Annotated in this window: 50 protein-coding genes, 1 pseudogene and 1 riboswitch (2 of these 52 running past the window's edge); of the genes and pseudogenes, 26 read left to right on the forward strand and 25 right to left on the reverse strand. The window is 64.6% G+C overall.

Features of this window, described 5'->3' with window-relative positions; all coding sequences use genetic code 11:
* Positions 1-174 carry the beginning of an alanine racemase gene (gene alr / locus AB5Y72_RS09065; protein ID WP_202211621.1) on the reverse strand. The gene continues 900 nt to the left of window position 1, outside the view, so the window shows 174 of its 1074 coding nt (coding positions 1-174); its start codon is at positions 172-174; the stop codon falls past the left edge of the window.
* A 199-nt stretch (positions 175-373) separates the two neighbouring features.
* Complete coding sequence (gene dnaB / locus AB5Y72_RS09070) at positions 374-1768, reverse strand: replicative DNA helicase (protein WP_010673258.1); 1395 nt, start codon at positions 1766-1768, stop codon at positions 374-376.
* A 422-nt stretch (positions 1769-2190) separates the two neighbouring features.
* On the opposite strand from dnaB, the gene AB5Y72_RS09075 reads away from it, so the two are divergent.
* Positions 2191-3045 carry a Tim44 domain-containing protein gene (locus AB5Y72_RS09075; RefSeq protein ID WP_202211622.1) on the forward strand — a complete coding sequence of 285 codons (855 nt, stop codon included), beginning with the start codon at positions 2191-2193 and terminating at the stop codon, positions 3043-3045.
* 348 nt (positions 3046-3393) lie between these two features.
* Here AB5Y72_RS09075 and ushA read toward each other — a convergent pair whose 3' ends face one another.
* Positions 3394-5124, reverse strand: a complete 1731-nt coding sequence (gene ushA / locus AB5Y72_RS09080) for a bifunctional UDP-sugar hydrolase/5'-nucleotidase UshA (protein ID WP_219142726.1) — start codon at positions 5122-5124, stop codon at positions 3394-3396.
* A gap of 249 nt (positions 5125-5373) precedes the next feature.
* Here ushA and AB5Y72_RS09085 point away from each other — a divergent pair, with 249 nt between their 5' ends.
* The 3 genes from AB5Y72_RS09085 (at position 5374) to AB5Y72_RS09095 (ending at position 7138) form a co-directional block, all read left to right on the forward strand.
* On the forward strand, positions 5374-5712 hold the full coding sequence (locus tag AB5Y72_RS09085; RefSeq protein WP_202211624.1) for a DUF2956 domain-containing protein: 339 nt from the start codon (positions 5374-5376) through the stop codon (positions 5710-5712).
* Positions 5713-5829: 117 nt separating this feature from the next.
* Entirely contained in the window at positions 5830-6165 is a 336-nt protein-coding gene (locus AB5Y72_RS09090; protein WP_042074946.1) for a hypothetical protein, read from the forward strand.
* 106 nt (positions 6166-6271) lie between these two features.
* Positions 6272-7138 carry a tetratricopeptide repeat protein gene (locus tag AB5Y72_RS09095; RefSeq protein ID WP_209794665.1) on the forward strand — a complete coding sequence of 289 codons (867 nt, stop codon included), beginning with the start codon at positions 6272-6274 and terminating at the stop codon, positions 7136-7138.
* Between the two features lie 72 nt (positions 7139-7210).
* On the opposite strand, the gene AB5Y72_RS09100 is transcribed toward AB5Y72_RS09095, so the two are convergent.
* Both AB5Y72_RS09100 and fkpA read right to left on the reverse strand, forming a co-directional pair.
* Positions 7211-8617 carry a sigma-54 dependent transcriptional regulator gene (locus tag AB5Y72_RS09100; protein ID WP_209794664.1) on the reverse strand — a complete coding sequence of 469 codons (1407 nt, stop codon included), beginning with the start codon at positions 8615-8617 and terminating at the stop codon, positions 7211-7213.
* Between the two features lie 148 nt (positions 8618-8765).
* Positions 8766-9572, reverse strand: coding sequence for an FKBP-type peptidyl-prolyl cis-trans isomerase (gene fkpA / locus AB5Y72_RS09105; RefSeq protein WP_042074950.1), 807 nt, complete (start codon positions 9570-9572; stop codon positions 8766-8768).
* 119 nt (positions 9573-9691) lie between these two features.
* Between fkpA and AB5Y72_RS09110 the strand changes: the two genes are divergently transcribed.
* Together AB5Y72_RS09110 and AB5Y72_RS09115 are read left to right on the forward strand one after the other, a co-directional pair.
* Positions 9692-10660: a WD40 repeat domain-containing protein gene (locus tag AB5Y72_RS09110; RefSeq protein WP_042074952.1), complete on the forward strand. Its 969-nt coding sequence runs from the start codon at positions 9692-9694 to the stop codon at positions 10658-10660.
* A 14-nt stretch (positions 10661-10674) separates the two neighbouring features.
* Entirely contained in the window at positions 10675-10890 is a 216-nt protein-coding gene (locus tag AB5Y72_RS09115; RefSeq protein WP_042074954.1) for a SlyX family protein, read from the forward strand.
* A gap of 63 nt (positions 10891-10953) precedes the next feature.
* Here the strand turns inward: AB5Y72_RS09115 and AB5Y72_RS09120 are convergent, their stop codons facing one another.
* Together AB5Y72_RS09120 and AB5Y72_RS09125 are read right to left on the reverse strand one after the other, a co-directional pair.
* Positions 10954-11586, reverse strand: a complete 633-nt coding sequence (locus AB5Y72_RS09120) for a peptidylprolyl isomerase (protein WP_202211627.1) — start codon at positions 11584-11586, stop codon at positions 10954-10956.
* A gap of 222 nt (positions 11587-11808) precedes the next feature.
* A complete protein-coding gene (locus tag AB5Y72_RS09125; RefSeq protein WP_033130616.1) occupies positions 11809-12015 on the reverse strand; it encodes a YheV family putative zinc ribbon protein in 207 nt (68 codons plus the stop codon).
* A gap of 39 nt (positions 12016-12054) precedes the next feature.
* Between AB5Y72_RS09125 and AB5Y72_RS09130 the strand changes: the two genes are divergently transcribed.
* The 3 genes from AB5Y72_RS09130 (at position 12055) to AB5Y72_RS09140 (ending at position 14832) form a co-directional block, all read left to right on the forward strand.
* A complete protein-coding gene (locus AB5Y72_RS09130; protein WP_202211628.1) occupies positions 12055-12747 on the forward strand; it encodes a hypothetical protein in 693 nt (230 codons plus the stop codon).
* A gap of 143 nt (positions 12748-12890) precedes the next feature.
* Entirely contained in the window at positions 12891-13790 is a 900-nt protein-coding gene (locus tag AB5Y72_RS09135) for a chemotaxis protein CheV (protein WP_042074960.1), read from the forward strand.
* A 58-nt stretch (positions 13791-13848) separates the two neighbouring features.
* Positions 13849-14832, forward strand: coding sequence for a hydrolase (locus AB5Y72_RS09140; protein WP_042074962.1), 984 nt, complete (start codon positions 13849-13851; stop codon positions 14830-14832).
* Here the strand turns inward: AB5Y72_RS09140 and AB5Y72_RS09145 are convergent.
* Positions 14814-15965, reverse strand: a complete 1152-nt coding sequence (locus AB5Y72_RS09145) for a GGDEF domain-containing protein (protein WP_202211629.1) — start codon at positions 15963-15965, stop codon at positions 14814-14816. The two genes, AB5Y72_RS09140 and AB5Y72_RS09145, sit on opposite strands and share 19 nt — an antisense overlap.
* An 89-nt stretch (positions 15966-16054) precedes the next feature.
* Between AB5Y72_RS09145 and AB5Y72_RS09150 the strand changes: the two genes are divergently transcribed.
* The 3 genes from AB5Y72_RS09150 (at position 16055) to AB5Y72_RS09160 (ending at position 17965) form a co-directional block, all read left to right on the forward strand.
* Positions 16055-16300, forward strand: a complete 246-nt coding sequence (locus tag AB5Y72_RS09150) for a YheU family protein (protein ID WP_042074967.1) — start codon at positions 16055-16057, stop codon at positions 16298-16300.
* A 245-nt stretch (positions 16301-16545) separates the two neighbouring features.
* Positions 16546-17415 carry a phosphoribulokinase gene (locus AB5Y72_RS09155; RefSeq protein WP_043758373.1) on the forward strand — a complete coding sequence of 290 codons (870 nt, stop codon included), beginning with the start codon at positions 16546-16548 and terminating at the stop codon, positions 17413-17415.
* A 16-nt stretch (positions 17416-17431) separates the two neighbouring features.
* Positions 17432-17965: a DUF4136 domain-containing protein gene (locus tag AB5Y72_RS09160; protein WP_202211630.1), complete on the forward strand. Its 534-nt coding sequence runs from the start codon at positions 17432-17434 to the stop codon at positions 17963-17965.
* 69 nt (positions 17966-18034) lie between these two features.
* Here AB5Y72_RS09160 and AB5Y72_RS09165 read toward each other — a convergent pair whose 3' ends face one another.
* A complete protein-coding gene (locus AB5Y72_RS09165) occupies positions 18035-18334 on the reverse strand; it encodes a hypothetical protein (protein WP_042074972.1) in 300 nt (99 codons plus the stop codon).
* 48 nt (positions 18335-18382) lie between these two features.
* On the reverse strand, positions 18383-18787 hold the full coding sequence (locus AB5Y72_RS09170) for an OsmC family protein (RefSeq protein ID WP_042074974.1): 405 nt from the start codon (positions 18785-18787) through the stop codon (positions 18383-18385).
* Between the two features lie 372 nt (positions 18788-19159).
* Here AB5Y72_RS09170 and crp point away from each other — a divergent pair, with 372 nt between their 5' ends.
* A complete protein-coding gene (crp, locus tag AB5Y72_RS09175) occupies positions 19160-19798 on the forward strand; it encodes a cAMP-activated global transcriptional regulator CRP (RefSeq protein ID WP_010673237.1) in 639 nt (212 codons plus the stop codon).
* Positions 19799-19924: 126 nt separating this feature from the next.
* On the forward strand, positions 19925-20725 hold the full coding sequence (locus tag AB5Y72_RS09180) for a putative RNA methyltransferase (RefSeq protein ID WP_202211631.1): 801 nt from the start codon (positions 19925-19927) through the stop codon (positions 20723-20725).
* Positions 20726-20824: 99 nt separating this feature from the next.
* Here the strand turns inward: AB5Y72_RS09180 and AB5Y72_RS09185 are convergent, their stop codons facing one another.
* From AB5Y72_RS09185 to AB5Y72_RS09210, 6 genes and pseudogenes are all read right to left on the reverse strand, one after another.
* Positions 20825-23197 (reverse strand): M66 family metalloprotease, encoded by a 2373-nt coding sequence (locus AB5Y72_RS09185; protein WP_202211938.1) that lies wholly within the window; start codon positions 23195-23197, stop codon positions 20825-20827.
* A 152-nt stretch (positions 23198-23349) separates the two neighbouring features.
* A complete protein-coding gene (locus AB5Y72_RS09190) occupies positions 23350-25122 on the reverse strand; it encodes a hypothetical protein (protein ID WP_325781886.1) in 1773 nt (590 codons plus the stop codon).
* A gap of 128 nt (positions 25123-25250) precedes the next feature.
* Positions 25251-27848: a glycosyl hydrolase family 18 protein gene (locus AB5Y72_RS09195; RefSeq protein WP_368198903.1), complete on the reverse strand. Its 2598-nt coding sequence runs from the start codon at positions 27846-27848 to the stop codon at positions 25251-25253.
* A gap of 111 nt (positions 27849-27959) precedes the next feature.
* A riboswitch (cyclic di-GMP riboswitch) is annotated at positions 27960-28046 on the reverse strand.
* Between the two features lie 203 nt (positions 28047-28249).
* A complete protein-coding gene (locus AB5Y72_RS09200; protein WP_202211634.1) occupies positions 28250-31711 on the reverse strand; it encodes a PAS domain-containing hybrid sensor histidine kinase/response regulator in 3462 nt (1153 codons plus the stop codon).
* 63 nt (positions 31712-31774) lie between these two features.
* The gene (locus AB5Y72_RS09205; RefSeq protein WP_368198905.1) at positions 31775-32917 is read right to left on the reverse strand and encodes a 3-phenylpropionate MFS transporter; all 1143 of its coding nucleotides are present in this window, start codon (positions 32915-32917) and stop codon (positions 31775-31777) included.
* Between the two features lie 261 nt (positions 32918-33178).
* A pseudogene (locus tag AB5Y72_RS09210) lies at positions 33179-35273 on the reverse strand (TonB-dependent hemoglobin/transferrin/lactoferrin family receptor).
* Positions 35274-35474: 201 nt separating this feature from the next.
* Here AB5Y72_RS09210 and AB5Y72_RS09215 point away from each other — a divergent pair.
* From AB5Y72_RS09215 to AB5Y72_RS09225, 3 genes are read left to right on the forward strand one after another with little or no spacing between them, the layout of a single operon-like run.
* Positions 35475-36455 (forward strand): ChaN family lipoprotein, encoded by a 981-nt coding sequence (locus AB5Y72_RS09215; protein WP_202211637.1) that lies wholly within the window; start codon positions 35475-35477, stop codon positions 36453-36455.
* A gap of 14 nt (positions 36456-36469) precedes the next feature.
* Positions 36470-37021 carry a cysteine hydrolase family protein gene (locus AB5Y72_RS09220; protein ID WP_202211638.1) on the forward strand — a complete coding sequence of 184 codons (552 nt, stop codon included), beginning with the start codon at positions 36470-36472 and terminating at the stop codon, positions 37019-37021.
* Positions 37022-37060: 39 nt separating this feature from the next.
* A complete protein-coding gene (locus AB5Y72_RS09225) occupies positions 37061-37465 on the forward strand; it encodes a hypothetical protein (RefSeq protein WP_202211639.1) in 405 nt (134 codons plus the stop codon).
* A 63-nt stretch (positions 37466-37528) separates the two neighbouring features.
* Here AB5Y72_RS09225 and hutZ read toward each other — a convergent pair whose 3' ends face one another.
* Together hutZ and hutX are read right to left on the reverse strand one after the other, a co-directional pair.
* Positions 37529-38086, reverse strand: a complete 558-nt coding sequence (gene hutZ / locus AB5Y72_RS09230; RefSeq protein ID WP_202211640.1) for a heme utilization protein HutZ — start codon at positions 38084-38086, stop codon at positions 37529-37531.
* Positions 38083-38595 (reverse strand): heme utilization cystosolic carrier protein HutX, encoded by a 513-nt coding sequence (gene hutX, locus AB5Y72_RS09235; RefSeq protein WP_202211641.1) that lies wholly within the window; start codon positions 38593-38595, stop codon positions 38083-38085. The genes hutZ and hutX overlap by 4 nt, the downstream gene beginning before the upstream one ends.
* 162 nt (positions 38596-38757) lie before the next feature.
* Here hutX and AB5Y72_RS09240 point away from each other — a divergent pair, with 162 nt between their 5' ends.
* From AB5Y72_RS09240 to AB5Y72_RS09250, 3 genes are read left to right on the forward strand one after another with little or no spacing between them, the layout of a single operon-like run.
* Entirely contained in the window at positions 38758-39603 is an 846-nt protein-coding gene (locus tag AB5Y72_RS09240; RefSeq protein WP_202211642.1) for a hemin ABC transporter substrate-binding protein, read from the forward strand.
* Positions 39600-40631 (forward strand): FecCD family ABC transporter permease, encoded by a 1032-nt coding sequence (locus AB5Y72_RS09245; protein ID WP_368198926.1) that lies wholly within the window; start codon positions 39600-39602, stop codon positions 40629-40631. The genes AB5Y72_RS09240 and AB5Y72_RS09245 overlap by 4 nt, the downstream gene beginning before the upstream one ends.
* A 15-nt stretch (positions 40632-40646) precedes the next feature.
* A complete protein-coding gene (locus tag AB5Y72_RS09250) occupies positions 40647-41435 on the forward strand; it encodes a heme ABC transporter ATP-binding protein (RefSeq protein ID WP_202211643.1) in 789 nt (262 codons plus the stop codon).
* A 212-nt stretch (positions 41436-41647) separates the two neighbouring features.
* Here the strand turns inward: AB5Y72_RS09250 and AB5Y72_RS09255 are convergent, their stop codons facing one another.
* The gene (locus tag AB5Y72_RS09255; RefSeq protein ID WP_202211644.1) at positions 41648-42256 is read right to left on the reverse strand and encodes a YitT family protein; all 609 of its coding nucleotides are present in this window, start codon (positions 42254-42256) and stop codon (positions 41648-41650) included.
* Between the two features lie 307 nt (positions 42257-42563).
* On the opposite strand from AB5Y72_RS09255, the gene AB5Y72_RS09260 reads away from it, so the two are divergent.
* The gene (locus AB5Y72_RS09260) at positions 42564-43925 is read left to right on the forward strand and encodes a UDP-glucose/GDP-mannose dehydrogenase family protein (RefSeq protein ID WP_202211645.1); all 1362 of its coding nucleotides are present in this window, start codon (positions 42564-42566) and stop codon (positions 43923-43925) included.
* Positions 43922-44920 (forward strand): NAD-dependent epimerase, encoded by a 999-nt coding sequence (locus AB5Y72_RS09265; RefSeq protein WP_202211646.1) that lies wholly within the window; start codon positions 43922-43924, stop codon positions 44918-44920. Before AB5Y72_RS09260 ends, AB5Y72_RS09265 begins: the two co-directional genes overlap by 4 nt.
* Positions 44921-45000: 80 nt before the next feature.
* Here AB5Y72_RS09265 and AB5Y72_RS09270 read toward each other — a convergent pair whose 3' ends face one another.
* The 3 genes from AB5Y72_RS09270 to AB5Y72_RS09280 form a co-directional block, all read right to left on the reverse strand.
* Positions 45001-46689, reverse strand: coding sequence for a glycosyltransferase family 39 protein (locus AB5Y72_RS09270; protein WP_325781875.1), 1689 nt, complete (start codon positions 46687-46689; stop codon positions 45001-45003).
* A complete protein-coding gene (locus AB5Y72_RS09275; RefSeq protein WP_042075006.1) occupies positions 46679-47044 on the reverse strand; it encodes a lipid-A-disaccharide synthase N-terminal domain-containing protein in 366 nt (121 codons plus the stop codon). The genes AB5Y72_RS09270 and AB5Y72_RS09275 overlap by 11 nt, the downstream gene beginning before the upstream one ends.
* 88 nt (positions 47045-47132) lie before the next feature.
* Positions 47133-47855: a glycosyltransferase family 2 protein gene (locus AB5Y72_RS09280; RefSeq protein WP_325781874.1), complete on the reverse strand. Its 723-nt coding sequence runs from the start codon at positions 47853-47855 to the stop codon at positions 47133-47135.
* A gap of 361 nt (positions 47856-48216) precedes the next feature.
* On the opposite strand from AB5Y72_RS09280, the gene AB5Y72_RS09285 reads away from it, so the two are divergent.
* From AB5Y72_RS09285 to AB5Y72_RS09300, 4 genes are all read left to right on the forward strand, one after another.
* Positions 48217-49062: a lytic transglycosylase domain-containing protein gene (locus tag AB5Y72_RS09285; RefSeq protein ID WP_042075010.1), complete on the forward strand. Its 846-nt coding sequence runs from the start codon at positions 48217-48219 to the stop codon at positions 49060-49062.
* Between the two features lie 276 nt (positions 49063-49338).
* A complete protein-coding gene (gene ettA / locus AB5Y72_RS09290) occupies positions 49339-51006 on the forward strand; it encodes an energy-dependent translational throttle protein EttA (RefSeq protein WP_043152583.1) in 1668 nt (555 codons plus the stop codon).
* A 138-nt stretch (positions 51007-51144) separates the two neighbouring features.
* Entirely contained in the window at positions 51145-51474 is a 330-nt protein-coding gene (locus AB5Y72_RS09295) for a hypothetical protein (RefSeq protein WP_042074228.1), read from the forward strand.
* Between the two features lie 254 nt (positions 51475-51728).
* Positions 51729-53084 carry an NCS2 family permease gene (locus tag AB5Y72_RS09300; protein ID WP_042074230.1) on the forward strand — a complete coding sequence of 452 codons (1356 nt, stop codon included), beginning with the start codon at positions 51729-51731 and terminating at the stop codon, positions 53082-53084.
* Between the two features lie 70 nt (positions 53085-53154).
* Here AB5Y72_RS09300 and djlA read toward each other — a convergent pair whose 3' ends face one another.
* The 3 genes in view from djlA to AB5Y72_RS09315 are tightly spaced (at most 19 nt apart) and all read right to left on the reverse strand, a layout consistent with a single transcriptional unit that may run on beyond the window.
* Positions 53155-53970, reverse strand: coding sequence for a co-chaperone DjlA (gene djlA, locus AB5Y72_RS09305; protein WP_042074232.1), 816 nt, complete (start codon positions 53968-53970; stop codon positions 53155-53157).
* Positions 53971-53989: 19 nt separating this feature from the next.
* The gene (murU, locus tag AB5Y72_RS09310) at positions 53990-54658 is read right to left on the reverse strand and encodes an N-acetylmuramate alpha-1-phosphate uridylyltransferase MurU (protein WP_219142747.1); all 669 of its coding nucleotides are present in this window, start codon (positions 54656-54658) and stop codon (positions 53990-53992) included.
* Positions 54655-55499 carry the 3' portion of an aminoglycoside phosphotransferase family protein gene (locus tag AB5Y72_RS09315; protein WP_202211650.1) on the reverse strand. It continues 166 nt past the right edge of the window, so the window shows 845 of its 1011 coding nt (coding positions 167-1011); its start codon lies beyond the right edge, outside the window — the gene reads right to left on this strand; the stop codon is at positions 54655-54657. The genes murU and AB5Y72_RS09315 overlap by 4 nt, the downstream gene beginning before the upstream one ends.

The following is a 55499-nucleotide window of genomic DNA, read 5'->3' on the forward strand; positions in this document are numbered from 1 at the left end:
GGCCACCGCGTAGGCGTCCGCATCCACCAGGGTGCGGGCCACCGGCAGCAGCCCATGGCCATAGGCGTTGGCCTTGACCACGGCGATGATCTTGCATTGGGGGGCGTGGCGTTTCACCACGGCGAGGTTGTGGCGCAGGGCCGCTGTATTGATCTGGGCGATAGCCGCTTTCATCTGTTTTCCCTTACGAGGGCATGATATTCAGGCACCGGGGGGGTGTCAGCCCTCAAATCTCATCGTCTAAGGCCGGACCGGCAGAATTGTCGAACCGGGAAAACTATTTATGGAGGCGGGGGCGGCCTTCTTGCGAACACCCTCCCCGTCAAGATCGCAATGGTGACTCCAGAATTGGTGTCACCCTGCGGATTGTTCATCAGTAGTCATCGTCAAACGCCGGACCCGCGTAGTTGTCAAAACGCGAGAACTGCCCCTGGAAGGTGAGCCGCACACGACCGATGGGGCCGTTACGCTGCTTGCCGATGATGATCTCGGCGATCCCCTTGTCGGGGCTGTCGTCGTGATAGACCTCGTCGCGGTAGATGAACATGATCAAGTCCGCATCCTGCTCGATGGAGCCGGATTCACGAAGGTCCGAGTTGACCGGGCGCTTGTCGGCCCGCTGCTCCAGGCTTCGGTTGAGCTGGGAGAGCGCCACCACGGGGCACTGCAGCTCTTTCGCAAGCGCCTTGAGGGAGCGGGAGATTTCACCGATCTCCAGGGTACGGTTGTCGGAGAGACTGGGCACCCGCATCAGCTGCAGGTAGTCCACCATGATCATGCTGATGCCGCCGTTGTCCCGCGCCACCCGGCGGGCGCGCGAGCGCACTTCGGTCGGGGTCAGGCCGGAGGAGTCGTCGATGTACATCTTGCCCTTCTCCAGCAGCAGCCCCATGGTGGAGGAGAGCCGCGCCCAGTCCTCGTCGTCGAGCTGACCGGTCCGCACCTTGGTCTGGTCGATGCGCCCCACCGAGGCGAGCATACGCATGATGATCTGCTCGGAGGGCATCTCCAGGGAGAAGATGAGCACCGGCTTGTCGGCGGTGAGGGCCGCGTGCTCGCACAGGTTCATGGCAAAGGTGGTCTTGCCCATGGAGGGACGAGCGGCGACGATGACGAGATCCGAGCGCTGCAGACCGGCGGTCATCTTGTCCAGATCGTTGTAGCCCGAGGAGACGCCGGTCACCCCGTTGTGAGGGGTCTTGAACAGCTCCTCAATCTTGTCGACGGTCTGCTCCAGGATGAGCTTCAGGGGCTGGGGGCCCTCGTTGGCGCTGGTGCGCTGCTCGGCGATCTGGAACACCTTGCTCTCGGCGAGATCCAGCAGATCGTTGGAGGTGCGTCCCTGGGGCTCATAGCCCGCTTCGACTATCTCGTTGGCGACCGAAATCATCTCCCGTACCACGGCACGCTCGCGCACGATTTCGGCGTAGGCACTGATGTTGGCGGCACTCGGGGTGTTCTTGGCGATCTCCACCAGATAGGCGAAGCCACCGGCCTCTTCCAGTTGCTCGGAGCGCTCCAGCTCCTCCTGCAGGGTGATGAGGTCGATGGGGTTGCCCGCGTTGGAGAGGCGGGTCATGGCCTGGAAGATGAGGCGGTGCGGGCGGCTGTAGAAATCCTTGTCGATCACCCGCTCGGCGACCCTATCCCAGGCCTCGTTGTCCAGCATCAGGCCGCCCAGTACGGACTGTTCGGCCTCGAAGGAGTGGGGGGGGACTTTCAGCTGTTGTGTCTTGGCGTCTTTTTTCGCCGTCACTTGTTCTGCCATACACATAAAAACCGCAGCGGGAAGGGGACGGGAATTTTACAAAAGAAACCCCGCCATCGCGAGCGCTAATGCGCGTATTCACCTCATCCGGTGACAAGCCAGGACGCAGGTGCAATCGGATTCACGGACTCCCGGGCTCCTGTTGTAGTTCACAGTACGAGAAAGGGCCAGACCAGGGTCTGGTCTTTCACCTTGGCTCTTTGCTTGTTGCGCAACCTGCGCACCGAGCGGCTCGGCCGTCTGTTTCTCATGGGCGCCTCCTATGGCGGACGGGTCAATCTGTTCATGAATAATTCATGCCATCCATGTTAATCATAACCGCAAGCTGCAACACAAAAAGGGACAGGCAGCCTGCCATGCGCCTCGCTGAGCTTGCACAAGCAGAGCATGCCCCCACCTACATGAGAGTGAAAGAGTCAAAAATGAAAAAGATGCTGACCCTGTTTGCCCTGATCCTGGCCATCGGCCTCGGGGCCCCCATCGCCGAGGCCAAGAAGTTTGGCGGCGGCAAATCCTTCGGCAAGAGCTACAAGACGGCCCCGGCCCAGCCTGCGGCCAAGCCGGTGGACACCCAGAACCCGACCGTGGGCGCCCAGGCACCCAAGAAGGGCGGCATGATGGGCGGCCTGCTTGGCGGTCTGCTGGCCGGCGGCCTGTTCGCCTACCTGCTGGGCAGCGGTGCCTTTGAAGGCATGCAGGGCATGGACTTCCTGCTGATCGCCCTGCTGGCCCTGGGCGGCGTCTTCCTTTTCCGCGCCCTGCGCAAGAACAAGGCGGCGACGGCCCAGCCACAGACGGCCTACGCCGGCTACCAGCCGCCCCAGAGCGCCGCGCCGCAGCAGTTCGAGCAGAGCCACGGCGCCCCGCAGGCCACCGGCTTTGCCGACAGCGACGTGCCCTTCCGCCTGCCCCCGGGCTTTGACATGAACGGCTTCCTGGCCGGCGCCCGCGATCACTATCGCACCCTGCAAGAAGCCTGGAACAAGAACGATCTGGAGAAGGTACGGGAGTACGTGAGCCCGGAACTGTTCGAACACCTCAAGGCCGAGCGTGCCGAACTGGTGGGCGATCAGCACACCGAGGTGATGTACGTGGACACCCAGCTGGTGCGCGCCGACTACGGCAGCGACTGGGCCCAGGTCAGCGTGCGCTTCAGCGGCCGCTACATGGACCGTCAGGAGCAGGTCGAGGAGGACATCAAGGAGGTGTGGCACCTCGAGCGCAACCTGGCCAAGGACAATGCCCCCTGGCACATCGTCGGCATCGAGCAGCTGTAACAGCTGCCCCTCCGGTGACATCAACAAGGCGACCCTGGGGTCGCCTTTTTTATTCTGCCCGGCCCATCGCGCTGGTGCCAGGCCGACGAGCACCGCCAGTCAGCGCGATGAAGCGTGTCGATGTTGATGGCACACCCACAGCTCAGTCGGGAGGCTTCCACCCCGGCACCCAGGTTGCGAAGGTCAAAAAAAGAGGGAGGCATCATGCCTCCCTCTTGCCATTGGTTGCCAGTCAGGTCAGGAGCTGAGGCGGTGCGCCTCCCTCCCCCGTGACCGCGCCCAGGCGCATATCGCATCAGACAGCGCCTGAGTAGCGTTCACGCCATCGTCCCTGACCTCAACCGGGCATCAATTGCCGGTCACATCCGGACCACAGTTGTTGGTATTGGCCGGGTTGACGCTGTTGTTGATGAAGGTCACTTCCCCTGCCGGTTGATAGTCGGCAGCGTGGATCACCTGCTTGGACTCCATGTACTCCTTCAGCACCCCCGCATCGACCAGACCAGCATTGATGGTGTTGATGACGGGATACTTGTCCCCGCCAGCGGCGCTGAAGCTCGGGATGGCGAAGCTGTAAGTGGCATTGGCATCGAACGCCTTGCCGCCTATGGTGCTGATGGTAACGCTCTGGGCGCTGCAGTTGACCTCCATGCTGATGCCGCCAAACTGGGGATAGCCGCCGCCGGTCAGGGTGGCCACCTTGCCGAGATAGTCCACGAGATCGCTGCCCTTCATGGTGGCCTTGTTGACCGTATTGCCAAACGGGTGGACGGTCAACACGTCACGATAGGCAATATCGCCGGTCTGGATGGAGGCACGCACCCCGCCCGAGTTCACGATGCCAAAATCAGCATTCAGCTTTTGCGCCGTGGCCGTGGTAATAAGGCGTCCCAGATTGGTTTGCATATAACGGACCGTCTTGCGTTCCCCCATCAGGAGATCATCCGTGGAGGCAATTTTCACGCCCAGTTCGGCCTCTCCCTTTTCCTGGAATACTTGCAAGGTCGCGTTCAGCTCGGGATCCTTGATTATTTCGTCCTGAATGAACTGAACATTTCCGTTGTCATCTTTAATGGCGTTGTTTTTCCCATCGCGCTGCACCAGATTGACCGGAATAAGCTCGTAGCCTGTCAATGTCAGCTTGCCATTCTGATAATCAAACTGGGCACGCCCCACATATTTCCCCCACTCGTGGGCCTGCATGATCCAGGTACCGTTCTGCTGATCCGGCTGACAGTCGTCGCCCGGCTTGAAGTCCGCATACTGGTCCGGCGTGCCCGGCTCCATGCAGACCGGGTTCTGGGAGTGGCCGCCGATGATGGCATCCAGGGTGCCGGCCGGCAGTGCGCGGGCCATCTCCACATCCCCGGGCGCGTTGCTGCCGTGCTGGCCATCCGCATAGTGGCCCATGTGGGTGATGGCGAAGACCAGGTTCGCCTCCTTGCGGTCGCGGATCTCCTTGCCCAGCTTGCCCGCCTCCGTGGTCGGATCGCGGAACTCCAGGGTCTTGACGTTGTTGGGATCCACCAGCTGGGCGGTGTCTTCCGTGGTCAGGCCTAGCACGGCCACCTTGAGGCCGTTGTCCAGCTTGAACACCTTGTAGGGATCGAAGTAGCGCTGACCGCTGGTCTTGTCATAGATGTTGGCGGACAGCATGGGGAACTGGGCCCAGTCACGCTGTTTCTCGAGGACGCTCAAGGGGTTGTCGAACTCGTGGTTGCCCACCGCCATGGCATCGTAGCGAATGCTGTTCATGCCGATGAAATCGGGCTCGGCGTCTTGCAGGTCGGACTCGGGCACCCCGGTGTTCACGTCACCGCCGGAGAGCACCAGCACTTCGCTGCCCGCTGCCTTGGCCTCCGCGCGCAGGCGCTCGACCAGGGTCTTCTGTGCCGCCATGCCATATTCACCATCGGCGTTGTGCCAGAAACGGCCGTGGGTATCGTTGGTGTGGAGGACGGTCAGTTTGCAGACATTTTCGGTACAGGGGGCGACACTTTCATTTTGTGAGGTATTGCAGCCGCTCAAGGCGGCGAGCACTGCCAGTGCGATACTTCCTTTGACCAATTTATAATTCATTTCCATATCACCTTGTTATTTTGTTATTGGATGACCCCTTCTTGGGTCGGGCGGTAATATAACAAACAACATGTGACGGTTTTTCATCGGCGACTCACAAATTCCGCCAAATGTGATCATTCGCGCAACCTGTTTCCCCTATTTGGCTCAGCCACCGCTGTGCCAGCCGCGCATTTCGTCGCGACATGGCAGCCCGCCGGAAACAGTTATGGCATACTGCCCGCCAATCAATGCCAAGGAGTGCCAGGAATGGCCAAGTACGACAAAATTTCCCCCGAGACCCAGCAGGAGGCGATGAAGATCGCCCGCGCCAACCAGAAGCCGGGGCAGACCAAGGAGCAGACCCAGCTGATCGCCCAGGGGATCCAGAAGGGCATAGACGAATACAAGAAACAGATGAAGGCCAAGGCCCGGGAGGCCAGCCGCCAGAAGAAGCTGCAAGCCAGGGCGAAGCAGGCCCCCCGAGAGGCACAGGAGGAGGAGAGCGAGGTCGAGGTGATCGAGATCCCCCGCCAGCACCCGCTGCCCTGGGTCTTGCTGGGACTGAGCTGGCTGGCGTTTGCCTGCCTCTGGTTCTGGCTGCGCTGATCCCGTCTTGGGCAAACCTTTGCCCTGGGATCGGCCTCACAGCCCGGGAGCGGGGAACTGGTCATCCCTCGCCCGGACTGCTTACACTCTGCCCCCCTTGTCTGGAGACCCCTCATCATGAATCCGGCCCCGCTCTACCTGCTGGCTCCCCTTGCCCTCTTCCTCGTGACCCTGGTGCTCTATCGCATCTCCCCGCTGCGGGCGGTCGCCGCCGGCCACGCCCGCTGGTTTATCCTGCCCGCGTTCACCCTCTTCATCCTGCTCATCATCATCAACGGGGCGGCCGATCCCGCCTCGCGCAACCCGGCCTTCCACTGGCTGATGCCGGGGCTGGGCTTCGCTCTCAGCCTGTTCCCGGCCCTGCCCAAGGCGCTGGTGCCGCGCCTGGCCATCAAGGAGGGGGCCTTCGCCGCCCTCGGCCTGATGCTGATGAGCCTGGCCATGGTCTACTGACTCAGCCATATGGACATGACTCAAGGGGCGCTCTGTGACGGGCGCCCCTTGTACAAACAATGGCCGGCAGGCATCTTGGTGAGTGGATAACCGGCAAGGAGGCCAGATGGACAGTCCGCCCGATTTCATGGCGCAGTGGGATTACCAGGATCCCGCCGCCAGCGCCCTGCGTTTTCATGCCCTGCTGCCCGAGGCGCGCGCAGCCGGCCTGCAGTGCGAACTGGAACTGCTCACCCAGATAGCCCGCACCCACTCCCTGCAACGCCAGTTTGCACAGGCGCACCAACTGCTCGACGAGATAGAACCCCGCCTCACCGAGACCACCCCGAGGGCCCGCCTGCGCGTCCTGCTGGAGCGCGGTCGCACCTTCAACTCCGCCGGCGACAAGGCCAGCGCCAGAGCCCTGTTTGAACAGGCCTGGCAGCAGGGGCTCAAGCACAAGGAGTTGTATCTTGCCATCGACGCCGCCCACATGATCGCCATCGCCGCCCCCCTGGAGGAGCAGAGCCGCTGGCACCAGCTGGCGATGGAACTGGCCGAGCGCAGTACCGATACAAAGGCGCGCGGCTGGCTCGCCACCCTCTACAACAATCAGGGCTGGACCCTGTTCGAGCTGGGGCGCCTCGACGAGGCCATCGCCTGTCAGCAAAAATGCCTGGCCTGGCACGAGCGGCACAACAATCAGGGCAAGGCCTTTATCGCCCGCTGGAGCCTTGCGCGCCTGAACCGGGCCCAGGGGTTGCACGAGCAGGCCATGGCGGCACTGGCTCAGTTGCGGGCCGACATGGCCGCCGCCGGAGCTCCCGAGGACGGCTATCTGTTTGAAGAGCTGGGGGAGAATGCCCTGGTGCTGGAGGATACGGCTGCGGCCGAATACTTTGCCCGCGCCTGGTTTCTGCTGTCACAGGATGAGTGGTTCAAGGCCAACGAGGCAGAGCGGCTGGCCAGGCTCAAGCGCCTCGCCAAGCTCTAGCAAGACAACAGCGGGGCGGCCAATTGGCAGCCCCGCACATCAGCATGTCTGCCCGGGGGCAGATATGACGGCTCAGGCCGGACTCGCCTCTTCCCAGCTCTGCTTCTTGCGATAGATGGTGGAGGGACTGATCTCCAGCAGGGCCGCCGCCTTGGGGATGTTGCCATCACAACTGGCGATGGCCTGCTCGATGGCCTCCTTCTCCACCAGCCAGAGCGGGCGAACGGGAAGGCGGGCCTGCACGGGCACGACCGGGACGTCCGACGTCTCGGGCGCGGGGGTCGGCACCGCGAGCACGCGTCCGCCATTGAGCGGTGGCGGCAGTATCTCCGGGCTCACCAGCTCGCGGTCGTTGAGCACCACTATGTTGCGCACCACGTTCTGCAGCTCGCGCACGTTGCCTGGCCAGGGGTAATCGAGCAGCACCCGCACGGCGTCAGCATCGAAATCCTTGAAGCGCTTGTTCTCCTCCCTGGCATATCGCAGCAGGAGGTCGCGGGCCAGCAGCAGAATGTCTTCACCGCGCTCGCGCAGGGGTGGCAGGGGGAGCGGGATCACGTGCAGGCGATAATAGAGGTCCTCGCGAAAACGCCCCGCCTTCACCTCCACCAGGGGATCCCGGTTGGTAGCGCAGACGAAGCGCACGTCCACCGTCTCCAGCTTGCCGCTGCCGACCCGCTGCAGGGTGCCGGTCTGGATGAAGCGCAGCAGCTTGCTCTGCAGGTCGAGATCCATCTCGCAGATCTCGTCGAGGAAGAGGGTGCCACCGTCCGCCAGGCTGGCCGCCCCCTTGCGATCCCCCTGGGCACCGGTAAAGGAACCCTTCACGTGGCCGAAGATCTCGCTCTCCATCAGATCGTGGGGAATGGCGGCGCAGTTCAGCGCGATGAAGGGCTGCTCACGACGCGGGCTGCACTGGTGGATGGCCTCGGCGCACACCTCCTTGCCGGTGCCGCTCTCGCCGGTGATGAAGACGGTCGCCTTGCTTGGCGCCGCGCTCTCTATGATGCGGTAAACCGCCTGCATCGCCATGGAGGCGCCGATGAAGCCGGCAAAGGAGCTGCGCTCGAAGTTTTCCCTATACTGGGCCACCAGCGAGCTGAGCTGCTGGTGCTTGAGGGCGTTGCGGGCCGTGGCGCACAGCCGCTTGCCGTCGAACGGCTTGGTCAGGAAGTCGAAGGCGCCGAATCGCATCGCCTCCACCGCCACGTCCACCGAGCCGTGGGCGGTGATCACCACCACGGAGCAGGGCAGTTGCCGCTCGGTGATCTGCTGCAGAATGTCCATGCCGGACATGTCGGGCAGCTCCAGATCCAGCAGCACCACGGGAGGAGGGCTCGCCAGCAGCTGCGCCAGCGCCTGCTGGCCGCAATCGGCCAGCTGTACCTCATAGCCATCCTGGGCCAGGTACTGCTCATAGACGACGGCCAGACTGCGGGTATCTTCCACCAGCAGGACACGGGGTTTGCTTTCAGCCACGAGATCCATCCTTGCGCTTGATTTTGTTATCTATTCTGGGGGCTAGCCGCCGCACACTCAAGACGGGCTCGCGGCTTTCTCCCACCGCCCTCGACGCCACACAAGCAAAAACGGCTCCCTGGGGAGCCGTTTTCATCGCATGATCAGCTTATTTCTTGCTGTCGTCGCCATTGGCGGCGGGCTTCTCGATGGCCAGCAGCTCGACGTCGAATACCAGCACGGCGTTGGCCGGGATGGAGCCGGCACCGTGCTCGCCGTAGGCCAGCTTGGAGGGCAGGAAGAACTTGAACTTGGAACCGACGGGCATCAGCTGCACGCCTTCGGTCCAGCCCGGGATCACCTGGTTCAGCGGGAAGGTGGCCGGCTCGCCGCGATCGACGGAGCTGTCGAACTTGGTGCCATCGGTCAGGGTGCCGGTGTAGTGTACCTTGACGATGTCGGTGGCCTTCGGCTTGGCGCCGTCACCCATCTTCTCCACCAGGTATTGCAGACCGGACTCGGTGCTCTTCACGCCCTCTTTCTTGGCGTTGGCTGCCAGGTACTCTTCGCCCTTCTTCAGGTTTTCCACGGCGTCCTTGTCGGCCTTGGCCTTGGTCAGCTCGTTGATCTTGGCGTCATATTCCTGCAGAACCTTCTGGATCTCCTCGTCGGTCATGCTGGCCTTCTTGCCCAGACCGTCGGTGACCCCCTGGAGGATCACGGTATTGTCCAGCTTGATGCCGAGCTCCTGCTGACGCTCCAGGGTATTGGCGATATAACGACCCATGGAGAGGCCGATCGCATAGCCGGATTGCTCTTCAAAGCTCTTGGCTTCTGCCTTGGGGGCCTCTGCCGACTTGCTGGCTTCTGCCTTGACCTCTGCGGTATTCGCAGCAGGCTTCTCGTCTTTTTGGCAAGCAGTCAGACCGACGGCAACCGCCGCAGCCAACAGGGACACCTTCAGAAAATTGTTCATCAGTTTCTCCAAAACTCTAAATACCGCTCTCGGTTCCTTCGTGAAATGAGAGGTTTATCGTGATAAGCGCCTTATACTAACGCCGTGATCGCAGGTAACGAAAGCATGAGACAGGAAAAATGATCAAAAGTGCCATTTATCTCATCGGTATCTGCCTGATGCTGGCGGGATGCGAACAGAGCTCGCAGCCCGGTCGGCAGATCCGCCTCGCCGAACAGGGCCTGCTGAGCGCGGATCTCGCGGGCTCCGGCAAGCTGGCCCTGGTCTCCAGCCTGGGTCAGGGCACTGTGGTGTGGGATCTGGACCAGGGCAAGGAGCGCTGGCGCTGGCGCCAGAGCGACGATCGGGAAGAGTTCGTCACCCTGACCCGCTTCTCCCCTGACGACAGCCACGCCATCACCGCCACCCAGGGCACCTTTGCCATCTGGCGCCTGCAGGATGGTCGCTCCCAGGGCTACTACTCCCTGCCCGAGTCCAGCCTGCGCGATGCGGCGCTCTCGGCGGATGGCCGCCAGGTGCTGATCGGCCGTGCCGACGGCAAGGCGGAGCTGGTGGACACCCAGACCGGCCGCCGGCTGCAGTTCCTCGGTCACACCGAGCAGGTCAATACCGTGGATCTCTCCGCCAACGGCCGCTACGCCCTCACCGGCGGCAACGACTACAGCGCCTATCTGTGGGATACCCGCAGCGGCCAGGTGCTGTGGCGCTTCCACCACGGCGGCCGGGTGGTGATGGCGAGGCTAGACCCCGGCGGGCGCTTCGCCTTCACCGCCGACAGCCGCCAGGCCAGCATCTGGGATCTGAAAACCGGCAAGGAACACAGCAGGCTGCGGTTCGACCACCGCTTCGAGGTCTACACCAGCGCGCGCTTTGCCAACGACGGCAACTGGCTCATCACAGGCGCCCCCTCCCGCCAGCTCTCCCTGTGGCGGGTGAGCGACGGCCACCAGCTGCAGAGCTGGCGGGTCTCGCCCCACCCCAGGGTGAAACCGCCGAGCGCTGTGGTCTACGGCGTGGCTTTGCGCGACAATGGCCACCTCGTCAGCGCCAGCTCCAGCGGCCTGGCCGAAATCTGGACTATCAAGTAAGGACCCAAAGGCCCATGAGTCAGCAACTAAACGATCGCCTCGAAACCCTGGAAAGCCGCCTCGCCTATGCCGAATACACGGTGGAGCAGCTCAACGACGAAGTCACCACCCAGGGCCGCGAGCTGGATCGGCTCAAGCACCAGATCCATCTGCTGGTGGAGAAGCTGCAGAGCGTGCAGCCGAGCCAGATTGCCAGCATGGCCGAAGAGACGCCGCCACCGCACTACTGATGAGTGCCAGCCATAAAAAACCCGCGTCATGCGCGGGTTTTTTCATCATCGGCCAGGCCGAAATCAGTGGTGATGGCCCTTGCCACCGCAACCGCCGCCACCGCAGCAGCCGCCGTGACCATGGTCATCGCCGTGGTCGTGACTGTGATCGTGGCCGTGACCACCACAGCAACCGCCGTGGCCATGGTCGTGATCATGATCGTGGTCATGACCATGGTCGTGACCGCAACCACCGGCACCGTGCACGTGGCCGTGGGCCAGCTCTTCGGCGGTGGCGGCACGCACGTCCTTGATCTCGACCTTGAAGCCCAGGGTCACGCCGGCCAGGGGATGGTTGCCATCCACCTTGACGAACTCCTCGGACACCTCGATGACGGTTACCGGACGGTGGCCATCGTCGGTCTCGGCCACAAAAGTATCCCCTTCAGACACTTCCATGCCATCGAACAACTCGCCGGGCACTTCCTGCACCAGGTTCTCGTCATACTCGCCATAGGCCTGGCTCGGCGTCAGGGTGACGTCGAATGCCTCGCCCACGCTGCGACCTTCCAGTTCGGCTTCGAGGCCGGAGACCAGGTAACGGGTGCCGTGCAGATACACCAGCGGCTCTTTACCGACTGTGGTGTCGATGACTTCACCGTGTTCGTCGGTGACCGTGTATTCCAGCGTAACCACGCTCAGGGGAGCTACTTTCATGTCAGGGATCCTGCGGATAGAAAAAAACGGGCCCAGAATACCTTAAAAAGGTGGCCAAGCATATGATCTGCCCCGCCCCGTCGTGCTGAAAAAGTCGGCAGTCCGGCACGGGGCGGGTCTCACCCCGGCTATTCCCGAGAGGCCCTCACTCGCGGCGAGGCGCGACAAACGCACACCCTGCATCGTACATGCCTTCGCTCAATGCCCCCATCCGGCAGCCCATCATTCGGGACGAAACACCCCGATGACCTGCTCCGCCTCGCGGGTCGCCTTGTCCACCTCGGCCTGGGTCTGCACCTGGGTATCCCCGCAGTCGACACAGGTCACCTTCTCGACTCCATGCTCCATATACAGCATCATGGTGTCCATCTTGCCGCACGCCGGGCACACTGCCCCGGCAATGAAGCGCTTTTTACGTCTGGTTTCCATTTTTGTTACCTCCGGGCAGCATCATATCAGGGTTTTTACATGCATCACGCCATCGAGTATCAGCATTTTTCCACTCCCAGCCTCCAGGTCGGCCCCCGCAAACGCTCCCCCATGGGCCAGTTGCTGCGCGTCACCCGGGGGGCGGCACTGCTGAGACTCGGCGCCCACGAGCTGCTGCTGACCGAGGGCAGCCACTTCTGGCTCTGCGCCGATGCCCTCGCCGCCCTGACGCCCCTTGCGGGTTGCCAATACGATCTGCTGGCCTGCTCCGTGCGGGTGGCGCAGCCGGCCCAGGCCGGCTGGTTGCAGGCGAGCCCGCTGATGGATGCCCTGCTGGACAACCTGGCCACCTGGTTGCGCCCCCGCGACTGGCAGGGCCCCTTTGGCGAGCGCCTGCGCATTCTGGGGGACGAGCTGCAGGCATGCGTCCTGGCGCCGCAGCCGGACACCGCGCTGCAAACCGCCTGGCAGGCGCTGGCCAGCCAGCAACCGGGCAGCGACACGGCCTGGCAGGCCCTGCTTGCCGAGCGCGGTCTCGGTGGGCCAGACGCCCAGGCCCTGCAGGAACAGTGGCGACTGCTGCAGGGGGTTCGCCTGCGTCGAAGCGGCAGCACGCCGGCCCAGGTGGTGGCCAGGCTGGGCTACCGGGATAACGCGGCGCTGGCCGAGGCCTCCCTGCGGTGGCTGGGTCACGCCCTCGACGCCGAGCCCTCGCTCTCACCCTCCCGCTGAGCCGGACGACAAAATAAAAGATGGTGAAAGGGATCCAGTTTTGCGGCGCGCGGTCGCTAACAACGAAGGAGTCATCCTTGTCACCATCCTCTATGCTGAACACCAGATTGACCGTCACCGACTAGATCAACAGGACATCCGCCATGACGAGCAAGGCCAACCAATCCCAGGGCATGTTGCTGTTCCACCTCTCTGCCAGACAATCCTTCGCCATCGGCACCCTCAAGGTGAAGGAGATAGTGCCCTACACCCAGCTCACCGCCCTGCCGCAGTCGCATCCGACCGTGCTCGGGGCCGCCAGCATGCGGGGCACCACCATCCCCGTGATCGACATGGCCATGGCGGTGGGCTATCGCCCCATCAGCAGGGAGGAGATGCCCCACTGCTTCATCATCATCACGGATTGCCGCCGCACCCTGGTGGGTTTCCTGGTGCGGGGCATCGACAAGATCACCGAGTGCAACTGGCGTGACATCGAGCCGCCGCCCCCCTCCCTCGGGCAGAACGTGTTCGTCACCGGCGTGACCCGGGTGGGGGAGCAGCTGATCCAGCTGCTGGACGTGGAGCTCATCCTGTCGCGGGTCTATCCGGACGATCCCAGCCACCTCTACCCCGTGCTGACCGACGTGCAGCGCGAGCGGCTCAAGCCGATGCGGATCCTACTGGTGGACGACTCCTCCGTCGCCCGCCGCCAGCTGATGGCGGCGCTGGATTACATCAACATTCCCTACGAGGTCTGCACCAACGGCCGCGACGCCCTCGCCCTGATGCAGGCCAGGGCCACCCAGGGCAAGCGGATCGACATCCTGGTGAGCGACATCGAGATGCCGGGGCTGGACGGGTACGAGCTGGCCTTCGAGGTGCAGAGCGACCCCAGGCTGGCGGAGGCCTACATCATCCTGCACACCTCCCTCTCCAGCGAGATCAGCGTGGAGCGGGCCCACCAGGTCGGGGCCCACGAGGCGCTCACCAAGTTTGAAGCCAACGAGCTGATCCAGGCCATGCTGCGCGGTGCCGAGCACCACGATCACCTGCCGGCCTGATGTTGCGGCGGGCCTTGGCTCGCCGCCTCTATCTATTCCCGTCGTTCCGAGTCATCCCATGCTGACAGAAAGCCACTTCCACGCCCCCTGGTGGGCCCGCAATGCCCACCTGCAGACCATCTTGCCCAAGTGGCTGCGCCGCTCGCCGGCCCGCTTCATTCAGGAGCGCTTCGAGCTGGCAGATGGCGACTTCGTCGATCTCGCCTGGAGCGGCGACGTCAGCCAGGGCCCGGGGCCGCTGATCGTGCTGTTTCACGGGCTGGAGGGGAGCATTCACTCCCACTATGCCAAGGGACTGTTCGCCCATCTGCAACGGCAGGGGCAGGAGGCGGTGCTGATGCATTTTCGGGGGTGCAGCGGCGAGCCGAACCGGTTGCTGCGGGCCTACCACTCCGGCGCCATCGAGGATGCAGAGGCGGTGATCGCCGAGCTGGGTCGGCGCTTCCCCGGCAAGCCGCTCATCGCCATCGGTTATTCCCTGGGGGGCAACATGTTGGTCAATCTGCTGGCGCGCGCCTGCCCGGCCGAACTGAAGGCCGCAGTGGTGATCTCGGCCCCGCTGCAACTGGCAAGCTGTGCCGATCGGGTCAATCAGGGGTTCTCACGGGTCTATCAGCGCTATCTGCTGCGCACCATGCGGGCCAATCTGCAGAGCAAGATCCGGCATCTGGCCACCGCCCGGGCCCGCTGGCAACCGGCGCAGATCGCGCGCATCGCCACCCTGCGGGAGTTCGACGAGCAGGTGACGGCACCACTTCACGGCTTCGCCAGCGCCGATCACTACTATCAGACCTGCTCCGGTCTGGGTCTGCTGGCCCGCATTCCCATCCCGACCCTGGTCATCCACGCCGCCGACGATCCCTTCATGACTGGCGCCGTCATCCCGGGGCCAGAGCAGCTCTCCCCCCAGGTGCGCTACGAGCTGAGTCGACGGGGCGGCCACGTGGGCTTCCTGCACGGCTCCCCCTGGCGGCCCCGATTCTGGCTGGATGAGCGCATCAGCCTGTGGCTGCAGGAGCAGACTCAGGGCGCGATGCGATAACCGTTGCGCCCCTCCTCCTTGGCCCGATAGAGGGCGCCGTCGACCCGCTCGAGCAGCATGACGAGGCTCTCCCCCGGACGCCACTGGGCGATGCCCTGGCTCAGGGTGAGGTAGGGCGACACGTCGGAGTCCTCGTGGGGCAGCGCCCGGGCCGCCAGGGTGGCGCGAATGCGCTCCGCCACCTCCTGGCCACCGTCCAGCGTCGTCTCCTGCAGCAGCACCACGAACTCCTCCCCGCCGTAGCGGGCCACCAGATCGCCGGGCTCACGCACGCTCTCCTCCAGGCACTCGGCCACCAGGATCAGGCACGCATCCCCCGCCTGATGGCCGTAGCGATCGTTGTAGCGCTTGAAGAAGTCCACATCGAGCAGGATCACCGTGAGCGGCAGTTCCAGGGTCGTGCCCTGCGCGATGGCGCGCTTGCATACCTGATCGAAGTGCCGACGGTTGGCCAGGCCGGTCAGGGGATCCCGGTGGGCCATGGCATTCATCTTGTGCGCCAGCATCAGGTTGTCATACTCCCTCGACACGGCCAGCTCGAACCAGCCGTTGAGCATGCGCCGCCCGGTTTCCAGCACGACCAGCAGCATGCAGACCACTATGATGTTGACCAGCACAAAGGGCTCAGGGCTCCACGAGGCCCTCAGCAGCAGAAACAACAAAGGGGCGAACACCAGCGCGTAAAACAGTCTCACGTCGCAATAGGCCGCGATCAGGCCGGTCAGCAGCAGCAGGCTGACCATGTTGAAGATGAAGCTGAAGCCTCCCTTCAGATCGACGATCGAGATGGTGTAGCCCGCCAGAGCCCAGGCCAGGCCCCAGCCGAGGGCGCAGGCCCACAGGGAGACCTGCCAGAGGACGTGGGGCTGGCGGGCGAGCCAGCGCCAACCGAGCGGAAACAGCAGGCAGACGCCAGCCATGGCGAGGAGCTGCCACTCGTAGGACCAGGGCAGGCGGTCCACGAGCACCAGGTGCGCCTCCTGGTAGATGTGGAAGCGGGTCAGCAGGAACAGGATGGCGATCAGGTTGATGGCCCAGAACCAGCGCAGTCCGGCGCAGAGGGCGTGGCGGCGGGCATCGAACAGGTGCTGTTCGAACTGACCCGAGGGGCGGCGGGCTTCAGAAGGATACATACCACCCCTTGCCCGGTCCGTGACAAACCCCTTGCGCTGGCCGGCGAGACACCGACAATATCCGCACTCCACTGACTGAAGATGAAACCATGATTATCCCCTGGCAAGAACTGGATCCCGACACCCTCACCAACCTGCTCGAGCACTTTGTCCTGCAAGAGGGCACCGAGTATGGCGAGCAGGATGTCAGCCTGGCCGACAAGGTCGAAGAGGTCCGGCAACAATTACAACAAGGCAGCGCCGTGCTCGTTTACAGCGAGTTGCACGAGAGCGTCAACGTCGTGCACAAGACTCATTTAAGCAAGGCGTCGACTGACGACTTCCAGCAAGAATGACACAGGATGGGGGACCCGGGCTGAAGAATCTTCGTCCGTTTTTCCCTGTTCCTCTGGCCATCCGGCGTTCGGCCGGGGCGCGGCGCCCGCCGGGAAGGCCGCCCGTGGGCCGCCATCTCCCCGGTGCGAGGCACACTGTGCGCCAGGCTGGCAGAGCCGGCCGGAGGATAGTGCGACGAGACGGCGCACTTGACCGCACTTTGGGCCAGCCCTTATAACGGAACTCCCAAGGAAGAGAGAATTCTATGTCGGCCAAGCATCCCATCATCGCGGTCACCGGTTCATCCGGTGCCGGCACCTCCACCTCCACCAACGCCTTTCGCTCCATGTTCCACCAGCTCGGGTACAAGGCGGCCGTGGTCGAGGGGGACAGTTTCCACCGCTATACCAGGCCCGAGATGGATGTCGCCATCCGCAAGGCCCGGGAGCAGGGACGGCACATCAGCTACTTCGGCCCCGAGGCCAACGACTTCGGGCTGCTGGAGTCCTTCTTCCAGGAGTACGGCCAGAGCGGCACCGGCCAGTACCGGCGCTACCTGCACAGCTTCGACGAGGCGGTGCCCTTCAACCAGATGCCGGGCACCTTCACCCCCTGGCAGGATCTGCCGGGCGAGACGGACCTGCTGTTCTACGAGGGGCTCCATGGGGGCGTGGTCACCGACGAGCACAACGTGGCGCGGCACGTGGACTTTCTCATCGGCGTGGTGCCCATCGTCAACCTGGAGTGGATCCAGAAGCTCATTCGCGACACCTCGGAGCGCGGCCACTCCCGGGAGGCGGTGACCGACTCCATCGTCCGCTCCATGGACGACTACATCAACTTCATCACGCCCCAGTTCTCCCGCACCCACATCAACTTCCAGCGGGTACCGACCGTCGACACCTCCAACCCCTTCAGCGCCAAGGTGATACCCAGCCTGGACGAGAGTATGCTGGTGATACGGTTTCGGGGCATCAAGCAGGTGGACTTCCCCTACCTGCTGTCGATGATAGACGGCGCCTTCATGTCCAGGATGAACACCATAGTCGTGCCGGGCGGCAAGATGGGTTTCGCGATGGAGCTGATCCTGCGCCCCCTGATCCAGCAACTGATCGAAACGGGCAAGATCACCTGAGCCAAGGAGCTTATCGATGCGCGGTGCACTTCTCTCATTCACACTGGCTGCCCTGCTGGGCGGCTGCAGCACGGGCCCCGCGGCCCCCACCGTCGAAACGGGCACCATGGTGGTGCGTCCGGCAGACAACTGGCCCTATGGGGCGACGCCACGCTATGCACTCGCCGAGCAGTTCCAGTATGCGGGCAACAGCGCCGCGCCCTGGCTGGAGCCGGTACAGCAGGCCGTGACCCGGGAACTCGACGGCAAGGGCTGGCGCAGCGTGCCCCTGGATGACGCCGACGTCTGGGTCGCCATCGGGGTGGCGGGCAGCCAGGACATGAGCGACGGGGAGGTCTTTTCCCGCCTCGGCATGACCCCGGGTCTGAATGCCGCCGCCGATGCTCGCAAGGGCACCCTGGCCATACTGCTGCTCGACAGACGCACCCAGCAGACGGTGTGGAGCAGCGCCATCCAGCTCGCCAGCGACGTGCCCGTCGCCGAGGAGGCCCGCAGCCAGCTCAGCCAGCAGCTCGCCGCCCAGCTGCTGGGCGCCCTGCCCGCCCGATAAACCCGCCCCAGAACAAAACGGCCTGCTTCAAGCAGGCCGTTTTGCATACACGCCGTGACGGCATGAGGATCATTTCAGCTCGCAGGTGAGCTGGGTCACGCCACTCTTGACCAGGGTAGCCTGCTTGTCCTGTTGGGAGAAGGTGGTCACCCCGTCGGAATAGCTGGCGATCTCTTTGGGCGACTCGATGCGCCCCAGCTTGTGATACACGCCGGCATAAGGGAACTGCACCATGTCGGCCTGGGCATCATAGGTGATCCCCAGCAGCTCTTCCCCGCACTGATACTGGCTGTATTGATACTGGGTCGGCTGCGGCGCACTGCAGGCGGCAAGCCCGAACAGGGGAAGCAACATCATCATTTTTTTCATCGCACTTTCCTTATGTCATGGCGTTATCGACGGGACAAACTACGACTGTCAAGCTTCAAGAATTTGATAACTATGGGTAATTTCTACCGCTTTTTCCAACATCAGGGAAACGGAACAATATTTCTCCATGGACAGGTCCACCGCACGGGCCACCTGCTTCTCGGCCAGACCCTTGCCGGTCACGACGAACTTGAGGTGGATCTTCTGGAATACCCGGGGCACGGAGTCGGCGCGCTCCCCTTCCAGCTCCACATGGCAGGCGGTCACGGTCTGACGGGCCTTCTCCAGGATGGAGACCACGTCGATGGAGCTGCACCCGCCAACCGCCAGCAGGATCATCTCCATCGGGCTGGCACCTTCCCCCGGGTTGGCGCCGTCCAGGGTCACCTGATGACCGGACTCGCTCTCGCCCACAAACTTCATGCCTTCGACCCAGCTGACCTTGGCTTTCATCTCTCACTTCCTCTCAATGACGACGGTTCTGACGCCCATAGCATACCTCAAGCAGGGGTCGAGTGGCACATGACTCGTCATCCTGCATCGTCGCGGGATCCCGACCCGCCCGTGCCGTCCCGGCCGTACCTTGCGAAACTGCCGCAGACCCGGGGGGAAATAGATCGAAATCAACATCCGACCCCCTCTTCTTGCCTAGAATGCCCCGGACGACGCAGCAGATGGCGGCTCACCGGTGGACGGCAAAACCCCAAAGCCTTGTCAGCACAGGCAAAGGCTCTTATTCTACTGCGACCAAAGAGTAAGGAATGGCAAGCTTGGCAACTTGCCTGGACGCACAGTCCATAAAAATGACACTACAGAGGAAGTCTCATGATCATTGGCAAACCGCAAAGCGATCCCACCCTCGAGTGGTTCTTGTCGCATTGCCACATTCATAAGTATCCCGCCAAGAGCACCCTGATCCACGCCGGTGAAAAAGCGGAAACCCTCTACTACATCGTCAAGGGCACCGTCGCCGTCCTGATCAAGGATGACGAAGGCAAGGAGATGATCCTCTCCTACCTGAATCAGGGGGATTTCCTGGGCGAGATGGGGATGTTCGAAGAGAACGAGAATCCGGAGCGTTCCGCCTGGGTACGTGCCAAAGGCGCCTGTGAAGTCGCCGAGATCTCCTACAAGAAGTTCCGCCAGCTGATCCAGGTCAACCCGGACATCCTGATGCGCCTCTCCGGTCAAATGGCCAAGCGCCTGCAGCACACCAGCCAGAAGGTCGGCAACCTCGCCTTCCTGGACGTGACCGGCCGCATTGCCCAGACCCTGCTCAACCTGGCCAAACAGCCGGATGCCATGACCCACCCGGATGGCATGCAGATCAAGATCACCCGCCAGGAGATCGGCCAGATCGTCGGCTGCTCCCGTGAAACCGTCGGCCGCATCCTCAAGATGCTGGAAGAGCAGGAGCTCATCTCCGCCCACGGCAAGACCATAGTGGTGTTTGGTACCCGCTGATCGGGTTCCCCGACGGCGCCCGCACAGCGCCGTTGGATAAAAAGGCTGCCACGGCAGCCTTTTCTGATCCTCTCCCCTATAATCCCGAACGCCCCCGCCGACATGGCCTTCGCCAAGAGAACACCTATGCACCTTCAATGCCCCCTTTGCCGCAGCCCCCTCCAGTTGCATGACGCCTCCAAGGGCCGCTACTGCGCCAACAAGCACCACTTCGATCCCGCTCCTGAAGGTTATCTGGACCTCATCCCCGGCACCAAGAACCCCAAGGACAGCGACAGCCGGGCCCTGCTGCGGGCCAAGCGCCGCTTCCTGGAGCAGGGCCACCAGCTGCCCCTGGTGGAGGCCATGGTCGAGCTGCTTGCGCCACTCGGGGAGCATGAGCTGATCCATCTGGGCTGTGGCGAGGGCTACTACTGCCGCGCCCTGGCCGAGCGCCTCCCTGGCTGGCAATTCGCCGGGTTCGACATCGCCAAGAACGCCATCTTCGCCGCCAACAAGGCGCAGCCTGAGGCTCAGTTCGTCATCGCCGATCCGGCGCGCGCCCCGCTGCAACCAGGCAAGGCCCAGGTGTTGCTGGTCAACGACCTCAAGGTCAAGACAGAGCAGCTGGTCAACTGGCTGGCGCCGGGCGGCTACCTGCTCCATGTGCAGCCGGGTCCTCGCCACCAGTGGCAATTGCGCGTCAGCCTGAACCCGGTGAGCATGGAACACCCCCTGAGCTGGCCGAGCCTCGCCGGGCTCACCCCGGTTGCCCGGCAGCGCAGCCAGTTCAGCACGGCGCTGGATCAAGGTTTGCGCGAACACATTCTGGAGACCAGCCGCCTCGGCTGGCGCGCCAGCGGCGAGCAGCGCCATGCCTTCACCCATCAGGGGCCTGACGCGCTCGAGCAGGATCTGCTGCTGAGCCTGTGGCAGAAGCCGCTCTGAGCGCGCCATTCCGGATGAAAAAAAGGCCCGTATGGGCCTTTTGTTTGGCATTTTTGTCTGTATGGGCCGTGCTCGCCCCTGGTCTGACGGGGAGGCCACCTACTCGAGCGGACGCCCGTTGACGGTGAAGGAGAGTGCCGCCCCCGGCGCCGGGACGGGCCTCTGATCCAGGGTACGGGCGGCACAGATCACGGCGGCGCTCCGTGGTTCGCTGGCCGTGGGCACGTTGACATGGAACTTGTTCATCACGCCGGCATTGAGCCGGTGATTGGCGAGCCGGAAGTGCAGCAAGCCATCCCGGGTCTCCACCTGCAGCTGGCAATCCCCCGCCCCGATCCGCTCCCCGTCATCCCCATAGCCGAAACCGTAAGCGCCGTGCAAGGCCGGATAGAGGTAGCTCGGCAACAACCCGCGAGGATCGTAATAGCCCACCAGGGTCGTCACCGGCACCCCGAATGCCTGCGGCTTGCGCGCCACCCGAGTATCCACCACAGGCCCTTCGTGCCAGCGGCTGCCGTCCGAGGTGTAGCTCTTCTTGAAGCCACGGGAGACGGTGATCTGCTGGCCGTTGATGAAGAGGATGCTGTTGTAGCCGGCACTGTGCTCCACGGTCAGGATGTGCCCCGCATTCCCGGCTCCGGCAGGCGGCGCCTGGATGTTGCGCGTCCAGTTGCCGTCCCACATGGCTACCTTGACCAGGTCATACTCCGCCAGCAGGGCCGCCAGCCTGGCTTCACTCAGGTCATTGACCGGGGCGCTGATCTGCTCCAGCCGCTCGACCCTGTGCTGGTAGGGCACCATGGTGGCGGTGGCGGCATCCCATTTGCGAAATCCGGTCGGGGAAGTGGCATCGAACACCGCCTTGCTCTCGAGGAAACGCTGGATGATGGCGGCCGAGTTCGGGGTGTAGAGGGTGAAGCGGTTGAAGCCGGAGAAGGGCGCGCCGCCCGCCATGGCATCGAAACCGAACGCGTGGCCCTCGAACGGTGCTTGGCACTGACCGTCGAGACAGGCGCTCTGGCCGGTGCGGGCGGGGCCGAAGTTGGGAATGAAGCGATTGCGATCCCCGTCCCAGCCCCAGGTCGAGTTGACCGCCTCGGCGCTACGGTGCACCGAGCCGGTGAAACCGCCGACATAGTGCCCCAGGCCATAGTTGTGGCCCACCTCGTGGCTGAACTCGTTGCCGAGGGAGCTGTCGAGGGTGACGATGCCGCCGCCCCCCGAGCCCCCGTGCACCTGGATGCCGTTGGCGTACTTGCCCCGGCTGTTGTGGGCCGCCAGCTGGGCCACCACATAGGGATGGCTGCTCTCCCCTTCGCCGGCCGTGCTGTTGATGCCGTAGTTCGCGTTGTCGATGCCGTGGGAGATCAGCTCCTTGCCGATGCGCTGGCGCATGGTGCCCTCGTGCCAGCCGCCCTGGCTGGGATCGAAGTCGGTGAGCAGGGTGCCGTTTGGCAGCATCACCTCCGGCAGCGACAGGGGGGCGTACTGGCTGACGATGAGCCGGCTGGTCGGCACCGTCTGGAAATATTCACGGTGGGCCTCGGGATCCCTGGCGAAGGCAAACTGATCCCGGGGAGTGGTCAGCATGCCGATGTCGATGGTGTGGATGAGCAGCTCGCTCGGGGCGCCGACCTGCAGATCCGTCAGCTCGCCGCTGAGCCCGCCCTGGCTGAGTTGCAGCGCCAGGCCAGGCCGGATCCAGTCCGCCGGCAGCACGGCACTCCAGGCATCGGCCGCGTAGCGGATGCCGTTGTTCTCCAGCTCCCCGTCACGGATCCACTGGCCGGCCACGAATTTGAACTGCAGGCTCTGGCCGCGGGAGAGGGTCACCTGGCGGCCACTGTAATAAATGGTCGAGTTGTAACCGGCGTTGGAGGCCAGCCGCACCATCTTGCCCGCCAGCTCGGCCCCGACCGGCAGATGAATATCCCGCACCCAGCGGCCATCCGCGGTCTGGATGGTGACCAGGGCGTGGGGCTGCAACTTGCTCTGCAGGAAGGCTCCGGCGGGGTCGCTGAGTCTGGCCAGCTCGCTGCTGCTGTCGATGAGGCCACTGGTGCCCGGCCCCGGGGTGAAGTCGACCCCCTCCTCCGGCGAACCCTCGAGGTAATAGGCCGTCTTCGGCAACTGTCCGGGGGGGTTGAGGGTGAGCGTCCCGAGCGTCTGCCCGGCGCCATCTCGCGCCGTCACCGTCATCGGCACGCCGGCTTCGGCTTGCAGGGGCCTGACCAGCAACAGGCTCTTGCGCAGGGCGGTCAGCCTGGGCTGGTTGTCTCCCTCGGCGACATGGGCCGGCAGGATCTGGCTCTGGGCGAATTGCACCTGCGCCGCCAGGGAGCCTTGCAGTTCGTTTACCGGTGGCTGGGTATTGAAGGGCAAGGACGCGGGAGCCTGGACGGCGGCCAACAGGGGGCCACTCGCCAGGGCGGTCAGGATCAGGCTGGCTAGCTGTGTTTTTTTCATTGTTATGGTTCTCATTGTGGCGGGCATGTCCACATGCCCTGTTGTGGTAAGCCTGATGAAGCGGGTGGCAACGCCTCGGCCTTGCCCCCCTCTTCGGAGGTGAGTCGCGGTGCCGGGGAGGAAAGGTCCATCCAGAACCTGTCATCGCCCCATGACGCTCATCGGTTCTGGTCAGGGGCCCCGTCTTCGCTCACTCCGGGATCCCCCGCGGCGATTCGGCGGCTCAGGGTCTGGTGGATCACCCGCCATTGGGGGGCGAAGAAGATCCCCTCCTGACGACCGACATACATGAGGTTGGCGGCGCCATTGGGATCGGTGTCCTTGGCGTGCCACAGCCCCAGGTTGTGGCCCAGCTCGTGGGCCAGGGTCAGGGACTGGCCCAGCTCGGTGGCGTTGCCGGGACAGGCGGCGCGATAACCGGCGCGGGGAGGCGCGTCGTCCGGCCCCATGCCCATGGACGACCCTGCCCCGGCCCCGCCACATGCCCGCGCCGGATCCTTGTATCTGCGGATCACATAGAGGTTGGAGAAGACCTGCCCCTGGTTCGGGATCCAGCCCTCGGAGAAGGGGGCCTCCTGTTCGGAGCGATCCCCTTCGTACGAGTCGCCGTCACCGTCCTTGTCCCACTCGTGTACCAGCACGCCGTTGTCGACCCAGCTGAGCCGGATGTTGTAGGGAGCGTAGCGGCGGCCGATGTCGCGCTGGATCAGGGCACCGTCATCCCAGAGGTGGGTCTGGGTCTCTCCGGGGAAGGCGATGTAGCTGTAGGAAAGCCTCACCACCTTGGGCGCCGTGACGACGAGGCGCACCAGATCGACCGGTTCGCCGTTGGCCAGGATCGCCAGGTTGGTCTCCCCCTCCTGCAGCCCGCTCAGCACCAGCCTGTCCTCTTCCTCTCCCGGCTGGATCTGGAGCGTCGCCAGTGCCGGATCCGCGATGGCGTAGCTCAACACCCTGGCCTCGGCCCCCGGCAGTTTGCGGATGTGGAGCACCTCCTCGCCCCCCGCGCTGCTCAGCAGCTTCTCCTTGAGCGGGCGGCTCAAACCCGGGTCGAACGCGAGCCGGTTGGCGGGATCGGCCAGCACCTGGGCATAGGGATAGAGCGCCTGCTCCTGCACTCCCTCGGCACCGAGCCAGAACTGCCCCGCCTCGTTGCGCTTGAAGCCCTGCTGGCCGGTACCGGCCAGATAGCGCAGGGTGACGTGGTAATCCCGTCCCGCCAGCACCGGGATGGGGGCGCTGGGGGTGAAGGTGGTCCCGCTGCTGAAGGCCAGGGGCCCGTCATAGAGCGCCTCGCCGCTGTCGGGATCGGTGAGGCGCAGCGCAAACTGGCGGTTGCTGCCACCCCAGACCCCCTCCTTCACCTGGAAGGTCCGGATGGACAGCCGATCCCCCAGCAGCGGCAGGTTCGAACCCGGGATCCACAGGGTACGGCTCAGCTCGCCCCCCACCGCCATGAGGAGGCTGTTGTTGATGACGGGACCCTCGTCCCAGAGCGCCCCCAGGGCAAGCTGGTTGACGGGATGCTCCAGCTCCGGGTCATAGACGGTGACCGGCAGCGAGAAGGTGGTGGTGGTGCTCCCCCATCCCTTGAAGCCATCCACCGCGGGCAGGCCATCGTCCTTGACCTGATACTGGGCCACATAGTTGCCAGGCACCTGGGTATTGACCCCGCTCTTCTGGCTGATGCGGGCACTGAGATCCCCATTCTCGGCGTCCCGGGCGATCAGCCGCGGGGCGAAGGTCGCCCCCAAGGGCAATTGCTGGGCGAAATGGTTGACCAGCCCCTCCTGGCTGTAGATCTGGGGGGCGCTGTTGTCCTTGCGAAACGCGCCCGTCGTGCTGCTCTGCTGCGCCATCGCGAGCGGTGCCAGCAGTGCACAGCCGAGCAGGGGGGCGCCCGCCCGAAACAGGGGGTGTTGATTCTTCATGGGATCTGTCCTTCATAGGGAATGAGTGCTCGGACACTCTGGTTGCAATGGCAGGGGCGGATGGCCCCTGCCGGTACAGCGTCGGCGGGAAGAATGGGGCCCAGGCCCCATTCCCGTTGCGATGGCAATCAGTTACAGCTGGCTGCCCCCTTGTCGACCCAGACCGCGGCCTTGCCGGGCTCGTCACCCTTGGTCCAGTACTGGGCCTGCCACTTGCGGCCATTGTGGTTGGTGAAATCACCGCCGTTGTAGGCCACCCCTGCATCCCATCCAAGCTGTACCTGGCTTATCAGCTTCCACTGATCGGCGGTGCGGCTCGGCTCGTTGCCCTGGGTCCAGTACTTGGCTTCCCACACCAGTTGGTTGTGGCTCACCGTATTGGGGGAAACGTAGACGGTGCTGGCGTTCCAGGCCGGATGGTTGGCCGCATCCGGATCGGTCGCGTTGCAGCCGCCTCCGGTGCTGGCCGGCTTGACGGTCAGGCGGGTGGTGGCACTGGCATCCAGCGCCCCGTCGGTGACCACTAGGGTCAGGTCATAGGCGGTGTCGCTGGTGACGCTCGGGCCCGTGACCACCAGGGTCGCGCTGTTCTGACCGGTGGCGGTGAGGCCCGCTGGCAGGCTCCACTGATAGCTCAGGGTGTCGCCATTGGGATCGGAGGCACTGGCCTGGATGCTCACCTGCTTACCGGACTCGACGGTTGCGGTGGCCGGAACCGTCACCACGGGGGCCAGGTTCGGCTGCGGTGCCTTGTTGGTCACCACCACCTGATCCTTGGCGGTCAGGCCCTGATCGTCGGTCACGGTCAGCTCGAACACCAGGTTGATGTCGGCGCTGACGGCGTCCAGCACCACGCGGGCCCTGGCCTGGGTAGCATCGAGCAGGCTGGCCTGGGGCCCGGAGACCTGCTTCCAGCCGTAGGTCAGCACGCCGTTTTCCGGATCGTGGGAGGCGCTGCCGTTGAGGGTCACTTCGGCCGGGCCCGTGGCGCTCAGATCGCTGCCGGCATTGGCCACCGGCGGCTTGTTGACCGGCGGCAGGCTACCCTCGCCGTGGCCCAGCCCCTCGTGCATGGCGTTGAGGATGTCGCCGTTGTCCGCGTCTATCTCCCAGGCGAACAGACCGCCGAGCTGGTTCGCCAGCACGTACTGCCCCTTGGCCTTGACCGAGCGATCGTTGTCGAAGCTGATGAGATCCCCAGTGCCGGCCTTGAAGACATAGGGGGCCTCGGCCGCCTCGTCATAGCCCTGCACCCAGCCTGCGCCCATGCGGTTGTTGACGATGTCGCGGTAATCCACCACGCCATTTTCCCAGGTGCCGGTCACAGGTCCGGTGGCGGTGCCGGTGAAGGGGTTGCCGGCCTGGTAGCCGCTCACCCCGGTCCAGCCGCGGCCGTACATGGCTGCACCGACCACTATCTTGCCCGGCGCCACCCCCTGACCCAGCAGCGCCTTGACGCCCTTGTCTGTGGTGTACTTGGTGGCCGGATCCCAGCTGGAGGCAAAGAGGTTGGTCTGGTGGGCCAGATTCTTCAGGTCGAAGGCGCCGCTGAAGTCGTAGCTCATCAGGAAGATGTGGTCCATGTACTGCTGGGCCGCCTGATAATCCACCTTGGCAATCTTGTCGCCGCCGGCGCTGATGGCCGAGGTGAGCTCATACTGGCGACCGGTCTCGGCTTCCAGCTCGTCGAGCATGGCGCGCAGCTCCTGCATCAGCACCACATAGGTGGCGCCATCGTTCGGGCCGCCCAGGTTGGGGTTGGCCCCCTGGCCGCCCGGGAACTCCCAGTCGATGTCCACGCCGTCGAAGAACTTCCAGGTCTGCAGGAACTCCTTGACCGAGGCGACGAAGGTATCGCGCTTGGTCTTGTCACCCAGGAAGTAGAAGGGATCGGAGAGGGTCCATCCCCCGACGGAGGGCAGGATCTTGAGGTCCGGACGGGCCTGCTTGAGCGCCATCAGGTTGCCGAAGTTGCCCTTGTAGGGCTCGTCCCAGGCGCTGAGGTTGCCCTGGGACATCTGGATCGCCGCCCAGGGATCGTGGATGGAGACCTTGAAGTCTTCGCGACCGGCGCAAGAGCGCTGCAGGGCCTCGAAGCTGCCGGAGATCTCTTTCAGGCTGTCGTTGATGCCGTTGCCGCCGCAGATGGGGGTGAAGCCGTAGAGGATGTGGGTCAGGTTCTGGGCCGGGATCTTGTCCACGGTGAACTTGCGACCATAGACACCCCACTCCACGTAGTAGGCCCCCACCACCTTGCCGGACTTGTTGGCATAGGGCTTGTTGTTCTCCTTGAGGGGCGCATTGAGCGGCGCCAGGTGGCTGCCGTCCGTGTCGGCCACCACCAGCTCCTTCTTGTCGGAGAGGGTGCAGCCGTCGGCGTTGCACAGGGCCACCTGCATCTGGTAGCGCCCCCCCTTGGTGACCTTGAAGTTGGCGGTACCCGCGGCGGACGCCGGGCCCGACCACACCTCATTGCCGTCGAGCAGCACCTTGGCGGTCTGGCCCACGTCGCCGGACCAGAGGTTCCAGGTCACGCTGACCGGGGCACCGTCCTTGTGGACGGTCACCAGCTGGTTGTAGGCCGAGGCGGACTGATTGACTTCGACGATGGCGAACTTGGTGGGGCCCGAGCCTATGGTGGGTTTGCCCGGGGCGGCGGCGAAGGCGGGAGCGGCACAGAGGCCCCCGACCAGGAGCGCCAGCAGGGAATGTGTTGGACTGAACATCATTGAATTTCCTTATTTCGTTATTGGAATGAACAACGAAAAAGGCAACGCAACCTGACAGGTAACGCAGACAACATCGCCACCATGGCTTGGCCCATGGACGATACAACCTGTGGTGGCCCCGCTATCCTAGGTTCGCTGACCCTTAGACCGGAAGCTTTGCGTCCCGGGCTTTCGCCCGGTTTGCCTTTTTTGCACAACTTGGTTTGCGATGAAAATAATCGCCGAATGACTATAAAGGAGAGACGCCTTCGCGCCACCTGACAGAAGTGACATCAATAGGGACTCATTTGTCCGACATGGTGGGGAAAAGGCCGGCAACATGGCGATAAAAACCCCATTCATGGCGCCGAAACGGCCTTTAAAAAATCACCATCCAATGCGCGATCATGTGAATGCCGTCACTGTACCGGCAGCAACAGGCTGTTCATCAGGGCCCGGAGCTTGAGGGGTTTGACCGGTTTGCTCACATAACCGAAGCCGTGTTCGCGGATCTGCGCCTGCAGCTCGCTCTTGCGATCCGCGCTGATGATGATGCCGCCTATCTCGTTGCCATATGCCAGCCGGATCATGTGCAGCGCCTGCAACCCCGTCTTGCCGTCGTCCAGGTGATAGTCAGACAGCACCAGGGCGGGCAGGAAACCGTCGCCGATGAGGGCCAGCGCCTGCTCCTGGCTCTGGGCACAGCGCACCTCGCAGCCCCAGCGCCCCAGCAGGGACGCCATGGCGATGAGTATGTCTTCCTCGTTGTCGATGCAGAGGATCCTCACCCCCTCCAGCTGGCTGTCCCGCTGGGCGGGGGTCGTCACCTGGCTCGGCGTCACCGGCCGGGTCGCGAGGTTCAGGGTGATGGCAAAGACGGATCCCGCCCCGGGCCAGCTGCGCAGGGAGAGCTGGTGACCCAGGACCTGGGAGATGCCGCGGGCGATGGCGAGTCCGAGGCCGAGCCCCTGCTCCCTGGCGGTGCGGGAGTGATCGAGGCGGGAAAATTCGTCGAAGATCGCCTCCTGCTTGCCCTCCGGGATGCCGGGGCCGTTGTCCCACACCTCGATGCGCACCTTGTCCCCCATGCGGCGACAGCCGAGCAGCACCCGGCCGCCGGGGTTGTAGCGAAACGCGTTGGTGAGGAAGTTCTGCAGCACCCGGCGCAGCAGGCGCACGTCGCTGTAGACGGCGAGGCTGCTCTCCACCACGGAGAACTGGATCCCCCCGGCCTGGGCCAGCACCCCGAACTCCGCCTTGAGGTTGCCCAGCACGTCGCTCAGGGCGAAGTCGAGCTTCTTGGCCTTGAACTTGCCCGCCTCGAGGCGCGAGATGTCCAGCAGATCCGTGATGAGATCCTCGGTCGCCCCCAGGGCATCGTCGATGTGACGGGCGATGCGGGCCGGTTCGTCCTCCGGGGGCAGCATCTCCAGCAGGGAGGAGGTGAAGAGTTTGGCCGCGTTGAGCGGCTGGGTCAGGTCGTGGCTCACCGCCGCGAGGAAACGGCTCTTCGACTGGTTGGCCCGCTCCACCTGCTGGTTTACCAGCAGCAGCTGGCGGTTGAGCTCGGAGAGCTCGTGGGTACGCTCGGCCACCCGCGCCTCCAGGTGCTCGTTGGCCTCGCGCAGTACCCGCTCCGCCGCCCGGAACGGGGTGATGTCGGTGAAGGTCATGACGAAGCCCCCCGCCGGCATGGGGTTGCCCTGCATCTCGATCACCCGGCCATCCGGGCGCTCCCGGGCCGAGATGTGGGGGCTGCCGCGCTTCATGAAGGCGACCCGGCGCGCTACCTGGGCCTCCACGTCCCCCGCGCCGCACAGCCCCTGCCCGGCGTTGTAGCGGATGATCTCCTCGATGGGGCGCCCCACCTGGATGAGGCCGGGGGGATAGGAGAACAGCTCTATGTAGCGCCGGTTCCAGGCCACCAGCCTGAGCTCCCTGTCCACCACCGAGATCCCCTGCCCCATGTGCTCTATGGCCCCCTGCAGCAGGCCGCGGTTGAAGCGGAACACGTCCGAGGCCTCGTCCACTATGGTGGCGATCTCCTCGAGCTGCATGTTGCGCCCCTGCAGGGCCGAGGCCAGCACCAGACGGGCGGACGAGGTGCCGAACACCCCGGCCAACAGCCGCTCGGTGTGGGCGATGAGATCCGCGGAGGCCTGCATCTGGGGCGCCAGGGTGCCGCCGTGCTCGCCGGCGAAGCGGCCGAAGGCGCGCTTGACCCGGCTCGACCCGACGAAGCGGGCCGCCAGCATCTCCAGCTCCTTGACCGAGACCCGCGCCTGGTAGAGCGCCGTGGTGTCCCGGCTCGGCTTGCCGACGAAGTTCGCCGCCTGCAGCCGCTCGCTCACCGCCGCCCGGGAGAGCAGGGAGCCCGCCACATAGCCGACCAGGTTGAGCAAGAGGCTCAGGAAGAGGCACCAGGCCCCCAGGCTCAGCTCCCGGAACGCGGGCCAGTTTGGGGGCGCCAGCAAGGCCTCCAGGGGCGAGCCCGCCAGCAGGCCGCTCTCCGCCAGCAGGGTGAGGAACCAGAGGCTGACCCCGAGCGCCAGGCCGAGGTAGACCCCCTTGCGGTTGCCATGGCGCCAATAGAGGCCGAGCAGCAGGGCCGGCGCGAACTGGGCCACGGCACCGAACGACAGGTAGCCGATGCGCGACAGGCTGGTGAGATCCCCGAGCCAGAGGTAGAGCGCCCAGGCCGCCAGCAAAATCAGCAAGATGGCGCCCCGGCGCACCTGCAGCAGCAGCCGCATCAGGCGCTCGTCCCGCCCCTGCTGCCAGACGCGGCGCAGCAAGACTGGCAGCACCAGATCGTTGCTCACCATGATGGCCAGGGCGATGGTGCAGACGATCACCATGCCGGTGGCCGCCGAGGTGCCGCCGAGAAACGCCAGCATGGCCATGCCGTCGTAGCCGAGGGACATGGGGAGGCTGATCACATAGGTGTCGGAGGCCATGTCGGCCCCCACCCACTGCTTGCCCGCCAGCGCCAGCGGCCAGATGAAGAGCCCCATCAGGAAGAGGTAGAGCGGGAAGATCCAGCGCGCCCAGTGCAGATCCTGCCCCTGGTTGTTCTCCACCACAGTCACGTGGAACTGGCGCGGCAGACAGATGACGGCGCACATGGCGATCAGGGTGTAGATGGCGAGCTCCAGCAGACCGCCCGGCGTCACCGCCACCACCGCCTCGAGGAAGTCGCTGGCCACCAGAGTACGCGCCTCGCTCGGCCTGGCGACGATGAGCCAGAGCGCGAAGCCCCCTACCGCCATGAAGGCGAGCAGCTTGACCACGGACTCGAAGGCGATGGCCACCACCATGCCCCTGTGGTGTTCGGTGGCGTCCAGGTTGCGGGTGCCGAACAGTATGCTGAACAGGGCCAGCAGCAGGGTGACGCCCAGCGCCAGCTCCGCCATGTTGCTGGTGGGGCTGGCCCCCGCGCTGTTGGCCATCAGCAGGTCCAGCCCGGTGACGATCGCCTTGAGCTGCAACACCAGGTAGGGAAGTATCCCCATCACCGCGATGAGGCTGATCACCATGGCCAGGCGCTGGGACTTGCCGTAACGGGCGGCAATGAAGTCGGCAATGGAGGTGATGTGCTCGCGCTTGGCCACCAGGATGAGGCGAGCCAGCAGGCGCCAGCCGAACAGAAACACCAGCATGGGGCCCAGGTAGATGGGCACCGGCGACCAGGGGGACTCGCTGGCCTGGCCGACGGTGCCGAAGAAGGTCCAGGAGGTGCAGTAGACCGCCAGCGACAGGCTGTAGAGCAGGGGCTGCCCCTTGGGGCGGCGGCGCTTGTTCTTGTCCGCCACGTAGGCGATGAGGAACAGCAAGCCCAGATAGGCGAGCGACAACCCGATCAGCAGCCATCCTTGGTGCATCTCTCTACTTCCCTTGTCCAGATAAGTCAGGAGCCTGCCGTGCCAGAGACCGGCAGGCCGGTGTCATCGGCCCGGTTCGGGCTTCTCTTCGCGCAGCCGCAGCACGAAGACCGGCAGCACCACCAGCACCATGATGAAGAAGATGCCGCCGCCCAGGGGTTCGAACAGCAGGCCGCAGACCGTCATCAGGGCAGCCACCGTCATGCCGAGGCCCAGGGCCGCATAGAGCGCCTGGGTGGGGATCTGCTGCTCCGCGGGCAGTTGCCGGGTCATGAAGCGGATGGCGCCGAGGTGGCTGATGCAGAAGGTGACCCCGTGCAGCAGCTGGCCCAGCACCAGCACCCAAAGCTCGGTAGAGCTGCCGAGCAGCACCCAGCGCACCACGCAGCCCAGGGCTCCCACCAGGAACAGGGTCTGGGCGCCGAAGCGCTGGAGGAAGCGCTTGTCCGCGGCGAACATGGCGATCTCCGCCACCACCCCCAGGGCCCAGAGATACCCGATCAGGGTGCCGCCGTAGCCCTCGGCCTTCCAGTAGATGGCGCTGAAGCCGTAGTAGGCCGCGTGGCTCCCCTGCAGCAGTGCGGTGATCAGCAGAAAGCGCCGCACCGATGCGGACTGGAGCGTCTCCTTCAGGGAGGCCTTGGCCCGCTCTCCCTGCAACTCCCGGGGGGCGGGTCGCAGCGGCAGCAGGCTGAGCCCCAGCATGATCAGCAGCCCGGCCACCATGGTGTGCAGCACCCAGTCGCAGCCGAAGTTGCCCACCAAGGACCCCACCAGGGTCGAGGCAACGATAAAGGCGAAGGAGCCGCACAACCGCACCTTGCCGTAATCGAGGTGGGTCTGCACCACCATGCGGGTGGCAAGTGCCTCCCCCATGGGCATCAGGGTCGGGTAGATGAAGTTCGCCGCCAGGGTCAGCGCCACCAGCCACCAGAGGCTGTGGTCGAGATAGAAGCCCAGAAACGCCAGCAGGCTCAGCAGGCAGAGCAGCCGGGTGACGGGCAGCAACTGGCCCGCCCCCTTGACCCGCCCCATCACCATCAGGTTGCCGGCAAAGCGGATGGCCATGCCGATCCCCAGCAGCAGGCCTATCTGTTCGGCGCTCACTCCTATGCCTTCCAGCCAGAGGGACCAGAACGGCAGATAGGCGCCATAGACGAAGTAGAAGGCGCCAAAGAACAGGGCTAACCAGGAGAAGGCGGGCATAGGGGCTCGGCTGCGGGACAAGGGGCACAAATGATAACCGATTTCGGGGCGGGGATCCCCAGGCATCACCCAGGGTAAAAACCAGAAATATCAATAAAGTTGAACCTTTGTCACATCCCCCTGTCTATCTGGATAACACCGCTTCCTGATGAGTGTTGCAATCCTTCCACCCGCCCCTGGCGGGTTTCTTTTTGGCACAGGCTTGGCCGCCCCGCCAGAAACAGATAAGGGGCCCCGGGGCCCCTTCATCATCGACACATATCAGAACACGTACTTGACCCGTGCACTCAGGTTGCGACCCGGTTCGGTCTGGCCGCTGGTGTCCGCGCTGGCGGCAAGGCCGGTGATGCTCTCGTAGCTCACGTACTCCTTGTCAAACAGGTTGAAGACCCCGACGTTGAGCTGCAGATCCTGCATCGGCTTGAACTGGGCGTAGAGATCCACCACACCCCAGCCGGCACTCTTGATGTTGTCGTTGCCGCGGGAATCCTTGCCCACCTTGTCCATGTCGTCGGCGAAGCGCAGGGCGGTGTTGATATTCCAGTTCGGCTGCTCCAGACGCACCCCGACACTGCCGTTGAGGGGGCTCAGGCTGTTGATGTAGTTGCCCTCGCCATCCTTGCCCTCGATGTAGGCCAGGTTGCCCCAGACGTTGACCAGATCGCTGAGCCAGTAGTCCGCCTTGACCTCGGCCCCCTTGGTGGTCGCCTTGTCCAGGTTCTGGTACTGATAGATGGCGGTGCGCCCCTCTGTGCCCACCCCTGTCAGCTCGATGAAGTCGTCGAACTTGTTGTAGAAGGTGGCCACCTCATAGCTGAAGCCACCGCGGCTGCCACGCACGCCGAGATCGATGCCGTCGCTGCTCTCTGGCTTGAGGCCCGGGTTCGGCTCGATGCGATAACCGTACGCCTGGTGGTTCAGGGTGGAGAAGGCGTTGTCATACATGGGCGCCTTGAAGCCGTGGCTGTACTGGGCGAACAGGTTGGCCGCCTCGTGAGCCTTGAACACCAGCCCCAGCTTGGGGGAGAACTCCCCTTCGGAGATCTTCTGCATGTTCTCGCCGGTGTAGGCGGGATCCTCGTCCGGGGTCATCTTGTAGTAGTCGTAACGGGCGCCCGGGGTCAGCACCCAGCGCTCGCCAAACTTGATCTCGTCGAAGGCCCAGAGCGCGCTGCGATCGCTGGTGGTGGACGGGAAGCTCAGCTCGCTGTAGCCGACGAAGTCCCCGGGCACTGTTGGTGCCTTGAAGCGGGTACGCTCGTTGTCGGTGTGCTCATACTCCACACCCCAGGCCAGACGCTGATTGACGAGCGCCTTGCTGAACTTCACCTGGGCACCCAGGCTCTCCTGCTCGAACCCGTTGTGATCCAGGGAGTTCTTGGTCACATAGGGGTTGCCCGGCATGACCGGATACTTGGAGGAGGCGTACTGATCCAGGGTCTGCTTGGCGCGGCTGTAGTAAATCTTGCTGTCCACCCGATCCGCCCAGGGGGCGTTCAGGGCGAGGCCGTGATCCAGCACCAGGGAGAGGTTGTCGGTCTCCTTGTCGGTGATCGGCTGGTTGAAGACGGAACCCGCCTTGGTCAGGTCGACCGCGTGCGGATCCTGCCCCTCGGTGAAGTAGTCGACCGTCAGCTTCAGGAACTGATCGTCGCTGAGATTCCACTTGCTCTTGAACAGCACCGCCTGGCTGACGATGTCGAACTCCTCCTTGTCGCCGTCATGGTTCTGGGTCACCCCGCCGTCGCGCCAGGTGTAGCGCAGCAGGTTTTCGAACTCCCCGGTGCGCAGCGCCCCCGTGATGCCCCCCATCTTCTGGTGGCTGCTGGAGGCATAGCCCGTGGTCGCGTCCAGGTAGCTGTCGCGGCCCTTCAGGAAATCGCCGGCATCCTTGGTGGTGATGGCGATGACGCCCCCCAGGGCATCGGAGCCGTAGGCGGCGGACGCCGGCCCCTTGGCCACCTCCACCTGCTTGATCATGTCGGTGTCGAAGTAGGTCTGACCCACACCGCCGTTCTTGTAGGCGTCGTTCTGGCGCACGCCGTCCTGCACCACCTTGACCCGGTTCTCGCTCATGCCGCGGATGGTGAAGGTCTGGGCATCCCCCGCCCCCCCCCTGCACGCTCACGCCGGGCTCGTAGCGGAACAGGTCGGCCACGTTGCTGACCACCTGCTCTTCTATCTGCTCCGAGGTGATGACGGCGATGGGGCCGGAGACGTCTTCCAGCTTCTGCTCCATGCGGGAGCCGCTGACCACCATGACTTCATCCGTTTTCCTGTCTGCGGCGAAAGCGGGGGAAACCAGCCCTGCCGCCACGGCGAGGGCAATCAGTGAGGGGGTGTTGTTGTGCGCCACTGCAAAGTCCTTATTGAGAATCATTATCAATCGAGCGGCATCTTACCCAGTCAGTGACAAAGATCAATAATAAAGTGAATCATTCTCATTTTCTTTTGCTTCTGGACGGTTTTACACTAGCGCCTCTTTTTTCCTGCTCGCCATGCTGCCATCGTGTGGTGCAGTGCCTTTGCCAAACTCTGCCCTTGTGAGTGAGATGCCATGACTCGACGACTCCCCCTGCTCGCCCTGCCCCTGCTGCTGGCCGCCTGCGCCACCCCGCCGCAGAGCCAGCCTCCCCAGACCCTCTATCACTACCAGCTTGGCGAGGGGACGGACGACAGCCCCCTCAGCCTCGCCCAGGCAATGGACAGGGTGAAGGATGCGGACATAGTGCTGGTGGGCGAGCTGCACAGCCACCCGGCCGTGCACCTGCTGCAAGCCAACCTGCTGGCGGAGCTGGCCGGTATGTCGCGCCTCGATGGCCGGGCGCTGGTGCTCTCCATGGAGCAGTTCAGCCGCGCCGATCAGCCGGTGCTGGATGCCTACCTGGCCGGGCGCATCGGCGAGGCGGCGCTGATCCGGGACGGCCACGCCTGGCCCAATTACCCGAGCGACTACCGCCCCCTGGTGGAGTTTGCCAAGGCGCAGCAGCTGACGGTGATCGCCGCCAATGCCCCCAAGCCACTGGTGAGCTGCGTCGGCCAGGAAGGGCCCGAGTGGCTCGACAAGCTGCCTGCCAGCCGCCGCAGCCAGCTCGCCCGCGAGCTCACCCTGGGGGATGACCCCTATCGCCAGAAGTTCATGGCCTCCCTGCATCATGGGGATGCGGACGGAAATGCCCGCCGCTTCGCCGCCCAGACCAGCTGGGATGACACCATGGCCGAGAGCATGGTCGATTACCTCGAGCAGCATCCCGGCCGACGCATCATGCACATCGCCGGCAACTTCCACGTGGAGGGGGGGCTGGGTATCGCGAGCCGCATCGCCAGCCGCAATCCGGCGCTGAAAGTCGCCCTGGTGGTGCCTGAGACTGGCTCCCAGGATGGCAAGGCCGCCCCCGGACGGAGCGCCGACGTGCGGGTGCACATAGCTCCCCTGCCAGAGCGCTGGCTAAATACGGAGGAAATGAAGCAAGATATGGGCGCACTGCATCAATCCCGAAGCCGTGACTGCAGCCAGTGGCTGCAACCCTCAAAATAGCCCAAGGATTTCATATGGATGTGTTACTCGTCATCGACATGCAACAGGGGTTGTTTGATAACCCTCGCCATCAGGATGCCCAGGTCATCGCCAACGTCAATCGCCTGGCTGACGGCGTGCGGGGCGGGCACGGGCGTGTCATCTATGTGCAACACGACGAACCGGGTTCCGAGCTGGAACCTGGCAGTGCTGGCTGGCAACTGCACGCCGATCTGACCCCGTCTCCCCACGACAGCCGGGTGCGCAAGACCGCCTGTGACAGCTTCCTCGACACCGAGCTCGGCTTCCTGCTGGCGGAACAGGCGGTGGATCGCCTGCTGATCTGTGGCTGTGCCACCGACTTTTGCGTCGACACCACATTGCGCAGTGCCGCCGCCCATGGGTTTGACGTCTTTGCGGTGACGGATGCCCACACCACGGCGGACAGACCCCATCTGAGCGCCGAGAAGATCATCGAGCACCACCATTTCATGTGGCGGCACCTCAGCCTGCCACAGGGCAGAAGCGTGACCCTGCTCACCACGGATGAACTGCTCGCTCCCGCTCAGCCCGCGCTGGCGTGCTAAGCTGCCCGCCTTTTCGTGATCACCTGCTTGGAGTCTTGTGTGCGTTTATTCTCTGTCGTTGCCCTCGTGCTGTCGTTACCGGCGATCACCGCCTGCTCCGGTCTGCCGGGGACGGCGCAGGGCGGTCGGGCCCCCCTGTTTCACACCCACATCAACGAAGAGGGGAGCAAGCGCTTCACCTTCGAGGCTGCTCCCCTCGACGTCCTGCCGAGTCGGTTGCAGGAGGATGACAGCCGGCTGAGCCGCAACAGCAAGAGCCTGCTGGAGCGCCGCGAGGCGCTACAGGACGAGCAGCTGACCGAGACGCTGGCGGCGCGCAACTATTGCCGCACCGGCTACATAGTCCTCAGCCAGACCTCCTGGAAGATCCGGGGGGAGTGCAACGAGACCGCCACCCAGGCCGATCGGGACGCCTTCCCCAACAAGGCCTCCTGGCAGGAGTAATGCTCCACCGATAACAAAACGGGCAGCCCAGGCTGCCCGTTTTTCATCTGATGATCCCGCTCCTCAGACCGGTGCGTCCGTCTCGCTGGTCAACTCGGCGCCGTTGTCGACGCGCTTGTGCCCCTCCACCAGGTGGACGAAGTCCACCAGCTCGTCACCGGAGACCCGAAACGCCTGGCCGAAGCCCTTGACGAACAGACCCTGCTCGGGCTTGAGGCGAAACAGCACGAAGTCCTTGAGGTTGGAGAGCCCCCGGACTATGTCGCCGAAACGCCCTTCCAGCGCCGCTATCGCCTTGCCCCAGCGCTCGTCATCCCGTGCCACCACCTCGGCCACGGCATCGAAGGTGAGCCGCTTGCGGGCGAACAGTTCGCGGGCGCCGGTCTCGTCCTCGATCAGCATCAGCGACACCTTGGGCACCTGCTGCAGGTTGCGGGCATGGCGGGCTATCTCGGAGATCAGCACATAGTAGCCATCCTCCTGCAGCACGAAGGGGGCGTAGCTGGCATTGGGGTTGCCTTCGCCATCCACGGTCGCGAGCTGCAGGGTGCGGCAACCGTCACGAAATTCGCGGATCTCCGGTTGCAGACGGTTCTGCAGACGCTCCTGACGTTCACTCATGCTTTCACTTCCTCTTGATACTGGTGGCGCAGGGCCTTGAAACGCTCTACCTGGTCAGGCAGCAGCCGACGCTGCTCGTCACGCCCCAGGTAGATCTTGAAAATGCAGCGGCCGCTGTGGCCGAAGAACTGGAAGGAGTGCCCCTCCTTGCCCATGAACAGCTTGCTGACCAGGGCGATGCCGACCACGTTGTCGAGCTTGAGATGACCGTGCATCTCCCCGTCCCGACCCATCAGGTTGTAGTAACCGCGGGCCGTCTTGCCCCTGGGGAAGGGGGCCTTCACCTCGAAGATGGAGCCGTCGGACTCCACAATGGTGGTCACCTGACCCCAACTGGCCAGATCCGCCAGCAGGGCCTCGGCCTGATCGCTCGGCACTTGGGTCATCAGCTCGGCGGGCAGGTGGCGCACCACCTCCCATTCACTGACGGCCAGCTCGGTGGCGATGCTGGAAGGATGGGCGCTGGGATCTTGTTCCAGCAGCGCATGAATGCGTTGTGCAATGCTCATCGGTTCTCCCTGGATGATCTGGCAATGGTGCTCAGTCTGGCGGCGAATACTGTAATAAAGCAGCCCATTCAATGCAATTGATAATCGATTTCATTATCGGTGCATTTTTCTTCTGCGCTTGATATTCTCGGCAGCAATCCCACTCACCCTTCGGAGGTTCCCATGGGCCGTCGTTTTGCCCTCGCATTCAGCCTGCTCGGCTGTGCCCTTTCCCTCTCTTCCCCATCCGCCGCGGCAGGAGAGCGTATCGTCAGCATAGGCCCTGCCACTACTGAACTCATCCTGGCGCTGGGGGGCGAGCAGAGCCTGGTCGCCACCGATGTCAGCAGTCCGGAGCCCAGAGGCGTGCCCAAGGTCGGCTATCACCGCGCCCTCGCCGCCGAAGGGATCCTGAGCCTGGCTCCGACCCTGGTGGTCGGCAGCGACGAGATGGGTCCGAGCAGCACGCTTGATCAACTGCGCCGGGCCGGCGTCGAGGTGAAGGTCATGGCCACGGCCCCGACCCTGGCCAACCTCAACGAGCGGATCGACACCCTGGCCGGCTTGCTGGGCAATCAAGCCGCCGGCACCAGGCTGAAGGCCGAGATCGCCACCCAGAGCGACACCCTGGCGGCGCAGGCGAAGCAGAACAAGCCGCTCAAGGTGGCCTTCCTGCTGCTGCACAAGGGTCAGCCCACCAGCATCGCCGGTGGCAATACCACCGCCAGCGCCCTCGTCACCCTGGCGGGCGGCGTCAACCCGGTGGCCCAGTTGCACGACTACAAGCCCGTCTCCACCGAATCCCTCATCGAGCTGCAACCGGATCTGGTGCTGGTGAGCGGTCGCGACTGGCAGCGGTATCAGGATCCTGAAACCGTGCTGAGCCAGGTACCCGCCCTTTCCGCCACCCCGGCCGGCAAGAACAGGGCCATCCATGCCATCGACGGTCACGCCCTGCAAGGGGGGCTCAGCCTGCGTTCCCTGCAGCAGGCGAACCAGATCGCCCAGTGGATCAAGCTGGGCTCCTGATGCGTCTGCCCCTGCCCTGGCTGCTCACCCTCACCACCGCCGCCCTGGCGCTGCTGCTGGTCGGGTCCCTCGCGACCGGCCCCATGTCCCTCTCCCTCGGCGAGAGCCTGCGCGCCCTGTTCGCCGGACAGCAGAGCGGAATTGAGGCCCACAAACTTTTGATCGTGCAGGAGATCCGCCTGCCACGCACCCTGCTCTGCATCGCGGTGGGGGCCATTCTCGGCCTCTGCGGCGCCGTGATGCAGGGGCTGTTTCGCAACCCCCTCGCCGACCCCGGCATCATTGGGGTCTCCGGCGGAGCAGCCCTGGGTGCCGCCCTAGCCATAGTGCTGCTGGCCCCCTTAAGCCAACAGTGGCAGAGCCTGCTCGGCCTCGGCCTGCTGCCCCTGCTCGCCTTTCTCGGCGGGGCCCTCACCACCACGCTTGTCTATCTGCTCGGCACCCGTGAGGGGGTAACCTCGGTCACCGTCATGCTGCTGGCGGGGGTCGCCATCACGGCGCTGTCCGGTGCCGTGATAGGGCTGCTGACTTACCTGGCGGACGATCAGATGCTGCGCAACCTCAGCCTGTGGCAGATGGGGTCGCTGGCCGCGGGCAAGCCGCTGGACGTGGCGCTGGCGCTGGCGACCCTGGCCGCCCTGCTGTGGCTCTTCATGCGCGATGCCAACCCCCTCAACGCCCTGCTGCTGGGAGAGGGAGAAGCCCGTCATCTGGGGGTAAACGTGCAGGCGCTCAAGCGGCGCCTGATCCTGCTCACCGCCGCCGGGGTCGGCGTGGCGGTGGCAGTGGCGGGCATGATCGGCTTCGTCGGCCTGGTGGTGCCTCACCTGGTGCGGCTGCTGGCGGGGCCCAACCATGTCCGCCTGCTGCCGCTGTCGGCCCTGCTGGGGGCAGGCCTGCTGCTGGGGGCCGACATGCTGGCCCGCACCCTGCTGGCGCCGGCCGAGCTGCCGGTGGGCATCATCACCGCCCTGATGGGGGCACCCTTCTTCATCTGGCTCTTGGTCAAGAGCCGCCGGACGCTGTAACAGGAGAACGTCACCTTGCCTGGATCCCCCCCCCTGCTTGTCTGCCGGGAGCTCAGCCTCCGCCTGGGCAACCGCCTCATTCTGGACCGCCTGGATCTCGAGCTGCAGGCCGGCAGTCTGACCGCCCTGCTCGGCCCGAATGGCGCCGGAAAAAGCTCGCTGCTCAAATGCCTGACCGGCGAGCTGGCACATGAGGGAGCCATCGCCCTGTTCGGCCAGAAACGACAGGAGTGGGCCGGCAACGCGCTGGCCCACAGGCTCGGGGTGCTGCCGCAAAGCTCGTCCCTGAGTTTCCCCTTCCTGTGCGAGGAGGTGGTGGCCATGGGGCGACTGCCCCACAGCGAGCCCGCCAGCCGACGCGACGAGATTGTGCGTGCCGCCATGACCCACGCCGGGGTGGATCACCTGACGGGCCGCCTCTACCCCGGCCTCTCAGGCGGGGAGCGCCAGCGGGTGCAGTTCGCCCGGGTGCTGGCCCAGATCTGGCAGGCCCCGGACGAACCGCAGCAAGCGCGGCTGCTGCTGCTCGACGAACCCACCTCGGCCCTCGACCTCAAGTACCAGCACCAGCTGCTTACCATGGCCCGCGCCCTGGCCGGTCGCAACACCGCCGTGCTGGTGGTGCTGCACGACCTCAATCTGGCGGCCCGTTACGCCGATCGGCTGGTGATGCTGGAGCGCGGTCGCCTGATGGCGGACGGCCCCCCGGCCGAGGTGCTCACCCCGGCGCTCATCGCCCGGCTCTACGACTACCCCGCCCAGGTGATCCACCACCCCGAGACGGGACAACCCATGGTGGTGTGATGCCGTTCATCCACCATCCCGAGACGGGGCAGTCCGCCATGGCGGTGTGATACCGGGCGCATCGCCCTCTCAGTCCACGACCATCCCGTACAAGCCATCCACCACCCCGAGACGGGATAACCCATGGTGGTGTGATTGGCCGGCATATTGGTGAGATTCAGAAACAAACAGAGCGCCCTCGGGCGCTCTGTTTGTTTCTGTCTGCGGGTTGGTCAGGCGATCTGGTAGCGGCCCGGCTTGTGATTGAGTGTCAACACCAGGTTACAGATGATGGCGGCCACCACGGAGAGCGCCAGCAGCCAGGGGGAGACCACGAAGAAGGAGGCGACGACGATGGCGCAATCCAGTCCCATCTGCAGCTTGCCTGCCCGGATGCCGAACCTGTCCTGGATGAAGAGCGCCAGGATATTGAAGCCCCCCAGGCTCGCCTTGTGGCGAAACATGATGAGCAACCCCATGCCGATCAGGGTGCCGCCGATGAGCGCCGCGTAGACGGGCTCGATCTTGCCTATCTGCAGCACGGCGTTGAGGTGATCCGTCATGAAGGAGACGGTGGCCACGGCGGCAAAGGTATTGAGGGTGAAGCGCGGCCCCATCCTGAGCCAGGCCAGGGCGTAGAACGGCAGGTTCATGGCGAAGAACAGCAGGCCGAAGCTGATGCCGGTCACCTGCTGCAGCAACAGCGCCAGCCCGGCGGTGCCGCCGGTGAGCAGGCCGACCTGGTGGAACAGGAAGATGCCGAGGGAGACGAAGCCTGCCGCGGTCAGCAGGGCGAGCACATCCTCATAGAGCGGGTGTGCAGAGCGGGGGGTGTTGTCCATAACCGGGTGTCCATGCGAAGTGAAAAGAGTGTCTGCCGCCAGCACTGGCGGTGGCGAGCCCCGTGGATCGGGACTTCGTTTATGACCACAGTGTCCGATTTCAGTGAGCCGGATCACAAGACGGTGGCAGTACGCACCAAAATGGTGCTCGTCAGCCCTGCGTTACAACCCCTGCACCAAGATCAGCCACTCTCCCCCGCGCCACCCTGGCCCCAGGCTGAAAAACCGGACGGATCCCGCTGTTACCGACAATGAATCGTTCTAGAATGGGGCCTCGCAAATCTCTGCCCCCAAGGAGTCGCCGCAGATGAGAGTCGCCGTATTCGGAATAGGTTATGTGGGTCTGGTCCAGGCCGCCGTGCTGGCCGAGATGGGCCACCAGGTGACCTGTGTGGATGTGGATGCCGCCAAGGTCGGCCGGCTGAAAGAAGGCATCATCCCCATCTTCGAACCCGGCCTGGCCCCCATGGTGCAGGCCAACCACCAGGCCGGTCGCCTGCACTTCACCACGGACGTGGCCGAGGGGGTGGGCTTCGCCGAGCTCATCTTCATCGCGGTCGGCACCCCGCCGGATGAGGACGGCTCAGCCGATCTGCAGCACGTGCTGGCGGTGGCGGGCACCATAGGCCGCCTGATGGAAACGGGCAAGGTGGTGGTCAACAAGAGCACGGTACCGGTCGGCACCGCGACCAGGGTGCGTCGGCACATCGAGGCCATCCTGCACGAGCGCGGCGTCTCGCTGCCGCTCGAGGTGGTCTCCAACCCCGAGTTTCTCAAGGAGGGGGCCGCCGTCAGTGACTGCCTGCGACCGGATCGCATCATCATCGGCACCGGCTCGTCCCATGCCTTCGCCTTGCTGGAGGAGCTCTATGCCCCCTTCAACCGCCAGCACGATCGCATCATCCAGATGGATGAGCGCAGCGCCGAGCTGACCAAGTACGCCGCCAACGCCATGCTGGCCACCAAGATCTCCTTCATGAACGAGATGGCCAATCTGGCGGAGAAGCTGGGGGCCGATATCGAGGCGGTGCGCAAGGGCATAGGCGCCGATCCGCGCATCGGCTACCACTTCATCTATCCGGGCTGCGGCTACGGCGGATCCTGCTTCCCGAAGGACGTGAAGGCGCTGATCCACACCGCCAAGGAGGCGGGCTGCGAGGCGCCGCTGCTGCGCTCGGTGGAACAGGTCAACGACAGGCAGAAGCACAGGCTCGCCGAGCGGCTGCACCAGCACTTCGGCGCCGACTTGAGCGGCCGCACCTTCGCGCTCTGGGGGCTCGCCTTCAAGCCCAACACAGACGACATGCGGGAGGCCCCGAGCCGGGTGCTGATGGACGCCATCTGGGCCGCCGGCGGCAGGGTGCAGGCGTACGACCCCGAGGCCATGAAAGAGGCCCAGCACCTCTACGGCCTGCGGGACGACCTGACCCTGTGCGGCACCCAGGAGGCGGCCCTCAAGGGCGCCGATGCCCTGCTCATCTGCACCGAGTGGCAGCAGTTCCGCGCCCCCGACTTCGAGCTGATCCAGCGCACCCTGAAGCAGGCCGTCATCATCGATGGTCGCAACCTCTACGATCCGGCCCGCCTGCACCAGCGCGGCTTCACCTATTACGCCATCGGCCGAGGCGACAGCCTGGAACAGGCGCACGGTCTGGGGCAGCCGCGATGAAGTATCTCGTCACCGGCGCAGCCGGTTTCATCGGCTTTCACCTGGCTGGGCGGCTGTGCGCCGAGGGCCACGAGGTGGTCGGCATCGACAACCTCAACGACTACTACGAGGTGAGCCTGAAGGAGGCGCGCCTCGCGCGGCTCGGCCCCCTGCCCGGTTTTCGCTTCGAGCGCCTCGATCTCGCCGATCGCACCGCCATGGCCGAGCTGTTCGCCCGGGAGCAATTCGAGCGGGTGATCCACCTCGGCGCCCAGGCCGGGGTCCGCTACTCCCTGGACAACCCCTTTGCCTACGCCGACAGCAACCTCACCGGCACCCTGACCGTGCTGGAGGGGTGCCGCCATCACGGGGTACAGCACCTGGTCTACGCCTCGTCCAGCTCGGTCTATGGCCTCAACGAGCAGATGCCGTTCAAGACCACGGACGGAGTGGATCACCCTGTCTCTCTCTACGCGGCGAGCAAGAAGGCGAACGAGCTGATGGCCCACTCCTACTCCCACCTCTACGGTCTGCCCACCACGGGCCTGCGCTTCTTCACCGTCTACGGTCCCTGGGGTCGCCCCGACATGGCGCTGTTCAAGTTCGTGCGCGCCATCCTCAAGGGCGAGCCCATCGACATCTACAACCAGGGCCAGCTCAGCCGGGATTTCACCCATGTGGACGACATCGTGGAGGGGATAGTGCGGGTCGCGGACAGGCCACCGGTCGGCGATGCCAACTGGCAGGGGCAGACGGATGCCAGCCCGGCCCCCTACCGCCTCTTCAACATCGGCAACGGCAGCCCGGTGCGGCTGCTGGACTTCGTGGAGGCCATAGAGACGGCGCTCGGCAAACGGGCGATCCGCAACATGCTGCCCATGCAGCCCGGCGACGTGCTGGCCACCTGGGCCGACACAGAGGCGCTGTTCGAGGCAACCGGCTATCGCCCCAAGGTAGGGTTGACCGAAGGGGTCGAGAGCTTTGTGAAGTGGTACAGGGAGTACTACAGCATCTGACCGCACAGGATCATCCAATAGAAAGGGGCTGCCAATGGCAGCCCCTCTGTTTATCCGGCTTACTCTCCTGCTGTCCGGGCTCAGGGCCCGGGGGCATAGCTGAAGGGCGCTATCTGTGGGCTCAGACCGCGACAGGCCGGCTTGAGGGCCTCAGGCCCGGCCAGCAGCCAGTCGGTGCGGTGGCGGTTGCCGAGGCTCTCCATGCGATCTGCGTCGAAGCAGACCGCCATCAGATCGGCGGCGCCCAGCACCCAGCGACCGGGAGCGGCCGCAATCCAGGCCGCCGCCTCGCGCGCCTGCTCCCCATCCCCCATCAGATAAGGGTAATGCCGCAGGGGCCGTTGGCTGAACAGCAGGTGCTGCTCCTTGAAACCGGCCAGCAGCAGCTCGTTCCCCGCAGGCACCCGCTCCGCCGCCAGCGCCATCACCCCCTCCGGGGTGCGCATGTCGTTGAGCCTCACGCAGATCCAGCTGGAGTAGATGAGCCACCCCACCGCCAGCGAACAGAGGAGGGCACTGAGCGGCGCCCGGCGCAGCAGCGCATTGACCAGCAGCAGCGCCCCTCCCATCGCCAGCAGGGGCAGCCAGGGGGCCGGGCCCAGATCCCCCAGTCTGCTCGCCAGCCTGGCACTGAAGGCCAGCGCCCCCGCCCCGCCCACGCAGATGATCCCCAGCAGCCAGCCGAGTCCACCCAGCAGGCGTGCGGGCCAGACCCTCGCCAGCAGCTCGGCGACGAAGGGAGCCGTCAGCAGGGCCAGCGCCGGCGTCCCCGGCGTGACATAGACGCCGCGCTTGCCCGGCGAGGCCGAGAAGAAGAGGATCACCAGCACCAGGTAACCGAGCAGCAATATGATGCGCCTGTCCTGCCCCTGGATGGCCTTGCGCCATGCCACCACCAGCCAGGGCAGCAGCAGGGAGAGCGGCAGCCAGAATGGCGGGATCACCGAGGTGAGGTAGTACCAGAAGGGTTTGACGTGATGCCAGGCGTTGGCATAGCGGGTCACCGTCTGGCGCAGCAGTATGTTGTCCCGGTAGGCCTGCAGCACGGGATCCCCGCTCTGGGCCACGGCGAGCAACATGGGCACCAGCCAGAGAGCGATGGCCAGCACCATAAAGAGCGGCCCCGCCAGCCCCTTGAGCCAATCGCCCCTGGTGGCGGCGCGGATCTTCTCCCTGTGGGTCCAGACGGCCGGGATCAGGATCAGCAGGGCCAGCAGCCCCACCCCCTTGGTGATGATGCCGAGCCCGGCGGCGAACCAGCCGAGCCAGTACCAGCGCCAACCGCCACCACAGAGCAGGAAGCGGACGAAGCCATAGACCCCCAAGGTGATGAAGAAGGTGACCAGCGCATCGATCTGCGCCGTCTTGGCCTGCAGGGTGAACTGGACAGTAAAGAGCAGCAGCAGACCGGCCATGAAGCCGACCTGTGCGCTCCACAGCCGGCGCCCCAGATCCCACACCAGCGCGATGGTCAGCAGGCCCGCCAGCAGGGAGGGCAGCAGGAAGGCCACCTTGATGGAACCGGTCAGCAGATACCCTATCGCTATCCCCCACATAAACAGGGGGGGCTTGTCCGGGTAGATCTCGCCGCCGCGCATGGGGAAGAGCCACTGGCCGCTCTCCACCATCTCCTTGGCGATCAGGGCGAAGCGCGGCTCGTCGGCGGGCCAGGGATCCCGCAGGCCGAGGCCCGCCCCCAGCACCACCAGGGCGATCAGCAGCAGCCAGCCCAGCGACTCCTGCCTGAGCAGATAACGATCATTTACCATGACGAACCTCATAGTCGTCGACGACCTTGTCCCGCTTCCACCCTCTGTGCTGGATGTCCAGATAGAGGCTGTAGAGGGCGGTAAAGGTGGGGAAGAGGTTCTGCAGCACGCCGACGGAGTCCTGCTTGGGGGAGAAGATGAAGTAGCTGAGCGTCATCAGGCTGCCGAGCACGCTCATGTACCAGAACAGGCGGGGAATGACGGGCCGGCCGGCCCGCTTCGAGGCCAGGAACTGCACCAGCCAGCGCCCGCCGAACATGAGCGCCCCCGTGTAGCCGATAAGCTTCCAGCCGGTGACATGCAGACCCGTCCAGTCAAACCAGGTCAGCTCCATGGAAAGCAGGGCATCGATCATCGCCGCCCTCCCCGGTTCAAACCGCCGACATGGGGGGCGACCTCATCCCGGTCCGGCCAGACCGATGACAACGAAAGCAGGGTGTCCATCACTCCAGCATCTCCCGGATCTCGACCACCTTGGAGCGGCGCTGCAACCACCAGACGCCGACCACGTCCACCAGCCCGACCCAGAGCCGGTTCCAGACGCCGTACTTGGAAACGCCCGCCTGCCGCGGCCTGTGGTTGACCGGCCAGGGAGACATGCGGCCCCCCTGGGCCTGGATCAGGGCCGGGATGTAGCGGTGCATGTGGTTGAAGCCGGGCAGGCGCAGATACCAGTCGCGGCGCACCACCTTGAGGCCGCAGCCGGTATCCGGGATGCCGTCCCGCAGCAGCAGATCGCGAAAACCGTTCGCCAGCCTGGACGAGAGGCGTTTCACCCAGTCATCCCGGCGAGTGACACGGTGGCCGATGAGCCCGACCTGGCTCTTGTCCGCCGCGAAACGGCGCTTGGCCTCCTCCAGCATGGCGGGAATGTCCGCCGGATCGTTCTGGCCGTCGCCGTCCAGCACCACCAGCCAGTCGCCGCGCCCCTGGCGCACCCCGCTCAGCACCGCCATGCTCTGGCCGACGGCCCTGGCGTGGCGCACCACCCGCAGCCTGGTGAAGCGGGACTTCAGCTCGCACAGCAGGGCATAACTGTCATCCTCGCTGCCATCATCCACGTAGATCAATTCGTACTCGTATCCGCCCCCCAGAGCGGCGTCTATTTCACTGATGAGGGGAGCCAGATTGTCCCGTTCATCCTTGGCTGGTACTACGACTGACACATCGACTGAATCACCCATATGAGCTTCCCGACAATGAAAATAATCCAAGGGATCCTGTTGCGCACATCATGAAGAAGGTGGACTGAGCGCCAGAACCCGCACAAATACAAGGTATTACATCATGATGATCGCCGTCTATCACCCGACAACTAACAATCGCATCAACTAAGATGGGCTGCACAACAGCGCGGCCCTGCCCGCACCTCAGGTCGTCACCACCAGCAGGATCTTCCCCCGCCTAAAAGTTCCATATCGTTTTCGTCTCTGATGACCTGACACATAACCACATGTTCCATCGTCTGGCTGGCAGCCACCCCGTGGAGAACCTATATCTTCCGGACAAGCCAACGAGGTAACCATCATGCAGAGACTCTGCGCCTGGGGCTGGGGGCTGCTCCTGCTGTTGACCACGGCATCGGCCCATGCCGATGCATTTCGCCAGGCCCCCAAGGCGATGAGCGCCCTGCGCCAGGGCGCCGCCATGGAGCGCGGCAACCCGAGGCAGGCCATCGCCCACTACTGCACCGCCGCCAGCCTGGGCAACCCGGAAGCCTACTACCGCATCGGTCGCCTGCTGGCTCGCGGTCCTCAAGGGATACGCAACGCGCGCCACGCCAACGCCTACCTGGCCATGGCCATGCGCCTCGGCAATCAGCAGGCCGCCCGCTACTACAACGAACGGGTCGGCAACGCCCCCCTCGGCACCTGTGGCGTCGGTGGCAGCGGAGGCGGCGCGCCCTGGGTGCGGCCCAGCACCCCCTTCGATCAGGACAGCTACCTGGCCCGCCAATCCACGAGCAAGCAGCAGCTGGCCAGCATGATCCGCCAGGCGGCCAAACGTCACAGAGTCAACCCCCAGCTGGCGCTGGCCATCGCCATCGCCGAGTCCAATCTGAACAGCGCCGCCGTCTCCCCCAAGCAGGCGCAGGGGGTCATGCAGCTCATCCCCGAAACCCAGGCCCGTTTCGGCGTGACCCGGCCGTTCGACGCCCGGCAGAACATCCGTGGCGCCATGATCTACCTGAAGTGGCTGGAGAAGCAGTTTGGCCCCGACTGGGTCAGGATCAGCGCCGCCTACAACGCCGGGGAGCAGGCCGTCCTGCGCCACGGCGGCGTGCCCCCCTATCGGGAGACCCAGGAGTACGTGCAGCGGGTGCTCTACTACTCGGGGCAGGATCCGGCCAAGGAGCGCCGGCTGCCACGCTGAGCGCCACCCACCTGCCATCTCATCCGCACGAATCCTATCGGGCCAGGCTTAAGGAAATCTTAAGACAGGGCCCGGCACGCTCCTGTCCGCTGGCGCCTCTCGGCCGCTCGCCAGCCCCCTGGCTCCCCGCTCCCCGGCTTTGCCGCCCCCTCCCCATTGGTTTACAATCGACGGGTTTTTTGGAACCGGGTTGACGGCCCGTCGACCCGGCCCCACCACGACATCAGTCTGTTAATGTCACGACATTAAACTGCTGAAAAGGAAGAGAATTAGCCAATGGCTCAATTTATTTACACCATGAACAGGGTCGGCAAGGTAGTGCCGCCCAAGCGTCATATTCTCAAGAACATCTCCCTCTCCTTCTTCCCGGGCGCCAAGATAGGCGTGCTGGGTCTGAACGGCGCCGGTAAATCCACCCTGCTGCGCATCATGGCGGGCATCGACACCGAGATCGAAGGGGAAGCCCGTCCGCAGCCCGGCATCAAGATCGGCTACCTGCCCCAGGAGCCCAAGCTGGATCCTGAGCAGACGGTGCGCGAGGCGGTCGAAGAGGCGGTCGGCGAGGTGAAACGCGCCATGGCTCGCCTGGACGAGGTCTATGCGGCCTACGCCGATCCGGACGCCGACTTCGACAAGCTGGCCCGCGAGCAGGGCGAGCTGGAGGCCATCATCGCCGCCCAGGGCGGCCACAACATGGAAAACCAGCTGGAGCGCGCGGCCGACGCCCTGCGCCTGCCGGCCTGGGATGCCCAGATCAAGCACCTCTCCGGGGGTGAGCGCCGCCGCGTGGCCCTGTGCCGCCTGTTGCTGGAAAAGCCGGACATGCTGCTGCTGGACGAACCGACCAACCACCTGGATGCGGAATCCGTGGCCTGGCTGGAGCGCTTCCTGCACGACTACGAGGGCACTGTCGTGGCCATCACCCACGACCGCTACTTCCTCGACAACGTGGCGGGCTGGATCCTGGAGCTGGACCGTGGCGAGGGCATCCCCTGGGAAGGCAACTATTCCTCCTGGCTGGAGCAAAAAGACGCCCGTCTGGCCCAGGAAGCCAGCTCCGAAGCGGCCCGTCGCAAGTCCATCGAGAAGGAGCTGGAGTGGGTTCGCCAGAACCCCAAGGGCCGTCAGGCCAAGTCCAAGGCCCGTATGGCGCGCTTCGAGGAGCTCAACACCAACGACTACCAGAAGCGCAACGAGACCAACGAGCTGTTCATTCCGCCCGGACCCCGCCTCGGCGACAAGGTGGTCGAGGTGGCCAACCTCTGCAAGTCCTATGGCGACCGCCAGCTGATCGACGATCTCTCCTTCTCCATTCCGAAGGGCGCCATCGTCGGCATCATTGGCCCGAACGGTGCCGGTAAATCGACCCTGTTCCGCATGATGTCGGGTCAGGAGCAGCCGGACTCCGGTTCCATCACCCTGGGTGACACCGTGGTGCTGGCCTCGGTGGATCAGTTCCGCGACCAGATGAACGACAAGAAGACGGTGTTCGAGGAAGTCGCCGACGGCCAGGATATCCTGCGCATCGGCAACTACGAGTTCCCGAGCCGCGCCTATATCGGCCGCTTCAACTTCAAGGGTTCCGACCAGCAGAAGCGGGTTGGCGAGCTCTCCGGTGGCGAGCGCGGCCGTCTGCACCTGGCCAAGCTGCTGCAGACCGGCGGCAACGTGCTGCTGCTGGACGAACCGACCAACGATCTGGACATCGAAACCCTGCGCGCCCTGGAGAACGCCCTGCTGGAGTTCCCCGGCTGTGCCATGGTCATCTCCCACGACCGCTGGTTCCTCGACCGCATCGCCACCCACATCCTGGACTACCAGGACGAGGGCAAGATCGAGTTCTTCGAGGGCAACTTCACCGAATACGAAGAGTGGAAGAAGAAGACCTATGGCGCCGAGGCCGTCCAGCCGCGCCGCGCCAAGTACAAGCGCATCGCCAAGTAAAGGGAACGATTGGTGCGGCCCGCCGCACCGCGTCCATTGCGACAAGCGAGCTGCATGTGCGGACAAGGGGAGCCCGGGCTCCCCTTTTTATCGCCTCCTGGCTTACAATTCCCCTCCCTACCCTGGCAGCATAGAACCATGACCCAACCCACCACGACCAGACTCACCATCCAGATCCGGATCGAACCCGGCTGTCTGGGTCCGGATGGCAAGCAGCACATCGACACCTTCTGCACCGCGGCCAGCCGGGTCTTTGCCGCCATCGAACCCGGGCGGGTCAGCTGGGTGCTGCTCCCCCGCCACGACAAGCAGTTGCCGGAGCAGGAGTTCCTCATCGAGGGGCGCAAGTTGAGCGAGGCGCAAGCCGGTCTGTTGCTGCAGCGCATGGGCGCGAGTCTGGCTCCCTTGCTGGAGCAGAGCGATGCCGTGCTGAGCCAGCTTATCGAGCGCTACCTGAAGAGCCGTTGATGGCCCCCACAGAGAAGGTTCTATCGAACCCCGTTTTTACCCCTCCAAGGGCAAACGTTTGAATTTTTGCTCTATTCATTGATCCGCCTCGCAGATCCGGGGTTTGTAAACGCCGCCGCCTGTGTGAAAATGTGCGCGCTGTCACGGTATCAGGACGAGTCTGGTCACTTCATCGCCAGAGACAGGGCCCTTCACCCCGCATGGATGGGTGCGGCCCCCTGCTGCTTATTTCACGTTACCCATTGGAATCCAACATGAATCAACCACATCACGCTACCGGGCAGACCGCCAGCCCGGCTGCCGGGCAAGGATTGCTCGAGCGTCTGTTTGCCCTGAAAGGCCACGGCACCACGGCCCGCACCGAGGTCATCGCCGGCATCACCACCTTCCTGACCATGGTCTATATCGTGTTCGTCAACCCGCAGATCCTCTCTGCCGCGGGCATGGACACCCAGGCCGTGTTCGTCACCACCTGCCTCATCGCCGGCATCGGCAGCATCCTGATGGGCCTGCTGGCCAATCTGCCCATCGCCCTGGCACCCGCCATGGGCCTGAACGCCTTCTTCGCCTTCGTGGTGGTGGCCGGCATGGGCTACTCCTGGCAGGTCGGCATGGGCACCATCTTCTGGGGCGCCCTGGGGCTCTTGATCCTCACCCTGCTGCGGGTGCGCTACTGGCTCATCGCCAACATACCGCTCACCCTGCGGGTCGGCATCACCGCCGGCATCGGCCTGCTCATCGCCCTGCTCGGCCTGCACAATGCCGGCATCGTGGTCGCGAGCCCCGCGACCATGGTGACCGTGGGGGATCTCACCTCCCTGCCCTGCCTGCTGGGGCTGCTCGGCTTCTTCCTGATCTGCATCTTCTCCGCCCGCGGCGTGCACTCCGCCGTGCTGATCGCCATCGTGGTCACCACGGCGCTGGGCTGGCTGTTCGGGGATGTCACCTTCAAGGGGTTCGTCTCGGTGCCGCCCAGCATTGCCCCCGTCTTCGGTCAGCTGGATCTGATGGGGTCGCTGGACATCAGCCTTGCCGGGATCATCTTCTCCTTTATGCTGGTCAACCTGTTCGATTCTTCCGGCACCCTGATCGGCGTTACCAACCGCGCCAAGCTGGCCGATGACAGGGGCCACTTCCCGCGCATGAAGCAGGCCCTGGTGGTGGACAGCGTGAGCTCCGTCGGTGGCGCCTTTATGGGCACCTCATCTGTCACGGCTTACATCGAGAGCAGCTCAGGCGTCGCCGTCGGCGGTCGCACCGGTCTGACCGCCATCGTGGTCGGCGTGCTGTTCCTGCTGGCCATCTTCTTCTCCCCGGTCGCCGCCATGGTGCCGGCCTACGCCGCTGCCGGCGCCCTTATCTACGTGGGCGTGCTGATGTGCTCCGAGCTGACCCGGGTGAAGTGGGAAGACCTGACCGAGGCGGTGCCGGCCTTCATGACCGCCGTCATGATGCCGTTCAGCTTCTCCATCACCGAGGGGATCGCCGTGGGCTTCATCTCCTACTGCGTGATGAAGGCGGGCACCGGCCGCTGGCGCGAGATCAACCCCTGCGTGCTGGTGGTCGCCCTGCTGTTCGTGCTCAAGTTCGTCTGGGTCGACAGCCACTGATCCCGACCCGCGCAGACAAAAATGCCCGTCATCGACGGGCATTTTTTTATGGCCGGGGGCCGGCGCAGAATCAACGGATGCCGCGGGCCTCTCGGATCCACTCCCAAGCCTGCTGGATCTCCTGGGCCTTCTCCTTGGCCATCTCCATCATCTCCGGCGGCAGCCCCTTGGCGGCCAGCTTGTCCGGGTGGTGCTTGCTCATCTCCTTGCGATAGGCGCGCTTGATCTCCTGATCGCTGTCGCTCTCGCTCACCCCCAGCAGCTGGTAGGCGTCCTTGAGGCGGTCCCGGGAAGGGGGCTCCTGCCGGTATTGCTGCCCCTGCCCACCGCCCTGCTGCTGGCGATGGAAGAAGTTCATCTGGGCCTCGGCCATCGCCAGGATCCGTGCCAGCTCGATGCGGCTGAAGCCCAGCTCGTCAGCGATGGTCTGCAGGATGGCGCGCTCGTTGGCCTCCACCTTGCCATCGGCAAAGGCGGCCTGCAGCTGCACCTCGAGGAAGAAGCGCAGGATGTCCCGCTGCCCCTGGCTCGCCTGGCGAAACTCCGCCAGGGTGTCCCGCAGCGGGAAGTCGCTCTCCTTGCCCTGACGGAAGGACTCCTGGGCCCGCACCCGCTGCTCGCCAGAGAGGCGCATCCTGTCCATCAGGTTGGAGGCGACCCGGATCTCGTGCTCCGTGACCTGGCCGCTCGCCTTGGCGATGTGGCCCATGACGGCGAAGGTGGCGTGGAAGAAGACCGCCTGTTGCTGCTGGCTGGGGGCGCGGCGGAAACTCATGCCCATGCCCCGATCGAAACGGTGGCCTATCCAGAGGCCGAGCAGGGCACCGAAGATGTTGCCGAGCAGAAAACCGAAGAAGGCGCCAAGCACCTTACCCCAAATACGCATGGTTCAAGACCTCGTGATGTTAGTGAGTGCCAGCAAGCAGTTGCTCATCCAGCGCGCGCAGCCGCTCCACGGTGCCGATGTCGCGCCACTCGCCGGCGAGCAGGCTGCCGCCGACCCGGCCCAGCGCCATCCATTCCCGCAACAGGGGCGCCAGCTTGCGGGCGCCAGAGGGGAGGCCGGCAAAGGCAGAGGGGTGGTAGAGGCCCACGCCGCTGAAGGTGAGGGCAGGTGCGTCCAGCACTCTCCCCCCTTGCAAGGAGAAGTCCCCCTGCGGGTGCTGGGGTGGATTGGGCACCAGCCAGAGGTGGGCCAGATCCTCCCCCAGGGGCTGGCGCACCAGGGTGGCATAGTCGGCATCTATCCAGGTGTCGCCGTTGATCACCAGGAAGGGGTCGCTGCCGAGCAACGGCAGCGCCTGCACTATGCCGCCTGCGGTCTCGAGCGCGCTCTCCTCTGCCGACCAGCGGATAGCCACGCCGTACTGGCTGCCATCGCCGAGGGCTTCCACCAGCTTGTGGCCGAGCCAGGCGTGGTTGATGACAAGCTCGCTTACCCCGGCGCTCTTGAGCTTCTCGATGTGGTGCACGATGAGCGGCTTGCCCCCCACCGCCAGCAGCGGCTTGGGCAGGCTGTCGGTGAGCGGGCGCATCCGCTCGCCGCGACCGGCGGCCAGGATCATCGCCTTCATGACGCCACTCCGGTGCGGGCCAGCCCGGGCAGTACCACCTGTTCCAGCCACTGGCCAAAGCGGGCCAGCACCGGGTAGGTCGCGCCATGGCTGCGGCAGACATCCACCACATAGCCCAGGGTGCGGGGGATGTCCTTGAGGTAGCTGGATTTGCCGTCGCGATGGCAGAGGCGGGTGAAGATCCCCGCCGCCTTGAGGTGGCGCTGCATGCCGGTGAGGTCGGCGTGGCGGCGGAAGCTGGCATAGTCGAGCCCGCCGAGCAGCCCCGCCTGGCTCAGCACCTCGAAGCCATGACCCATGCCCTGCTCGATGACCTCGTCAGGCCAGCGCACGTAGCAGTCTTTCAGCAGGGAGACCAGGTCGTAGCTGAGCGGCCCCGTGACCATGTCCTGGAAGTCGATGATGGCGAGTTCGCTCTCGCCCGGGGTCTGCCCACCACACACCATCAGGTTGCGGCTGTGGAAGTCCCGGTGCATCACCCCCTGGGGCTGGGCCAGGTTGTTCGCGGTGAGGCAGGCGAAGGTCTCCGCCAGCAGTTGCTCTTCCTGGGCGCTCAGCGTCAACTGCAGGTGGTGGCCCAGCAGCCACTCGGGGAAAATGCTGTTCTCCCGCGCCATGAAGGCCTCATCGAAGGGCTCGAGCGCCAGCGCGACCGCCCCCAGCCTCGGCAGCAGGGCGATGGCCTTGCCGTACCAGGCCAGCACGTTGTCATCGTTCAGGCAGCCGATGAGCTGGGTATCCCCGAGATCCGTCACCGCCAGCAGCCCCTGCTCGTAGTCCACCGCCCTCACCTCGGGCGCCAGCAGCCCAACGGCATGCAGGGCGGCAGCATTGCGAACGA

The sequence above is a fragment of the Aeromonas sp. R7-4 genome (assembly GCF_040908055.1).
GTDB lineage: Bacteria > Pseudomonadota > Gammaproteobacteria > Enterobacterales > Aeromonadaceae > Aeromonas > Aeromonas sanarellii.

What these genes read in the sequence shown, in the direction of transcription:
- dnaB (WP_010673258.1), bottom strand. Translation starts at nt 1,768, where the DNA reads ATGGCAGAACAAGTGACGGCGAAAAAAGACGCCAAGACACAACAGCTG.
- AB5Y72_RS09075 (WP_202211622.1), top strand. Translation starts at nt 2,191, where the DNA reads ATGAAAAAGATGCTGACCCTGTTTGCCCTGATCCTGGCCATCGGCCTC.
- ushA (WP_219142726.1), bottom strand. Translation starts at nt 5,124, where the DNA reads ATGAATTATAAATTGGTCAAAGGAAGTATCGCACTGGCAGTGCTCGCC.
- AB5Y72_RS09085 (WP_202211624.1), top strand. Translation starts at nt 5,374, where the DNA reads ATGGCCAAGTACGACAAAATTTCCCCCGAGACCCAGCAGGAGGCGATG.
- AB5Y72_RS09090 (WP_042074946.1), top strand. Translation starts at nt 5,830, where the DNA reads ATGAATCCGGCCCCGCTCTACCTGCTGGCTCCCCTTGCCCTCTTCCTC.
- AB5Y72_RS09095 (WP_209794665.1), top strand. Translation starts at nt 6,272, where the DNA reads ATGGACAGTCCGCCCGATTTCATGGCGCAGTGGGATTACCAGGATCCC.
- fkpA (WP_042074950.1), bottom strand. Translation starts at nt 9,572, where the DNA reads ATGAACAATTTTCTGAAGGTGTCCCTGTTGGCTGCGGCGGTTGCCGTC.
- AB5Y72_RS09110 (WP_042074952.1), top strand. Translation starts at nt 9,692, where the DNA reads ATGATCAAAAGTGCCATTTATCTCATCGGTATCTGCCTGATGCTGGCG.
- AB5Y72_RS09115 (WP_042074954.1), top strand. Translation starts at nt 10,675, where the DNA reads ATGAGTCAGCAACTAAACGATCGCCTCGAAACCCTGGAAAGCCGCCTC.
- AB5Y72_RS09120 (WP_202211627.1), bottom strand. Translation starts at nt 11,586, where the DNA reads ATGAAAGTAGCTCCCCTGAGCGTGGTTACGCTGGAATACACGGTCACC.
- AB5Y72_RS09125 (WP_033130616.1), bottom strand. Translation starts at nt 12,015, where the DNA reads ATGGAAACCAGACGTAAAAAGCGCTTCATTGCCGGGGCAGTGTGCCCG.
- AB5Y72_RS09130 (WP_202211628.1), top strand. Translation starts at nt 12,055, where the DNA reads ATGCATCACGCCATCGAGTATCAGCATTTTTCCACTCCCAGCCTCCAG.
- AB5Y72_RS09135 (WP_042074960.1), top strand. Translation starts at nt 12,891, where the DNA reads ATGACGAGCAAGGCCAACCAATCCCAGGGCATGTTGCTGTTCCACCTC.
- AB5Y72_RS09140 (WP_042074962.1), top strand. Translation starts at nt 13,849, where the DNA reads ATGCTGACAGAAAGCCACTTCCACGCCCCCTGGTGGGCCCGCAATGCC.
- AB5Y72_RS09145 (WP_202211629.1), bottom strand. Translation starts at nt 15,965, where the DNA reads ATGTATCCTTCTGAAGCCCGCCGCCCCTCGGGTCAGTTCGAACAGCAC.
- AB5Y72_RS09150 (WP_042074967.1), top strand. Translation starts at nt 16,055, where the DNA reads ATGATTATCCCCTGGCAAGAACTGGATCCCGACACCCTCACCAACCTG.
- AB5Y72_RS09155 (WP_043758373.1), top strand. Translation starts at nt 16,546, where the DNA reads ATGTCGGCCAAGCATCCCATCATCGCGGTCACCGGTTCATCCGGTGCC.
- AB5Y72_RS09160 (WP_202211630.1), top strand. Translation starts at nt 17,432, where the DNA reads ATGCGCGGTGCACTTCTCTCATTCACACTGGCTGCCCTGCTGGGCGGC.
- AB5Y72_RS09165 (WP_042074972.1), bottom strand. Translation starts at nt 18,334, where the DNA reads ATGAAAAAAATGATGATGTTGCTTCCCCTGTTCGGGCTTGCCGCCTGC.
- AB5Y72_RS09170 (WP_042074974.1), bottom strand. Translation starts at nt 18,787, where the DNA reads ATGAAAGCCAAGGTCAGCTGGGTCGAAGGCATGAAGTTTGTGGGCGAG.
- crp (WP_010673237.1), top strand. Translation starts at nt 19,160, where the DNA reads ATGATCATTGGCAAACCGCAAAGCGATCCCACCCTCGAGTGGTTCTTG.
- AB5Y72_RS09180 (WP_202211631.1), top strand. Translation starts at nt 19,925, where the DNA reads ATGCACCTTCAATGCCCCCTTTGCCGCAGCCCCCTCCAGTTGCATGAC.
- AB5Y72_RS09190 (WP_325781886.1), bottom strand. Translation starts at nt 25,122, where the DNA reads ATGAAGAATCAACACCCCCTGTTTCGGGCGGGCGCCCCCCTGCTCGGC.
- AB5Y72_RS09195 (WP_368198903.1), bottom strand. Translation starts at nt 27,848, where the DNA reads ATGTTCAGTCCAACACATTCCCTGCTGGCGCTCCTGGTCGGGGGCCTC.
- AB5Y72_RS09200 (WP_202211634.1), bottom strand. Translation starts at nt 31,711, where the DNA reads ATGCACCAAGGATGGCTGCTGATCGGGTTGTCGCTCGCCTATCTGGGC.
- AB5Y72_RS09205 (WP_368198905.1), bottom strand. Translation starts at nt 32,917, where the DNA reads ATGCCCGCCTTCTCCTGGTTAGCCCTGTTCTTTGGCGCCTTCTACTTC.
- AB5Y72_RS09215 (WP_202211637.1), top strand. Translation starts at nt 35,475, where the DNA reads ATGACTCGACGACTCCCCCTGCTCGCCCTGCCCCTGCTGCTGGCCGCC.
- AB5Y72_RS09220 (WP_202211638.1), top strand. Translation starts at nt 36,470, where the DNA reads ATGGATGTGTTACTCGTCATCGACATGCAACAGGGGTTGTTTGATAAC.
- hutZ (WP_202211640.1), bottom strand. Translation starts at nt 38,086, where the DNA reads ATGAGTGAACGTCAGGAGCGTCTGCAGAACCGTCTGCAACCGGAGATC.
- hutX (WP_202211641.1), bottom strand. Translation starts at nt 38,595, where the DNA reads ATGAGCATTGCACAACGCATTCATGCGCTGCTGGAACAAGATCCCAGC.
- AB5Y72_RS09240 (WP_202211642.1), top strand. Translation starts at nt 38,758, where the DNA reads ATGGGCCGTCGTTTTGCCCTCGCATTCAGCCTGCTCGGCTGTGCCCTT.
- AB5Y72_RS09255 (WP_202211644.1), bottom strand. Translation starts at nt 42,256, where the DNA reads ATGGACAACACCCCCCGCTCTGCACACCCGCTCTATGAGGATGTGCTC.
- AB5Y72_RS09260 (WP_202211645.1), top strand. Translation starts at nt 42,564, where the DNA reads ATGAGAGTCGCCGTATTCGGAATAGGTTATGTGGGTCTGGTCCAGGCC.
- AB5Y72_RS09265 (WP_202211646.1), top strand. Translation starts at nt 43,922, where the DNA reads ATGAAGTATCTCGTCACCGGCGCAGCCGGTTTCATCGGCTTTCACCTG.
- AB5Y72_RS09270 (WP_325781875.1), bottom strand. Translation starts at nt 46,689, where the DNA reads ATGGTAAATGATCGTTATCTGCTCAGGCAGGAGTCGCTGGGCTGGCTG.
- AB5Y72_RS09275 (WP_042075006.1), bottom strand. Translation starts at nt 47,044, where the DNA reads ATGATCGATGCCCTGCTTTCCATGGAGCTGACCTGGTTTGACTGGACG.
- AB5Y72_RS09285 (WP_042075010.1), top strand. Translation starts at nt 48,217, where the DNA reads ATGCAGAGACTCTGCGCCTGGGGCTGGGGGCTGCTCCTGCTGTTGACC.
- ettA (WP_043152583.1), top strand. Translation starts at nt 49,339, where the DNA reads ATGGCTCAATTTATTTACACCATGAACAGGGTCGGCAAGGTAGTGCCG.
- AB5Y72_RS09295 (WP_042074228.1), top strand. Translation starts at nt 51,145, where the DNA reads ATGACCCAACCCACCACGACCAGACTCACCATCCAGATCCGGATCGAA.
- AB5Y72_RS09300 (WP_042074230.1), top strand. Translation starts at nt 51,729, where the DNA reads ATGAATCAACCACATCACGCTACCGGGCAGACCGCCAGCCCGGCTGCC.
- djlA (WP_042074232.1), bottom strand. Translation starts at nt 53,970, where the DNA reads ATGCGTATTTGGGGTAAGGTGCTTGGCGCCTTCTTCGGTTTTCTGCTC.
- murU (WP_219142747.1), bottom strand. Translation starts at nt 54,658, where the DNA reads ATGAAGGCGATGATCCTGGCCGCCGGTCGCGGCGAGCGGATGCGCCCG.